Genomic DNA, 50951 nt, shown 5'->3' with positions numbered 1-50951 from the left:
TCGAGGCCCCCGAGGAGCTTAACAACAGCAAGATCGACGCAGCCAGGGGATGGGTAGGGGGCCCCTTGATCGAAATAGCCTGAGTGCGCCGCCGCCTTGTGGCTCCGGCGCACTAAGCGTTGTCAAACCGACTGGGAGGCGGCTGTAAGGACTGCCGTGTATGCAGGCCAGCCAGTCATCGAGGGTGTAGCCTCCTCCGTGCGGCCGGAGCAGACGATGCCTGCTCGGAAGTTGTTGTAGGCGATAAACGACACCCCACCGTTCCCGGAGATATGAGCGGTCATTGCGGGGTCGCCCTTAACCACCAGCCGACCAAGTCGTGCCGCTGGCCGCAGGAGCCCAGGGAACTGAACGTAGCTCATCGCCGTCACGGCGCACGCCGTCCGCAAGCACCGAGCTGATCTCCCCTTGGTAACCCACCAAGTGGAGGAGAGCGAGCCCGAGCCAGTAGTTGGCGAGGATGCTGGACTCCGCCCATTCCCGAAGCCTGTACTTGCCGGGGCGTCCCTTGACCGGATGAACGATGTGATTTCTCATGTAGACCACTGTCCCGAGGGCGTCCCGCTGAGTGGGTAGTCGCGCTTGGACGGCCGCCAAGTTGGTGAAGTGGCCGGGTACCGGCGTCGACACGTTCATCGCATCCAGGAGCTCTCGGACTTCTGACTCCGTCTTGGGATATTGCGTTTCCCAAGCTGTCTGCGAGTAGCTGCCTTCGGTCACGAAATGGAAGAAGCTGAGGAGCTGAAGTCCTGAGATCGCCAGCCCTACTCCCAAGGCGGCGTCGATCCCTGTGTTGGTGGTGACGTAATAGGCGAGGGCGTGAGTGAGGGCTTCCCTGCGAACTTCGTCAGCGGTGAAGTCCAGAACCTTGGCGAGAAGGCCTGAGAGTTGCGCAGATGAGACAGTTGGGTCGAGCCAGTGGCTGTGTACGCGGGTGTAGGGATCGACGGGGGATGTTCGCCACAACGCCCAGACCGGCTGATCGTTGCGGTAGCCGACCGGCAGGAAGCAAGAGGTGTTCCGACCCAGACCGAGTGCGAGACCGAGGCGGACGCGCTCAAGAACCTGAAGGGCTCGCTGGCCGGTAAATGTCGATCCGTCAGTTCGGGTGAGACATCCGACGTGCGTAAAGCGGGCTCCTGCGGAGTCGCGGAGGGCGGTCCATGCCTTGGAATCCATCTCCTGGACGCGGTCGAAGGTGACGGTCCACCCGTCGCCGCTGGTCGTCATACGGCCCGACCAGCGCTGACGGAGGTTGTGAGGGTTGCAGATGTAGCTGGCGTCGTGAGCTTCCCAACCGTTTGGAATCAGAAAGGTCACGCTGTCAAGGTCCGACGAGCGGTCACCAAGTTCCCCCACGATTCTGTGGGCGACGCTCTCGTAGCTGACTTCTGGAGGTTCCGGCGAGTAGGGGGCGTCTGGCTGCTGAGGTACGAGGTTGTCGGGTTGCTCGACGAGCACTTCCGGAACATCAGACCAGAGGCCGGTGCGGGCCGTTTCAGGGAACAGATCCCCATAGTCGTCTTCGGTGAGTTCACGCGTACCCGAGACGTGGACGCGTGGAGACGGCCTCCAGATGACGCTGACGTCCCCCGTGAAGTACTTGCCGCGATCGTTGACGAAGCCGCCCGAGTACAGACGCACATCCTCACCGACGTCACCGGGAGAGTAGTGGTGACTAAGGGCGTCAGGGGATTTGTGCGAGACCGGGGTCGGTGAGCCGTCGGCACGGTAGCGATTCCAGGTGACCACACGGGTCCCGTCTGCCTCATACGTGATCTGGACGTTGGCGTTCGGCTCGGGCTCAGCCACTCGGGACTCCTCTCAGGACGGCCTGGCGATCATGCCGCGCCATTTCGCCCGCCGTGAATGTATTCCTCAGTGCATCGCTGGATGTGGTCTGCCATCCCCTCGGCTTTCGCAAGGTGAGAGGGAAGGACCGTGCTGCTCGTGACGCGGGCTGTTAGAAGTTGGCTGGCGTCGACTATAGCCAGTGAATCCCCGTCTCCACCCAGGTTGGCTTCGTGTAGGTCCGCTCCTGAGAGGTCGGTACCTCGAAGGAAGGCTCCTTGGAGTTGAGCTGCCTGGAGGTTGGCACCGCTCAGGTTGGCTTCTTCCAGGTTGGCCAGACGCAGGATGGCGCCTTGGTCGAACTGGGCTTTCCTGAGATCGCAGCTCGAAAGGTTCGCGCGTTCAAGGTTTGCCTCGGAGAACCGGGCTCCCGTGAGTGCGGCTCCATTGAAGTCCGAGTTGTTCAGCTTGGCCTTGGTGAAGTCAGCGTCACAAAGATCGCTCGTTTCGTTGCCTATGAGGCTGACGCCGGCAAGGTTGGCCCGCCTCAAGTTGAGTGCTCTGGCTCTCTCCGCACCCGTGATCCCCTTGCTCCGGCGGGCAATGACGGCGAACGCCGATCGGTCAGGTTCGCGAACGGATGAGGGGTTCTTGCCGTTGTTGCTCGCTCGCTGCTTCTTGCTGCTTTCGCGGATCGATCCGGACAGCAACTGGATGATGGTGACAGCATCCTCAGGCGAGTCGTTCATTATGCGTTCCAGGGCATAGATGCCGCCAAGCTGAGAGGTATTGCTCTCGGAAGCTAGGAGTCCCACAGCCTTTACGTAGCGCTCGGTAACCTGACCCTCGCGGGCGAGGTCCTGCTTCTCCCTGTCCATGGCCCTCGTGTGTGCCAGGTTCTCCTCGGATAGGGCGTGTTGTTTCTGATCCCTCTCCTGCGTCTGCTCAAGGGTCGCGCGGGTCACCTGAAGGTTCTTCCACGTCAGGTACGCGCCGAGGACGGCCACGGCTGCAAGCCCGAAGCTCACCACGGCGGTGCGGAACCCAGTGACGAGCACCGCCTTCGGAGCGTCATCCTTGGTGAGTCGATCCAGGTGGGCACCGTCGAACCGCCACGGTCCCTTAACCAGCATCCAAGCGAGGAAGCTGACGGCCGCAAGCGCCGCGATGATGGCGAGAGTCTGGAGTATCCAGTTCGGCTTCTTCTGGCTCTGTTGCACCCGTGTCCTCCGGAGGTGATGACCTACGTCGGCGCGATTCTTACGTGCGGGTTGGCGATTCGTCACGGGGTGTCGAGCCGCGCTGCCCGGCGTCAGGTGATGTGCCGGCGAGCACCAAACAGGCTCACTCGCCACTCACTCGCGATCAGTGACACACAACGACAGAGACCCGGACTCAGTGGGACTGAGTCCGGGTCTCTGTGTTTGGCACTCTTGCTGGTCAGCGGATTGATCACGCTGTCCGAGCTAGAGTGCCCCCGGCAGGATTCGAACCTGCGCACACGGCTCCGGAGGCCGTTGCTCTATCCCCTGAGCTACGGGGGCGTCCGCCGCGTTCGGCGGCGACGGGTAGAACCCTACCAGCTCTGCGGGTGTGCCTGTGAACAGGTATTTCCGGGGCGTCACCAGGGGCCGGGTCCCCCGCACGGGTCAGAAGTGGGTAAAACCCGGACGCAGCCGTTCGGGGCGTCCTACTCTCGTTCGTGTGTCAGGCGTGTCCGGTCGGGTGCTCGTTGTGGACGACAACAAGGTGATCCGGCAGTTGATCAGGGTCAATCTCGAACTCGAGGGGTTCGAGGTGGTGACCGCGGCCGATGGTGCCGAGTGTCTGGATGTCGTACATCAGGTCTGTCCTGATGTCGTCACCCTGGACGTCGTCATGCCCCGCTTGGACGGGATCAAGACCGCCGAGCGGCTGCGGGCCGATCCCCGGACCAGTCATCTGCCGGTGGCGATCATCAGCGCCTGTGGTGAGCACGAGGTCGGTGGGGTCTCCTCCGGCGTCGACGCCTTCCTCGCCAAGCCCTTCGAGCCCTCGGAGCTCGTGCGTGTGGTGCGGCAGTTGATGCACCGCGAGCGGCGGGAGCGTCCCGACGCCGCCGGGCCCGACGGGACGGACGGGGGAGAGGAGCCGGCCGCAGTCGTCGAGGGATCGCAGGAGCAGGACTCCCGCGCACCTCACGGTCCCCGGTCGTCGCAGGACTCCCGCGCGAGCCATGACTCCCGGACGTCGCAGGACTCCCGCGCGAGCCATGACCCCCGGACGTCGCAGGACTCCCGCTCACCTCACGACCCCCGTCCGCCCCACGACCCCCGTCGTGCCGGGAGTGTGCGCGGGGTGGGGTGACGCGTGGGCGCTTCTGGTGCCCGCATGCCGAAACCGGTTCGCGTTTCGACCCCCCTCCTCCCCTAGGCTTGTCCCGTGACCCCCGCGGACCTCTCCCTCACCGTGCAGCACGCCGTGCGCCGTGCGGTCGACGACGGTGCGCTGCGGGTCGACGTCCCCCCGCGCGTCAAGGTCGAGCGGGCCCGGCCCGGGGGTACCGGGGAGTACGCCAGCAGCGTCGCGCTCAGCCTCGCCCGGCCCGCCGGGCGCAGCGCCCTCGATGTCGCCGGGGTCCTGAAGGAGCGGCTCCAGGGAGCCCCCGGGATCCTCGCCGTCGACATCACCGGGCCCGGGTTCCTGAACTTCACCCTCGGGAGTGACGCGGGTGGGGATCTCGTACGGGCCATTCGTAGCGCCGGATACGAGTACGGGTACGGCACAGCCCTCGCCGGGACCGTCGTCCGGTTCGCCGAGGTGACAGAGTCCCGCGCCCAGGTCGTCGCCGAGGTGGTCCTTCGGCTGCTGCGCGCGCAGGGTGCCGACGCCTCCTTCGGCGGGGGCGAGCGGATCCCCGTGCGGCCCGCCCCGTACCTGCCCCGGGAGTTCGGGGTCGATGCCGCCCGCTGGGCCCTCCTCCGCGCCGCGCCCACCGACCGCGCCCTCGACGGGCCTCCCCTGCTCGTCCAGCACGAGCGCAACTCCCTCTTCCGCGTCCGGTACGCCCACTCCCGCGTCCGCCGGCTGCTCGTCAACGGGCAGCAGCTCGGGATCACCCGCGCCGAAGCCGCCGACGCGTACGACACCGACACCCACGCATCCGAGCTTCTCGGCGTCCTCGGCGACCACCCCGTCGTCCTCCTCGCCGCCGCCCGCCACCGCGCCCCCGACCGGGTCGCCCGGCACCTCGAAGCCACCGCCGACGCGCTGCTCGCGTTCCAGCACACCGTGCTGCCGCTCGGCGACGAGAAACCCTCGGCCGCCCACCGTTCCCGGCTCGCGCTCGCCGAAGCCGCCGGGACGGTGCTCGCCGGTGGCCTCTCCCTGCTCGGCATCAGCGCACCCGACCAGATCTGAAAGACGCAGACCATGAGCCGTTCCGCCCACCCCGCCGGGCCCCGCCACGCCGATGTTCTTCCCGAGGGGCATTACTCCGCTCCTCCCGCCGACCTGAACCGGCTCGACCCCAAGGTCTGGGCCCGGACCGTCGCGCGTGACGAGCGTGGGGTCGCCACCGTCGGCGGGATCGCCGTCGACGCCCTCGCCGAGGAGTTCGGCACGCCCGCCTACTTCCTCGACGAGGCCGACTTCCGCGCCCGCTGCCGCGCCTGGGCCGAGGCCTTCGGCAAGGACGCCGACGTCTTCTATGCCGGGAAGGCCTTCCTCTCCCGCGCCATCGTGCGGTGGCTCAAGGAGGAGGGGCTGAATCTCGATGTGTGTTCCGGGGGCGAGCTGACCACCGCCCTCTCCGCCGGTATGCCCGCCGAGCGCATCGCCTTCCACGGGAACAACAAGAGCGAAGACGAGATTCGTACGGCCGTCGAGGCCGGTGTCGGGCGGATCGTGCTCGACTCCTTCCAGGAGATCGTGCGGGTCGCTCATGTCGCCCAGTCCCTCGGCAGGCGCCAGCGCGTGCAGATCCGCGTGACCGTCGGCGTGGAAGCGCACACGCACGAGTTCATCGCCACCGCCCACGAGGACCAGAAGTTCGGCATCGCCCTCGCCGGCGGGCAGGCCGCCGAGGCGGTGCGGCGGGCCCTCAAGCTCGACGGGCTGGAGCTCATCGGCATTCACTCGCACATCGGCTCGCAGATCTTCGACATGGCCGGTTTCGAGGTCTCCGCCCGTCGTGTCGTCCAGCTGCTCGCCGAGGTGCGGGACGAGCACGGGGTCGAGCTGCCCGAGATCGACCTCGGCGGCGGGCTCGGCATCGCGTACACCTCCGAGGACGACCCCCGCGAGCCGCACGAGATCGCCAAGGCCCTCAGTGAGATCGTGACCCGGGAGTGCGAGGCCGCGGGGCTGCGGACTCCTCGGATCTCCGTCGAGCCCGGGCGGGCCATCGTCGGCCCCACCGCCTTCACCCTCTACCGCGTCGGCACCGTCAAGCCGCTCGAAGGGCTGCGGACGTACGTGAGCGTCGACGGCGGCATGTCGGACAACATCCGCACCGCCCTCTACGACGCCGAGTACAGCGTCAGCCTCGTCTCGCGGACCAGCGAGGCCGAGCCGATGCTCTCCCGCGTCGTCGGCAAGCACTGCGAGAGCGGCGACATCGTCGTACGGGACGCCTTCCTGCCCTCGGACCTGGCGCCCGGCGACCTGATCGCCGTGCCCGCCACCGGCGCGTACTGCCGCTCCATGGCCAGCAACTACAACCACGCCCTCCGGCCGCCCGTCGTCGCCGTCCGCGACGGCGCGGCGCGGGTCATCGTCCGGCGCGAGACGGAGGAAGATCTCCTGCGTCTCGACGTCGGCTGATGAAATAGTCGTGTGACGAAACAGTCGAGTGATGAAATAGGTGTCTCAGGATCCGGACCGGGGGCTGAAACCCCGGTCCGGTGAGTGAGACTGGTTCCACCGTAGAAATACGACGACGAAGTAGTACGAGAAACGAGGTCGGATGATGCGTACGCGTCCGCTGAAGGTGGCGCTGCTGGGCTGTGGAGTGGTCGGCTCAGAGGTGGCGCGCATCATGACGACGCACGCCGACGACCTCGCCGCGCGCATCGGCGCGCCGGTCGAGCTCGCCGGCGTCGCCGTCCGTCGGCCCGACAAGGTCCGCGGGGGAGTCCCCGCGGAGCTGATCACCACCGACGCGACCGCCCTCGTCAAACGCGGGGACATCGACGTCGTCGTCGAGGTCATCGGCGGCATCGAGCCGGCCCGCACCCTCATCACCACCGCCTTCGAGCACGGCGCCTCCGTCGTCTCCGCGAACAAGGCGCTGCTCGCCCAGGACGGCGCGAGCCTCTACGCCGCCGCCGAGCAGCACGGGCAGGACCTCTACTACGAGGCCGCCGTCGCGGGCGCCATCCCGCTCATCCGGCCGCTGCGCGAGTCCCTCGCCGGCGACAAGATCAACCGGGTGATGGGCATCGTCAACGGCACGACGAACTTCATCCTCGACAAGATGGACTCCACCGGCGCCGGCTACCAGGAGGCCCTGGACGAGGCCACCGCGCTCGGGTACGCCGAGGCCGACCCGACCGCCGACGTCGAGGCCTTCGACGCCGCCGCCAAGGCCGCCATCCTCGCCGGGATCGCCTTCCACACGCGCGTGCGTCTCGACGACGTCTACCGCGAGGGCATGACCGAGGTCACCGCCGCCGACTTCGCCTCCGCCAAGGAGATGGGCTGCACCATCAAGCTGCTCGCGATCTGCGAACGGGCCGCCGACGGCGAGTCCGTCACCGCGCGCGTGCACCCCGCGATGATCCCGCTCAGCCACCCGCTCGCCTCCGTCCGCGAGGCGTACAACGCGGTCTTCGTCGAGGCGGAGGCCGCCGGGCAGCTCATGTTCTACGGCCCCGGGGCGGGCGGCTCGCCGACCGCCTCGGCCGTGCTCGGCGACGTCGTCGCCGTCTGCCGCAACCGTCTCAACGAGGCGACGGGCCCCGGCGAGTCCGCGTACACCCAGCTGCCCGTGAGCTCCATGGGCGAGGTCGTCACGCGGTACCACATCAGCCTCGACGTGGCCGACAAGCCGGGCGTCCTCGCCCAGGTCGCGACGGTCTTCGCCGAGCACGGCGTATCCATCGATACGGTGCGCCAGCAGGGCAAGGACGGCGAGGCCTCCCTCGTCGTCGTCACCCACCGCGCGCCCGACGCCGCCCTCTCCGGGACCGTCGAGGCGCTGCGCAAGCTCGACACCGTGCGCGGTGTCGCCAGCATCATGCGTGTTGAAGGGGAGTAAGGACCCATGACCCACAAGGGCACCCACCAGTGGCGCGGCATCATCGAGGAGTACCGGGACCGCCTTCCGGTCACGGACACGACGCCGGTCGTCACGCTCCGTGAGGGCGGCACGCCGCTCGTCCCCGCTCAGGTCCTCTCCGAGCGCACGGGCTGCGAGGTGCACCTCAAGGTCGAGGGCGCCAACCCCACCGGCTCCTTCAAGGACCGGGGCATGACCATGGCCATCACGAAGGCCAAGGAGGAGGGCGCGCAGGCCGTCATCTGCGCGTCCACCGGCAACACCTCGGCGTCCGCCGCCGCCTACGCCGTGCGCGCCGGGATGGTCTCCGCCGTCCTCGTGCCGCAGGGCAAGATCGCGCTCGGCAAGATGGGCCAGGCCCTCGTGCACGGCGCGAAGATCCTCCAGGTCGACGGCAACTTCGACGACTGCCTGACCCTGGCCCGCAGCCTCTCCGAGAACTACCCGGTGGCGCTGGTCAATTCGGTCAACCCGGTCCGCATCGAGGGCCAGAAGACCGCCGCCTTCGAGATCGTGGACATGCTGGGCGACGCCCCCGACATCCACGTGCTGCCCGTCGGCAACGCCGGCAACATCACGGCGTACTGGAAGGGGTACCGCGAGTACGCCACCGACGGTCTCGCCACCCACCGCCCGCGGATGTGGGGCTTCCAGGCCTCCGGCTCCGCCCCGCTCGTGCGCGGCGAGGTCGTCAAGGACCCGTCGACGATCGCCACCGCGATCCGCATCGGCAACCCGGCCTCGTGGGACTACGCGATCGCCGCGCGCGACGAGTCGGGCGGCTTCATCGACGAGGTGACGGACCGTGAGATCCTGCAGGCCTACCGCCTGTTGGCCGCTCAGGAGGGCGTCTTCGTCGAGCCCGCCTCGGCCGCCTCGGTCGCCGGTCTGCTGAAGGCCGCCGCGCAGGGCAAGGTCGACCCCGGCCAGACCATCGTCTGCACCGTCACCGGCAACGGCCTCAAGGACCCCGACTGGGCCGTGGCCGGCGCGCCGCAGCCGGTCACCGTCCCGGTCGACGCCGCGGCCGCCGCCGAGCGCCTCGGTCTGGCCTGAAAACAAGCAAGGCCCGCCGGTTCCTGATCGGGTGAAACCCGATCAGGAACCTACATAGGCGCACAGGATGGCTCGCGACACGCATCGTGCGCCTCCTGTGCGCCCTATGTCGCCACAGAACCTTCCTTCGATAGGCTGTACCGAACCCGCCCCGACGCATATGCGCGGTGTCGTTGCCGTTGTCGCCTCCGCGGCCGAAACGGCCCCCTGGGGCTCGGGTCCCCGAGTGCTTCTCTTGCAGTACCCGTTGTCTGAAACACCGTTTTCGCAATCAAGGAGAGTCAACGAGCGATGGCCGGTCCAGCGTTCCGCGCCGCCGCCGTACGGGTGCGCGTCCCCGCCACCAGCGCCAACCTCGGCCCGGGCTTCGATGCCTTCGGCCTGTCGCTGGGGCTCTACGACGACGTCGTCGTCCGGGTCGCCGACTCCGGGCTGCACGTCGACATCGCCGGTGAGGGCGCCGAGACGCTCCCGCGCGACGAGAGCCACCTGCTCGTACGCTCCCTGCGCACGGCCTTCGACCTGCTCGGCGGACAGCCGCGCGGCCTCGAGGTCGTCTGCGCCAACCGCATCCCGCACGGCCGCGGCCTCGGCTCCTCCTCCGCCGCCATCTGCGCCGGCATCGTCGCCGCCCGCGCCGTGACCATAGGCGGGGACGCCCGGCTCGACGAGGCCGCCCTCCTGGAGCTGGCCACCGAGATCGAGGGCCACCCCGACAACGTCGCCGCCTGTCTGCTCGGCGGATTCACGCTCGCCTGGACCGAGTCCGGCGCCGCGCGGGCGATCAGGATGGATCCCTCGGATTCCATCGTTCCGGTGGTTTTCGTCCCCGGAAAGCCCGTACTGACCGAGACCGCCCGCGGACTCCTGCCGCGCACCGTCCCGCACGTGGACGCCGCCGCCAACGCCGGCCGCGCCGCCCTCCTCGTCGAGGCCCTGACCCGCCGCCCCGAGCTGCTGCTCTCGGCCACCGAGGACCGGCTGCACCAGGAGTACCGGGCCCCCGCGATGCCCGAGAGCATCGCCCTGGTGAACCGGCTGCGCGCGGACGGCGTCCCCGCGGTCATCTCCGGCGCGGGCCCCACGGTCCTCGCGCTGGCCGAACACGGGACGGCCGACAAGGTCGCCCGCCTCGCGGGCGAGGGCTGGGCCGCCAACCGGCTCGACCTCGACGCGTCCGGAGCGAGTGTCCTGCCGCTCGCGCCCTAGGCGTGTGGCGGCCGGGGCGCCGGGCAGCGCCTCGGACAGGAGATTGCCGGTGAGGGAGAGGGGGAATGTTTGTTGGAGCCGGTAGTGTTAACCTCAAGTCTGCACCTGACCTCTTTGTGGAGCGGTGCGGAGTGTCCCCATCAGGGACCACCCATTCTTCCGGGAGCCTCCCCAACTGCCTGAGCAGCCTGCCTGAGCAGTTTCGAGCACGCTCCGGAACCGGCACGACACCCCTCGCTCTTCTTTCGAGCCGAGGGCCGAGCAGGGGGCGCTCGGGCCGGACCACAGCACGTTCTCTCTCCGCCGTACCCGGCGGGACCACCGCCCCGGACACGGTCCACGAACCAGGACCCTGCCGGACAGCACAACCGGTCGCCGAGCCAGATGGCCGACGTCCGCTCCAGGGAAGGACCCTTCGTGAGCGACACCACCGATCTGATGGGCGTGACTGCCGACAACAGTGTCGACACCGCCGCGCCCGCCGCAGGTGCCACCGGCACCGCACGGCGCCGCCGCTCCGGCACCGGCCTCGAGGGCATGGTCCTGGCCGAGCTGCAGCAGGTCGCGTCCGGCCTCGGCATCAGGGGCACCGCGCGGATGCGCAAGAGCCAGCTGATCGAGGTCATCAAGGAGGCGCAGGCCGGAGGCTCCGCCGCCCCCGCCAAGGCCGCCGACGCCGCCGAGACCAAGCCGAAGCGCCGCGCCACCTCCAAGGCCCGCACGGGCGAGACCGCCGAGGCCGCCGCGCCCAAGGCGGAGAAGGCCGAGAAGGCCGTCGCCCAGCAGCAGATCGACATCCCGGGCCAGCCGGCCGCCGACGACGCCCCGGCCGGTGAGCGCCGCCGCCGTCGTGCCACCGCCCCCGCCGGATCCCCGGAGGGCGAGGCCAAGGCCGAGGCCACCCAGGTCGTCAAGACCGAGGCCCGTACCGAGACCCGCGAGGTCAAGGCCGAGCCGCAGGCCGACGCCAAGGCCGAGACCGCCGTCGACACCGCCGAGGGCCGCGGCCGCCGCGACCGCGGCGAGCGGGGCGAGCGCGGGGAGCGCGGCGACCGCCGTGACCGCCGTGACCGTCAGCGCGACCGCAAGGGCGACGAGCAGCAGGGCGGTGGCCAGGGCGGCCAGCGTCAGCGCCAGGGCGGCCAGGGCCAGGGCCAGGGCCAGCAGGGCGGTCAGGGTCAGCAGGGTGGCCAGCAGGCCGGCCCGCAGGACGACTACGACGACGAGGCGGGCGGCCGTCGCGGCCGTCGCGGGCGCTACCGCGACCGCCGTGGCCGTCGTGGCCGTGACGACTTCCAGGCCGGCGAGCCACAGGTCGCCGACGACGACGTCCTGATCCCCGTCGCGGGCATCCTCGACATCCTCGACAACTACGCGTTCATCCGGACCTCCGGCTACCTGCCCGGCCCGAACGACGTGTACGTCTCCCTCGCCCAGGTCCGCAAGAACGGCCTGCGCAAGGGTGACCACGTCACCGGCGCCGTGCGTCAGCCGAAGGAGGGCGAGCGCCGCGAGAAGTTCAACGCGCTGGTCCGCCTGGACTCCGCGAACGGCATGGCCGCCGACTCCGGCCGCGGCCGCCCGGAGTTCAACAAGCTGACCCCGCTCTACCCGCAGGACCGGCTCCGTCTGGAGACCGACCCGGGCGTGCTCACCACCCGCATCATCGACCTCGTGTCGCCGATCGGTAAGGGTCAGCGCGGTCTGATCGTGGCCCCGCCGAAGACCGGCAAGACCATGATCATGCAGGCGATCGCCAACGCGATCACGCACAACAACCCCGAGTGCCACCTGATGGTCGTCCTGGTCGACGAGCGTCCGGAAGAGGTCACCGACATGCAGCGGTCGGTCAAGGGCGAGGTCATCTCCTCGACCTTCGACCGTCCGGCCGAGGACCACACCACCGTCGCCGAGCTGGCCATCGAGCGCGCCAAGCGCCTCGTGGAGCTGGGTCACGACGTGGTCGTCCTGCTCGACTCCATCACCCGCCTGGGCCGCGCGTACAACCTCGCGGCGCCCGCCTCCGGCCGCATCCTGTCCGGTGGTGTCGACTCGACCGCGCTCTACCCGCCGAAGCGCTTCTTCGGTGCCGCGCGCAACATCGAGGACGGCGGCTCGCTGACCATCCTGGCCACCGCGCTGGTCGACACCGGCTCGCGGATGGACGAGGTGATCTTCGAGGAGTTCAAGGGCACCGGCAACATGGAGCTCAAGCTCGACCGGAAGCTCGCCGACAAGCGCATCTTCCCGGCCGTCGACGTCGACGCCTCGGGCACGCGCAAGGAGGAGATCCTCCTCGGCAGCGACGAGCTCGCCATCACCTGGAAGCTGCGTCGCGTGCTCCACGCGCTCGACCAGCAGCAGGCGATCGAGCTGCTGCTCGACAAGCTCAAGCAGACGAAGTCGAACGGCGAGTTCCTGCTCCAGATCCAGAAGACGACGCCGGGCGGCAACAACGACTGACGCGAGACCTGCGTCACACGACGACAGCCGGGCCCCGGGCCCGCAACCCCGTCGTGACCTGCGTGAACCACTGCGCCCACCGTGCCCCGCACGGTGGGCGCAGTGCTGTCTCCGCTCAAACCTCATAGGTCCGTATGCAACCCTTTCGGGTGCTTCGCCGTCACAGAAGGTGAATCCGAGGGCGTCACAGAGGGTGCATTCGAGGGCCGAGGGAAGACGATGACCGAGCAGAGCAAGACCGGCCGCGCACGCGGCGCGGGCAGCGGCCGACGCCGCAAGCAGCCCGCCAAGCGGCGCAAGGCGCCGATCCTCATATCGGGGGCCGTCGCGGTCCTCGTCCTCGGCGGCGCCGGACTCGGCTACGTGTACGTCAAGCTCGACGGCAACCTCAAGAGCGTCGACATCAACGCCCAGCTCGGCACCGAGCGCCCCGAGAACGTCGACAACGGCTCCCTCGACATCCTCGTCCTCGGCTCCGACTCCCGCTCCGGCGACAACGGCGCCTACGGCAAGGACGAGGGCGGCGCCCGCTCCGACACCGCGATGGTCGTGCACGTCTACGAGGGCCACAAGAAGGCGAGCGTGGTCTCCATACCCCGCGACACCCTCATAGACCGGCCCTCCTGCACCGACCCGAAGGGCACGGCCGTCGCCGGCGAGCGGCGGGCCATGTTCAACACGGCGTACGAGGTCGGCGGCCCCGCCTGCGCCGTCAAGACCGTCGAGTCGATGTCCGGCATCCGCATGGACCACTACATCGAGGTCGACTTCACCGGCTTCAAGAAGCTCATCGACGAGCTCGGCGGCGTCGAGATCACCACCACGCAGGCCATCAGGGACTCCAAGAGCCACCTCGACCTCGCCCCGGGCACGCACACCCTGAACGGCGAGCAGTCCCTCGGCCTCGTCCGCACCCGCAAGAGCGTCGGCGACGGCAGCGACCTCGGCCGCATCCAGCTCCAGCAGGCCTTCATGAAGGCCTTCGTGAACCAGGTCAAGTCCGTGGGCGTGTTCACCGACCCGACGAAGCTGTACGGGCTCGCCGACGCCGCCACCAAGGCCATCACGCCCGACTCCGAGCTCGACTCGGTCCAGGAACTGATGGGCTTCGCCAAGGGACTCTCCGGCATCGGCGCCCAGAACGTCCACATGGTCACCCTGCCCGTCGAGTACGACCCCCGGGACCCCAACCGCGTCGTCCCCCTCAAGGCCCAGTCCGCACAGGTCTGGAAGGCCCTCAAGAGCGACCTGCCGATCCCCGCGTCGGCCACGAAGGACACCGCCACCGGCGAGGCCGACGGCCTCGTCAGGTGACCCGGGAATACCTCCGGACCGACCCCCGTTTTGGGAGATGCGGCCGGTCCTGGCAGACTGGTACGTCGGCCCCGGTTCACGCTGTCCGCAACCCGCGGCGGCGACCCGGCGCCCTCCCGAAACTAGGAGACACCTTGAAGCGCGAAATCCACCCCGAGTACGTCGAGACGCAGGTCAGCTGCACCTGTGGCGCGTCGTTCACCACTCGTAGCACCCTGACCGAGGGCACCATCCGTGCCGAGGTCTGCTCCGAGTGCCACCCGTTCTACACGGGCAAGCAGAAGATCCTCGACACCGGTGGCCGCGTGGCCCGCTTCGAGGCCCGCTTCGGCAAGGCCGGCTCCGCCAAGTAGCGAGCCCCTGCGCCGGTCCACGGTCGCCCCGCGCGGGTGGCCGGGACCGGCGCTTTGCCGTCCCGTAGCAACTGACGAAAACCCCAGGAGCCCCCGATGTTCGAGGCGGTCGAGGAACTGGTCGGCGAGCACGCCGACCTCGAGACGAAGCTCGCGGACCCTTCGGTCCACGCCGATCAGGCGAACGCGCGCAAGCTCAACAAGCGCTACGCCGAGCTGACCCCGATCGTCGCCACCTACCGCTCCTGGAAGCAGACCGGTGACGACATCGAGACGGCCCGCGAGCTGATGCACGACGACCCCGACTTCGCCGCCGAGGTCAAGGAGCTCGAGAAGCAGCGCGAGGAGCTCACCGACAAGCTCCGCCTGCTCCTCGTCCCGCGCGACCCGAGCGACGACAAGGACGTCATCCTGGAGATCAAGGCGGGCGCCGGCGGCGACGAGTCCGCCCTCTTCGCAGGCGACCTCCTCCGGATGTACCTGCGGTACGCCGAGCGCGTCGGCTGGAAGACCGAGATCATCGACGCCACCGAGTCCGAGCTCGGCGGCTACAAGGACGTCCAGGTCGCCGTGAAGACCAAGGGCGGCAACGGCGCCACCGAGCCCGGCCAGGGCGTCTGGGCCCGGCTCAAGTACGAGGGCGGGGTGCACCGCGTCCAGCGCGTGCCCGCCACCGAGTCCGCCGGCCGCATCCACACCTCCGCCGCCGGCGTGCTCGTCACGCCCGAGGCCGAGGAGGTCGACGTCGAGATCCACGCCAACGACCTGCGCATCGACGTCTACCGCTCGTCCGGCCCCGGCGGCCAGTCGGTCAACACCACCGACTCCGCCGTCCGCATCACGCACCTGCCGACCGGCATCGTCGCCTCCTGCCAGAACGAGAAGAGCCAGCTCCAGAACAAGGAGCAGGCCATGCGCATCCTGCGCTCCCGGCTCCTCGCCGCCGCCCAGGAGAAGGCCGAGGCCGAGGCCGCCGACGCCCGCCGCAGCCAGGTCCGCACCGTCGACCGGTCCGAGAAGATCCGTACGTACAACTTCCCGGAGAACCGGATCTCCGACCACCGCGTCGGCTTCAAGGCGTACAACCTGGACCAGGTGCTCGACGGCGATCTGGACCCCATGATCCAGGCCTGCGTCGACGCCGACTCGGCGGCGAAGCTCGCCGCAGCGTAAGGACCCCCCAAGCCCCACCCCGCACCACGGAGGACCAGCGTGAACCTGCTGCTTGCCGAGGTGGCCCAGGCCACCCAGCGGCTGGCCGACGCCGGCGTTCCCTCACCGCGTTTCGACGCCGAGGAGCTCGCCGCGTTCGTGCACGGCGTCAAGCGGGGGGAGCTGCACAACGTCAAGGACGCGGACTTCGACGCCCGCTACTGGGAGGCCGTCGCCCGCCGAGAGGCCCGCGAGCCGCTCCAGCACATCACCGGCCGGGCGTTCTTCCGCTACCTGGAGCTCCAGGTGGGGCCCGGCGTCTTCGTGCCCCGCCCGGAGACCGAGTCGGTCGTCGGCTGGGCCATAGACGCCGTACGCGCCATGGACGTCGTCGAACCGCTCGTCGTCGACCTGTGCACCGGCTCCGGGGCGATCGCCCTCGCGCTCGCCCAGGAGGTGCCGCGCTCCCGCGTGCACGCCGTCGAGCTGTCCGAGGACGCGCTGGCCTGGACCCGCAAGAACGTCGAGGGCTCCCGGGTCACGCTGCACGAGGGCGACGCGCTCACCTCCCTGCCGGAGCTCGACGGCCAGGTCGACCTGGTCGTCTCCAACCCGCCGTACATCCCGCTCACCGAGTGGGAGTACGTGGCACCCGAGGCCCGCGACCACGACCCGGAGATGGCGCTCTTCTCCGGCGAGGACGGCCTCGACTTCATCCGCGGTCTGGAGCGCACGGCGCACCGCCTCCTCCGCCCCGGCGGCCTCGTCGTCGTCGAGCACGCCGACACCCAGGGCGGCCAGGTGCCGTGGATCTTCAACGAGGAAGCCGGCTGGGTCGACGCCGCCGACCACCCCGACCTGAACAACCGGCCGCGGTTCGCGACCGCCCGCAAGGCGATGCCATGAGCAAGCACGACGTGAACGAGGAGGACGGGAACTGATGGCACGGCGATACGACTGCAACGAGGCGACCGACCGCGTGACCGGTCTGCGCGAGGCCGCGTCCGCCGTCCGCCGGGGCGAGCTGGTCGTGCTGCCCACCGACACCGTGTACGGGATCGGGGCGGACGCCTTCAGCAGCGAGGCCGTCGGCGACCTGCTCGCCGCCAAGGGCCGCGGCCGCAACACGCCCACGCCCGTGCTCATCGGCTCCCCGAACACCCTCCACGGCCTGGTCACCGACTTCTCCGAGCAGGCCTGGGAGCTCGTCGACGCCTTCTGGCCCGGCGCGCTCACCCTACTCGCCAAGCACCAGCCGTCCCTGCAGTGGGACCTCGGCGACAGCCGGGGGACCGTCGCCATCCGGATGCCGCTGCACCCGGTCGCGATCGAACTGCTCACCGAGGTCGGGCCGATGGCCGTCACCTCGGCCAACCTCACCGGCCACCCGGCGCCGGAGGACTGCGACGCGGCGCAGGGCATGCTCGGCGACTCCGTCTCCGTCTACCTCGACGGCGGCCCGACGCCCGGCATCGTCCCCTCGTCCATCGTCGACGTCACGGGCAAGGTGCCGGTGCTGCTCCGCGAGGGCTCGCTCTCCCCGGAGGAGCTCCGGAAGGTCGTACCCGACCTCGAGGTGGCCAGTTGACCGCCCCTGAGGGGCGTGGCATAGCGGGGCACGAAGACAGCGACACCTTCCGCATCCTCCACGTCAGCACCGGCAACGTCTGCCGCTCGCCGATCACCGAGCGGCTGACCCGCCATGCCCTGAGCGACCGCCTCGGCGACCCCCTCGGCGGCGGCCTGATCGTGGAGAGCGCGGGCACCTGGGGCCACGAGGGCGCCCCCATGGAGGCCAACGCCGAACTGGTCCTCGCCGACTTCGGCGCGGACTACAGCGGCTTCGTGGGCCGCGAGCTCCTCGACGAGCACGTCATCCGCGCCGACCTCGTCCTGACGGCGACCCGCGACCACCGGGCGCAGGTCATCTCGATGGGCCACTCGGCCGGTCTGCGCACCTTCACCCTGAAGGAGTTCACCCGCCTGGTCCGCGCGATCGACCCGGCGACCCTGCCGGACCCGCGCGCCGAGGGCATGGTGGAACGCGCCCGCGCCCTGGTCCGCGCGGCAGCGGCTCTACGCGGGTGGCTCCTGGCCCCCTCGGTGGACGCCGACGAGGTCAACGACCCGTACGGCGCGCCGATCACCTTCTTCCGCTCGATCGGCGACGAGATCAACGAGGCGCTTGACCCGGTGGTCACGGCCTTGACCGGGGTCTCGGCGCGCCGCTGAACGGCCCGGGCCTCCGCCCGGGTTCTGTCAGCGGGCGGGTGTGCGGGGGCGCGCCTACATTGGTGGCATGCCGGTCACCGCGCCCCCCGATGAGGAACTCGACGTCCTGCGCCGGCAGGACCCCGAGGTCGCCGATGTGCTGCTCGGTGAGGTGCGGCGGCAGGCCGACAGTCTGCAGCTGATCGCGGCCGAGAACTTCACCTCGCCCGCGGTGCTCGCCGCGCTCGGCTCGCCGCTCGCCAACAAGTACGCCGAGGGGTATCCGGGTGCCCGGCACCACGGCGGCTGCGAGTTCGCCGACGCCGTCGAGCGGATCGCCGTCGAGCGGGCCACCGCGCTCTTCGGAGCCGACCACGCGAACGTACAGGCGCACTCCGGCTCCTCGGCCGTCCTGGCGGCGTACGCGGCCCTTCTCAGGCCCGGTGACACGGTTCTGGCCATGGGGCTCGGCCACGGAGGGCACCTCACGCACGGGTCGCCCGCCAACTTCTCCGGCCGCTGGTTCGACTTCGTGCCCTACGGCGTCGACGCCGAGACCGGGCTCGTCGACTACGAGCAGGTCGCCGCCCTCGCCCGGCACCACCGTCCCAAGGCGATCGTCTGCGGCTCGATCTCGTATCCCCGCCACCTCGACTACGCGATCTTCCGGGAGATCGCCGATGAGGTCGGGGCCTATCTGATCGCCGACGCCGCCCATCCCATCGGCCTCGTCGCCGGGGGAGCGGCCCCCAGCCCCGTCCCGTACGCCGACGTCGTCTGCGCGACGACGCACAAGGTGCTGCGCGGACCGCGCGGCGGAATGATCCTGTGCGGCGAGGAGCTCGCGGGGCGGATCGACCGTGCGGTGTTCCCGTTCACCCAGGGCGGCGCCCAGATGCACACGATCGCGGCGAAGGCGGTGGCCTTCGGCGAGGCGTCCACTCCGGCGTTCACCGCGTACGCCCATCAGGTGGTCGAACACGCCAGGGTCCTCGCCGCCGCGCTCGCCGCCGAGGGCTTCGCGCTGACCACCGGCGGCACGGACACGCACCTCATCACCGCCGATCCCGCGCCGCTCGGCGTCGACGGACGCACCGCCCGCGCCCGGCTGGCCGCCGCGGGCATGGTGCTCGACACCTGTGCCCTTCCGTACGGGGAGGTGCGCGGGATCCGGCTCGGCACCGCCGCCGTCACCACCCAGGGCATGGGCGCACCGGAGATGGCGAGAATTGCCGCACTGTTCACCGTCGCGTTGCGCGATGACCCCGGGGAGACGGCCCGGGTACGGGCGGAAGTACGGGAGCTGACCTCCCGATTTCCCCCGTATGGGCCCTGACGGCAGGCCGAGCGCAACCGTTCGGGAGGCACGGGTGTCTCCAAGCACATGGACGGCACGGCTAGGGTGTGGGGCTGAGATGGCCAGCGATTCCTGTGGGGCAGCCCGTGCGTGATTACCTGCTGACGCTCTGTGTCACGGCCGCGGTGACCTATCTGCTCACCGGTCCGGTGCGGAAGTTCGCCATCGCGACCGGCGCGATGCCGGAGATCCGTGCCCGCGACGTGCACCGAGAACCGACTCCGCGGCTCGGTGGCATCGCCATGTTCTTCGGGCTGTGCGCGGGGCTCCTCGTCGCCGACCACCTGCAGAACCTGAACAGCGTCTTCGAGCAGTCCAACGAGCCCCGCGCGCTGCTCTCCGGCGCCGCCCTGATCTGGCTGATCGGTGTCCTCGACGACAAGTTCGAGCTGGACGCGCTCATCAAGCTGGGCGCCCAGATGATCTCGGCCGGCGTGATGGTCGCGCAGGGTCTGACGATCCTGTGGCTGCCGATCCCCGGTGTCGGCACGGTCGCCCTGACCCCCTGGCAGGGCACGCTCCTGACGGTCGCCCTGGTGGTCCTCACCATCAACGCCGTGAACTTCGTCGACGGCCTCGACGGTCTCGCCGCCGGCATGGTCTGCATCGCCGCCGCGGCCTTCTTCCTGTACGCGTACCGCCTCTGGTACGGCTACACGATCGAGGCGGCCGCCCCCGCGACCCTCTTCGCCGCCATCCTCATGGGCATGTGCCTGGGCTTCCTGCCGCACAACATGCACCCGGCGCGGATCTTCATGGGCGACTCCGGCTCGATGCTGATCGGCCTGATCCTCGCGGCCTCCGCCATCTCGATCACCGGCCAGGTCGACCCCGACGCGCTGAAGATCTTCGAGGGCTCGACCCGGCAGGCCACGCACGCCGCCCTGCCCGTCTTCATCCCGCTCGTGCTGCCGCTGACGATCATCGCCATCCCGATGGCCGACCTGATCCTCGCGATCGTGCGCCGCACCTGGAAGGGTCAGTCGCCCTTCGCGGCCGACCGCGGTCACCTCCACCACCGGCTCCTGGAGATCGGGCACTCGCACAGCCGCGCCGTGCTGATCATGTACTTCTGGTCGGCGCTCATCGCCTTCGGCACGCTGGCCTACTCGGTCCACTCGACGTCGATGTGGATCGTCCTCGGGGTCGTCGCGCTGAGCGCGATCGGCCTGGTGCTGCTCCTGCTGCCGCGGTTCACGCCGCGTGCTCCCCGCTGGGCCCAGTCGGTCGTGCCGCCGCGCTACCGCCGCCGCAAGCCGGCCGTCGTGCCGGCGGAGGCCGCCGGGGCCGCTGTGGCGGGAGAGGCGGAAGAGGCCGAGGAGGTGCGGGAGCCCGTGCCCGCCGGGGTCAACGGGGCGACCGCCATCGGTCACCGTTCGCGCTTCACCGACCGGAGTAAGGCCGGGGCGCGCGGTTGACGAAAGCCCCATCCAGGGTCAATAGCAGACAAGGTGCCCCGCTGTCGCGCACACACGCGCAGGGTCACTCTCATGTGTGACTGTTGGCACACCTTCTGGGTAAAGACCTATTCAAATAGTTTGTGATACGGTTCACGAGACCCGGCGACAGTGCCGAAAGACCGTAGTGCGACGGTCTGTTGGCCCCGAGACCCACCTCGGACCGGGCTTACGCTCGTCCCTGACGACACCATCGCCCCCTCCAGAGCAAGCGGAGACACCGCCATGCCGTCGAACGACGCACGCATCCTTCTGCACACCGCCGTACCCACCGCAGCCGTCGGCGCCCTCGCCACGGTCATCAGCGGGGTGGTCGCCGGTGGCAAGGGTGCGCTCGGTGCCGTCGTCGGCACCCTGGTGGTCATCCTCTTCATGGGAATCGGGCAGCTGGTTCTCCAGCGGACGGCGAAGTCGCTTCCGCACCTCTTCCAGGCCATGGGGCTGATGCTCTACACGGCCCAGCTGCTGGTGCTCTTCATCTTCCTGGCCTTGCTGAAGAACACGACGCTGTTCGACTTCAAGGCCTTCGCCTTCACGCTGCTCGCGACGACCGTGGTGTGGGTCGCCGCACAGGCCCGGGCCTACATGAAGGCCAAGATCACGTACATCGACCCCGGAAACACGGGGTCCAAGTCGTGAAGGGTAGGGCCGGGATAAAGCCGCGTTCGGCTTCCTGCTATCGTCCGGTGCCAACTGCGGCACTGCGGACGCGGGCATCCGAAACGGCGCCTGTCCCAGCGAGAGGCTCGATGCCGAACCGCCGCCCCCTTATCCGTAAGACCAGTCCAGTGCCGACCCGCGGCTGCGCGCCGCGCCGACACAACGAGGTTGCCGTACCTATGCGCCACGCTGAAGGAGCCCGCGGTGAGTGCTGACCAGACGCTTGCCTTCGACCCGGATTGCCACATCTTCTCTGGATGTGGCTTCCCGGCGCCGGGCCTGCACACGTTCATGTACGAGCCCATCGCCACGGTGGCCGGCATCGAGATCACCAAGCCGATGCTGCTTGCTCTGCTGGGCTCCATCGTGGTCGTCGGGTTCTTCTGGGCCGCCTTCAACAAGCCCAAGCTGATCCCCGGCAAGATGCAGATGGTCGGCGAGGCCGGTTACGACTTCGTGCGCCGCGGCATCGTCTACGAGATCATCGGCAAGAAGGACGGCGAGAAGTACGTCCCCTTCATGGTGTCGCTGTTCTTCTTCGTCTGGATCATGAACCTCTGGTCGATCATTCCGCTCGCCCAGTTCCCGGTCACCTCGCTGATCGCCTTCCCGGCGGGTCTCGCGCTGATCGTGTACGTCATGTGGATCTCGCTCACCTTCAAGAAGCACGGCTTCGTGGGCGGCTGGAAGAACATCGTCGGCTACGACAAGTCCCTCGGTGCCATCCTCCCGATGGTCGTCGTCCTCGAGTTCTTCTCGAACCTCCTGATCCGGCCCTTCACGCACGCGGTGCGACTGTTCGCGAACATGTTCGCCGGTCACCTGCTGATCGTGATGTTCTCGCTGGCCACCTGGTACCTCATGAACGGCCTGGGCTTCGTCTACGCCGGCGCCTCGTTCGTGATGGTCCTCGTGATGACCGCCTTCGAGCTCTTCATCCAGGCCGTCCAGGCGTACGTCTTCGTCCTCCTGGCCTGCAGCTACGTCCAGGGCGCGCTCTCCGAGCACCACTGAGCCGTCAAGGCCCCGTAGCTCCACCCCCGAAACCATCAGTCGTCCGGTGGCCAACCCCCATCGGGTCATTGAACAGAGAAGGAAGTAACGGCATGTCCGCTGCTCTCGACATGATCAACCTTGCCGCCGAAGGTGGCAGCGCCAAGACCAACGTCGTCGGCAACGTCGCCTCGATCGGTTACGGCCTCGCCGCGATCGGCCCCGGCGTCGGCGTCGGCATCATCTTCGGTAACGGTACGCAGGCGCTCGCCCGCCAGCCCGAGGCCGCCGGTCTCATCCGTACCAACCAGATCATGGGCTTCGCCTTCTGTGAGGCGCTCGCCCTCATCGGCATCGTCATGGGCTTCGTCTACCAGTAAGCCGGACCGACTGCCAGATTCTTTTTACGGAAGGCACTGATGTGAACGCTCTGCTTCTTGCGGCAGCGGAGGAGCCTCAGCCTCCTCTGATCCCGCATCTCGACGAGCTCGTCATCGGCCTGATCGCCTTCGTCATCGTCTTCGGCTTCCTCGCCAAGAAGCTCCTCCCGAACATCAACAAGGTTCTGGAAGAGCGCCGCGAGGCCATCGAGGGTGGCATCGAGAAGGCCGAGTCGGCCCAGATCGAGGCTCAGAGTGTGCTGGAGCAGTACAAGGCCCAGCTCGCCGAGGCCCGCCACGAGGCCGCGCGTCTTCGCCAGGAGGCGACGGAGCAGGGCACCGCGATCATCCAGGAGATGAAGGCGGAAGGCCAGCGCCAGCGCGAGGAGATCATCGCGGCCGGCCACACGCAGATCGAGGCCGACCGCAAGGCCGCGTCCGCGTCGCTGCGTCAGGACGTGGGCAAGCTCGCCACCGACCTGGCCGGCAAGCTGGTCGGCGAGTCCCTCGAGGACGCCGCCCGCCAGAGCCGCACCATCGACCGCTTCCTCGACGAGCTCGAGGAGAAGGCCGAGGCTGTCCGATGAACGGAGCGAGCCGCGAGGCACTGTCCGCCGCCCGTGAGTCCCTCGACGCGCTGACCGACAACACGCCGGTCGACGCGACGAAGCTCGCGGACGAGCTGGCCGCCGTCACCGTGCTGCTCGACCGCGAGGTGTCGCTGCGCCGGGTCCTGACCGACCCCGCGCAGGCGGGTGAGGCCAAGGCCGAGCTCGCGCAGCGACTCCTGCGCGGACAGGTGGGCGGCGAGACCGTCGACCTGGTCTCGGGCATGGTCCGCTCCCGCTGGTCGCGTTCGCGTGACCTGGTCGACGCGACGGAGGAGCTGGCGAACACCGCCGACCTCACCGCGGCGCAGAAGGCGGGCGCTCTGGACGACGTCGAGGACGAGCTGTTCCGGTTCGGCCGGATCGTGTCCTCCAGCAACGAGCTGCGCTCGGCGCTGACGGACAAGGCCGCCACGGCCACCGCGAAGGGCACGCTGCTCCGCAGCCTGCTCGGCGGCAAGGCCCACGCGACCACCGAGCGTCTGGTCGTCCGTCTGGTGACCCAGCCCCGGGGACGTAGCCTGGAAGCGGGACTCGAGTCCCTGTCCAAGCTCGCCGCGGCGCGCCGGGACCGGATGGTCGCCGTCGTCACCTCGGCGGTGCCGCTGTCGGACCGGCAGAAGCAGCGCCTCGGTGCCGTACTGGCGAAGCTGTACGGCCGCGAGATGCACCTGAACCTGGACGTGGACCCCGCGGTCCTCGGCGGGATCACGGTGCGGGTCGGCGACGAGGTCATCGACGGTTCCATCGCGGAGCGCCTCGGCGAGGCGACCCGTCGACTGGCCGGCTGACGGCAGCGACCACAGCAGCACCAGCAGCACAGCAACACAGCATCACCAGCGGCCCGGTTGGGCCGTGCAGAGATTGCAGAAGATTCCTGGGGGTCGGCCCCCAGACCCCTTAAGAAACTTCGGGCCCAACAAGGAGAGCAGGGAACCCAGATGGCGGAGCTCACGATCCGGCCGGAGGAGATCCGGGACGCACTGGAGAACTTCGTCCAGTCGTACCAGCCGGACGCGGCCTCGCGCGAGGAGGTCGGCACGGTCAGCCTGGCCGGTGACGGCATCGCGAAGGTCGAGGGTCTTCCCTCGGCCATGGCGAACGAGCTGCTGAAGTTCGAGGACGGGACCCTCGGTCTCGCGCTGAACCTCGAAGAGCGCGAGATCGGTGCGATCGTCCTCGGCGAGTTCAGCGGCATCGAGGAGGGTCAGTCGGTGCAGCGCACCGGCGAGGTCCTCTCCGTCGGTGTCGGTGAGGGCTACCTGGGTCGCGTCGTCGACCCGCTCGGTAACCCGATCGACGGTCTCGGCGAGATCGCGACCGAGGGCCGCCGCGCCCTCGAGCTGCAGGCCCCGGGCGTTATGGCCCGTAAGTCGGTGCACGAGCCGATGGAGACCGGCTACAAGGCCGTCGACGCCATGACGCCGGTCGGCCGTGGTCAGCGTCAGCTGATCATCGGTGACCGTCAGACCGGCAAGACCGCGCTCTGTGTCGACACCATCATCAACCAGCGCGACAACTGGCGCTCGGGCGACGTGAACAAGCAGGTCCGCTGCATCTACGTCGCCATCGGCCAGAAGGGCTCGACCATCGCGTCCGTTCGCGGCGCCCTGGAAGAGGCCGGCGCGCTCGAGTACACGACGATCGTCGCCGCCCCGGCGTCCGACCCGGCCGGCTTCAAGTACCTGGCGCCGTACACCGGTTCCGCCATCGGTCAGCACTGGATGTACCAGGGCAAGCACGTCCTGATCGTCTTCGACGACCTGTCGAAGCAGGCCGACGCCTACCGCGCCGTGTCCCTGCTGCTGCGCCGCCCGCCGGGCCGTGAGGCCTACCCGGGTGACGTCTTCTACCTGCACTCCCGCCTCCTCGAGCGCTGCGCGAAGCTCTCGGACGAGCTCGGTGCGGGTTCGATGACCGGTCTGCCGATCGTCGAGACGAAGGCCAACGACGTCTCCGCGTTCATCCCGACCAACGTCATCTCCATCACCGACGGCCAGTGCTTCCTGGAGTCCGACCTGTTCAACGCCGGCCAGCGTCCGGCCCTGAACGTCGGTATCTCGGTCTCCCGTGTCGGTGGCTCCGCCCAGCACCCGGCCATGAAGCAGATCGCCGGTCGCCTCCGTGTCGACCTGGCCCAGTTCCGTGAGCTGGAGGCCTTCGCGGCCTTCGGTTCCGACCTGGACTCTGCCTCGAAGGCGCAGCTGGAGCGTGGTCAGCGCATGGTCGAGCTGCTCAAGCAGGCTCAGTACCAGCCGATGCCCACGGAGAACCAGGTCGTCTCGGTCTGGGCCGGCACCACGGGCAAGATGGACGACGTCCCGGTCGCCGACATCCGTCGCTTCGAGGCCGAGCTCCTGGCGTACCTCCGCCAGAACCACTCGGGCCTGATGACCTCCATCCGCGAGGGCAAGAAGATGTCGGACGACACCCTCACGGCCGTCGCCGACGCCATCGCGGAGTTCAAGCAGCAGTTCGAGACGTCTGACGGCAAGCTGCTCGGCGCGGACGCCCCTGCCGCCGTCAACGTCTCGAAGTGACGACGGAAGGGACCTGACTCATGGGAGCGCAGCTCCGGGTCTACAAGCGTCGCATCAAATCCGTCACCGCGACGAAGAAGATCACCAAGGCGATGGAGATGATCGCCGCCTCGCGTGTCGTCAAGGCGCAGCGCAAGGTGCAGGCGTCGACTCCGTACGCGACCGAGCTCACGCGCGCGGTCACGGCGGTGGCCACGGGTGCGAACGACAAGCACCCGCTGACCACCGAGGCGGAGAACCCGAGCCGTGCCGCGGTCCTGCTCCTCTCGAGCGACCGCGGTCTGGCCGGCGCCTTCAACTCCAACGCCATCAAGGCGGCGGAGCAGCTCATCAGGAAGCTGGAGGGTGAGGGCCGCGCGGTCGACGTCTACGTCGTCGGTCGCCGCGGTGTCGCGCACTTCAACTTCCGTGAGCGGAAGCTGAGCGACACGTGGACCGGCTTCACGGACGAGCCCACGTACGCGGACGCCAAGAAGATCGCGGCACCGCTGATCGAGGCGATCGAGAAGGACACGGCCGAGGGTGGTGTGGACGAGCTCCACATCGTCTACACCGAGTTCGTCTCGATGATGACCCAGACGGCGGTCGAGGCCCGGCTGCTGCCCCTCAGCCTCGACGAGGTGGCGAAGGAGGCCGGCGAGCCGGACACCCTCCGTCCGCTGTACGACTTCGAGCCCTCGGCGGAGGACGTCCTCGACGCCCTTCTGCCGCGCTACGTCGAGAGCCGGATCTACAACGCGCTGCTGCAGTCGGCTGCTTCCAAGCACGCCGCCACGCGTCGCGCGATGAAGTCGGCGACCGACAACGCGGGAGACTTGATCAACAACCTCTCCCGACTTGCCAACGCGGCCCGCCAGGCCGAAATCACCCAGGAAATCAGCGAGATCGTCGGTGGCACCGCAGCCCTGGCCGACGCGACCGCGGGGAGTGACAAGTAATGACGACCACTGTTGAGACGGCCGCCGCCACGGGCCGCGTCGCCCGGGTCATCGGCCCGGTCGTCGACGTGGAGTTCCCCGTCGACGCGATGCCGGAGATCTACAACGCCCTGCACGTCCAGGTCGCCGACCCGGCCGAGGACGGCGCGCTCAAGACGCTGACCCTCGAGGTCGCGCAGCACCTCGGTGACGGCATCGTCCGTACGATCTCGATGCAGCCCACCGACGGTCTGGTCCGCCAGGCCCCCGTGGTCGACACCGGCGACGGCATCACGGTGCCCGTCGGCGACGTCACCAAGGGCCGCGTGTTCAACACGCTGGGCCAGATCCTGAACGAGCCCGAGGCCGAGTCCGAGGTCGGCGAGCGCTGGTCCATCCACCGCAAGGCCCCGGCGTTCGCGGACCTCGAGTCGAAGACCGAGATGTTCGAGACCGGCCTCAAGGTCGTCGACCTTCTCACCCCGTACGTCAAGGGTGGAAAGATCGGTCTGTTCGGTGGTGCCGGTGTCGGCAAGACCGTTCTGATCCAGGAAATGATCATGCGTGTGGCGAAGCTGCACGAGGGTGTTTCCGTGTTCGCCGGTGTCGGTGAGCGTACGCGTGAGGGCAACGACCTCATCGCGGAGATGGAGGACTCGGGCGTCCTCGACAAGACCGCCCTTGTCTTCGGCCAGATGGACGAGCCCCCGGGCACCCGTCTCCGTGTGGCCCTCGCCGGTCTGACCATGGCGGAGTACTTCCGCGATGTGCAGAAGCAGGACGTGCTGTTCTTCATCGACAACATCTTCCGCTTCACGCAGGCCGGTTCCGAGGTCTCGACCCTGCTCGGCCGTATGCCCTCCGCGGTGGGTTACCAGCCGAACCTGGCCGACGAGATGGGTCTCCTCCAGGAGCGCATCACCTCGACCCGTGGTCACTCGATCACCTCGATGCAGGCGATCTACGTCCCCGCCGACGACCTCACGGACCCGGCGCCGGCGACCACCTTCGCCCACCTCGACGCGACGACGGTTCTCTCCCGTCCGATCTCCGAGAAGGGCATCTACCCGGCCGTGGACCCGCTGGACTCCACGTCCCGGATCCTGGACCCGCGCTACATCGCGCAGGACCACTACGACGCCGCCACGCGCGTCAAGGGAATCCTGCAGAAGTACAAGGACCTCCAGGACATCATCGCGATCCTCGGTATCGACGAGCTGAGCGAGGAGGACAAGCTCGTTGTCCACCGCGCCCGCCGTGTCGAGCGCTTCCTGTCCCAGAACACCCACGCGGCGAAGCAGTTCACCGGTGTGGACGGTTCGGACGTTCCGCTCGACGAGTCGATCGCCGCGTTCAACGCGATCTGCGATGGTGAGTTCGACCACTTCCCGGAGCAGGCGTTCTTCATGTGCGGTGGCCTTGAGGACCTCAAGAACAACGCCAAGGAGCTCGGCGTCTCCTGAGCCCCGTGCTCACCGAGGGGGACGGGATCCGTCCCGTCCCCCTCTCCACGCCCCCTAGAATTGACCCCAACACCCGGCACGACCGCCGGGTGGTGACCCGAGGAGCCACCCTTGGCTGCTGAGCTGCACGTCGAGCTGGTCGCCGCGGACCGGAGTGTCTGGTCCGGCGAGGCCACCCTGGTCATCGCGCGTACCACCTCCGGCGACATCGGCGTCATGCCCGGCCACCAGCCGCTGCTCGGTGTGCTGGAGTCGGGCCCGGTGACCATCCGTACGAGCGAGGGCGCGACCGTCGTCGCCGCCGTCCACGGCGGATTCATCTCGTTCGCCGACGACAAGCTGTCTCTGCTCGCGGAGATCTGCGAGCTGGCCGACGAGATCGACGCCCAGCGCGCCGAGCGCGCGCTGGAGCGTGCGAAGACGGACTCCGACGCCGCCGCCGAGCGGCGCGCCGAGGTCCGGCTGCGCGCGGTGTCCGTCCGCTGACGGTCCGCGCCGAGTAGTAGTGCCCTCAGCCGCGGCACGGTCCGGAATACTCCGGAGCGTGTCGCGGCTGAGGCGATGCAGATGCAGGTTGTATTCGGTTCTGCCGGCGGTGCCGGCTACGGGACGCAGCGAGGAGGTCGGTGAAGATGTTCCTCGCTCTGCTCGTGTGCGGCCTGGTCGTCGCACTGGTGGTGATCGGGCTCTTCGTCTTCGGCTTGCGCCGGAGACTGATCCAGCGCGCCGGCGGCACCTTCGACTGTTCGCTGCGCTGGGACATCCCGGACGAGCCGGATCCGACCGGCAAGGGCTGGGTGTACGGCGTCGCCCGCTACAGCGGTGACGAGATCGCCTGGTTCCGTGTCTTCTCGTACGCGCCCCGCCCGCGCCGGGTCCTGGAGCGCTCGTCCATCGTGGCTCTGGAGCGCCGGATGCCGGAGGGCGAGGAGGAGCTCGCGCTGCTCTCCGACGCCGTGATCCAGCCCTGTATGTACGAGGGCGTCCGCCTGGAGCTCGCGATGAGCGAGGACGCCCGGACGGGTTTCATGGCCTGGCTGGAGGCGGCGCCTCCTGGGCAACGGGTAAATGTCGCTTAGATTCCTTGCCCGTTGAATGGGGGTCCCCCCCCCGGACGAAGTCTGGGGGAGGGTGAATGTCGCTCGAGGCATGAGGAAGCGGGGACGGCGTGCTGCGCCGTCCCCGCTTCTTTGCTCGATGCCTAGTTCAGGCCGGTGTTGATCGCGCCGACCAGTTCGCCGTTGCTGGTGTCACCGCTGAACTCCCAGAAGAACGCTCCGCCGAGGCCCTGGTTCTTGGCCCAGCTCATCTTGGAGTTGACGGTGGCGGGGGTGTCGTAGCTCCACCAGTTGCTGCCGCAGTGGGCGTACGCGGTGCCGGCGACGGTGCCGTTGGCCGGGCAGGAGTTCCTGAGGACCTTGTAGTCCTCGATGCCCTGCTCGTACGTGCCCTGCGCCGGGCCGGTCGCGGTGCCGCCGGGGGCCGACTGGGTGACGCCGGTCCAGCCGCGGCCGTAGAAGCCGATGCCGAGCAGCAGCTTGTTGGCGGGGACGCCCTTCGCCTTGAACTTGGCGATCGCCTCGGCGGAGTTGAAGCCCGCCTGCGGGATGCCGGCGTACGAGGTGAGCGGGGAGTGCGGGGCCGTCGGGCCCTGCGCGGCCCAGGCGCCGAAGAAGTCGTACGTCATGACGTTGAACCAGTTCATGTACGGCGCGGCGCCCGCGTAGTCGGCGGCGTCGATCTTGCCGCCGGCGGAGGCGTCGGCCGTGACGGCCGCGGTGACCAGGGCGTTGGCGCCGAACTTGGCGCGCATGGCCTGCATCATGTTCTTGAAGGAGGCCGCTCCGCTGGTGTCGCAGGACAGACCGCAGGCGTTGGGGTACTCCCAGTCCAGGTCGATGCCGTCGAAGACGTCGGCCCAGCGCGGGTCCTCGACCAGGTCGTAGCAGGACTGGGCGAAGGCGGCCGGGTTCTGCACGGCCTGGCCGAAGCCGCCGGACCAGGTCCAGCCGCCGAAGGACCAGAGGACCTTGATGTTCGGGTAGGCCTTCTTCAGCTTGCGGAGCTGGTTGAAGTTGCCGCGCAGCGGCTGGTCCCAGGTGTCGGCGACGCCGTCGACGGACTGGTCGGCGGTGTAGGCCTTGTCGTAGTCGGCGTAGGAGTCGCCGATGGTGCACTTGCCGCCGGTGACGTTGCCGAAGGCGTAGTTGATGTGGGTGATCTTGGACGCGGAGCCCGAGGTCACGATGTTCTTCACGTGGTAGTTGCGGCCGTAGACGCCCCAGTTGGTGAAGTAGCCCATCTTCACCGTGTTGCCGGGCTGCGGGTTGCCCCCGCCTCCGCCGGTGGTGCGGACGGCGACCGGGCCGGCGGCGGGGCCGGTCTGGTCGATGGTGTCGCGGGCGACGACGGTGTACGCGTAGTCGGTGCCGGCGGTGAGGCCGTTGTCCGTGAAGGTGAGGCCGGTGGTGGTGGTCACCTTGGTGCCGTCGCGCAGCACGTCGTAGTTCTTGATGCCCTTGTCGTCGGTGGCCGCGGTCCAGGTGAGCTTCGCCGAGGTGTCGGTGATGTTGGAGGCGACCGGGGTGCCGGGGGCCGAGGGCGGGTTGTCGCCCGGCTGGGTGGTGCCGTCGCAGGGAGCGCCGTTGATCTTACAGCCGCTGGGCGCGCCGGGGCCGGCGCCGTTGTAGCCGAAGGAGACGGAGGCGCCGGGGGCGAGGGTGCCGTTCCAGCCGACGTTCTTGGCGGTCCAGTGGGTGCCGGAGCTGGTGACGGTGGCGTCCCAGGCGGAGGTGACGGAGGTGCCGGAGGGGTAGTCCCACTCGACGGTCCAGGAGGAGAGGGTCGTGGTGCCGGTGTTCTTCACCGTCCACTTGCCCTCGAAGCCGGTGCCCCAGTCCTGGGTCTTGGTGTAGGTCGCGGTGGCCGAGGCGGCGGCTTCGGCGGGGGAGGCGAGGCCGACCATGGCGGCCAGCGGCAGGATCAGGGCGGTCAGTCCGGCGGCGGCCCGGTGTCTGAACCCTGTTCTGCGCGTCGGTGCTTGAGTGCTCAACGGTGCTCCTCAAGTTGCGGACGGACAAGGTGGGGGTGGTCCGTGAAGATGCGCGCGCCCCGCGAGCGTAGGAAGGTCTGGACCAATCGTCAAGAGGTCCAGACCAGCGTCGGCAAAGTTCCTCTAAACCCCCAACTCCTGTGCCAGGACGGCCGCTTGGACCCGGCTCCGCAGTTCCAGCTTGCCCAGCACCTTGCTGACGTGCGTCTTGACCGTCGCCTCCGCCATGTCCAGACGGACCGCGATCTCCGCGTTCGACAGACCCAGGCCGAGCGCCGACAGCACCTCCCGCTCACGGGGCGTCAGCACGTCCAGTACGGCGGTGTCCGCCACCGGTCGGCTCGGGGCCGCGAACTCCGCGATCAGCCGCCGCGTCACCGCCGGGGCGATCAGCCCCTCGCCGCGCCCCACCGTCCGCACCGCCGTGATCAGGTCCTTCGCGTCCGTGTCCTTCAGCAGGAAGCCGGCGGCCCCGGCCCGCAGTGCCCCGAAGACGTACTCGTCCAGGTCGAAGGTCGTCAGGACGAGCACGTCGGCGAGCCCCTCCGACACCACCTGGCGGGTCGCCGTCACCCCGTCCATCCGGGGCATCTGCACATCCATCAGGACCAGGTCCGGGCGCAGTTCGCGCGCCAGCTCCACCGCCCGCTCGCCGTCCGCCGCCTCGCCGACCACCTCGATGTCCGGCGCGCTGCCCAGGATCAGCACGAGCCCCGCCCGTACCGCCGACTGGTCCTCGGCCACGACCACCCGGATCGTCATGCGTTCCCCGCCTTCTCGTCCGCGGGCAGCACGGCCCGCACCTGCCAGACCGTGCCCGCGGCCGCCGCCCGGAACTCCCCGCCGAGCAGCTCCGCGCGCTCCCGCATCCCCACCAGACCCGAACCCGTCCCTGGCGCCGACGGGCCCGGCCGCTTCCCGTAGGGCGAGTCGACGGCCACGGTCAGGACCCCGTCGTCGCGGCCGACCCGCACGGTGACCGTACCGGGGGAGGCGTGCTTCACCGCGTTGGTCAGCGACTCCTGCACGATCCTGTACGCGGCCAGCTCCACCGGCGCCGGCAGGGCGGCGCCGTCCGCGGGCCGGGTGTCCTCCAGGACGAACTCCAGGCCGCCGGACGAACCGTTCGTACGGGCCCGGGCGAGCAGACCGTCCAGCGCGTCGAGACTCGGCACCGCCCCCGGCTCGGCGTCCCCGCTGCTGTCCCTCAGGAGCCCGATGAGCCGCCGCATCTCGGTGAGGCCCGCCACGCTGTTCTCCCGGATCACCGTCAGCGCCTGCCGGGTGGTGGCCGGTTCGTCGAGGGAGAGCGCGGCCGTGGAGTGGATCGCGATCGCCGAGAGGTGGTTCGCCACCATGTCGTGCAGCTCCCGCGCCATCCGCGCCCGCTCGGCCACCACCGCCTGCGCCCGGTCCATCTCGGCGAGCAGCGCGGTCTGTTCGGCCCGCAGCCGGGCCGCGTCCGCCGCCTCGCGGTGGTTGCGGACGACGGCGCCGGTGATGGCCGGGAGGAAGGAGATCATTCCGGTGAGCACGCCGACGAGGAGCGCGAACGCGTTCTGCCACCAGATCAGGAAGACCGCCGTCAACGCGACCGTGATCAGGCCGGTCGTGTACGGGATGCGGCGCGCGGACGCGGGCGGGCCGTAGACGACGGCCGCGTAGACCACGTCCGTGAACATCAGGACCGTCGCCAGGCTCCCGTTGGTGAACTGGTCGGCGACGATCGCGAGGGTGCCGACGATCAGAGCGGTCCGGGGGGCGGCGCGGCGCACGGCCTCCGCCCCGGCCATCACGGTCAGCGGGATCAGTGTCGCCCAGCGCTGCCCGAAGATGTGGTCGCCCGTCACGTACAGCCCGAACCACCACAGGATCAGGCCGCCGACGAGACCGGTGGCGGCGATGAACAGGTCCATGCGATGCGGGCGGGGGAGTGTCACGTCCTCATCCAACACGCACGCGTGCGCGTGGACCTCCTCGTGGCGGCCGATCCGCGCGTCCCTCCCCCTCCGTCGAAGGATGTAGACGCGGTTCCTCACCGGCGACGACGAACCGGGCCCGGTGCCACGGGACGCTGAAGGGGTACCGAAAGGGGAACCGTCGTGATCGTCACGCTGATCGTGCTCTGCGAGGTCGGCTTCTGGGTCCTGCTGGCCGCCGGCCTCGCCACCCGCTACCTCCTGAAGATGCCCCGCGCGGGCATGGCGCTGCTGCTGTGCGAGCCGGTCCTGGAGGTCGTGCTCCTCGTCGCCACCGCGATCGACCTCAAGAACGGTGCAGAGCCCAGCTGGGAGCACGGCGTGGCCGCGCTCTACATCGGCTACACCGTCGGCCACGGCCACCGCACGGTGAAGTGGCTCGACGGGCACGCCGCCCATCGCCTGGGCGGCGGCCCGCCGCCCCCGAAGCCGCCGAAGTACGGCATGGCGCGCGCCCGGCACGAGGGCAGGATCTGGCTCGGCACACTGGTCGGCGCCGCCGTCGCCACGGCCCTGCTGCTCCTGGCCGTCTGGTACGTCGGCGACGACGGGAACACCGACGGCCTGCGGAGCTGGATGTTCGCCGCGTGGCGGGCCGTCGGCATCCACGGTCTGATCGCGCTCAGCTACCTGATCTGGCAGAAGAAGGACCCGGGTTCCGGCTCAGCGGTCCCCGCCCGGGACCCAGAGCACGTCCCCGACCTCCTTGTTGGCCGTCCTGGCCAGGATGAACAGAAGGTCTGACAGCCGGTTGAGGTACGTGGCGGTCAGGGCGTTCATCGTCTCGCCGTGCACCTCGAGGGCCGCCCAGGTGGAGCGTTCCGCCCGCCGGACCACCGTGCACGCCTGGTGCAGCAGGGCCGCACCGGGCGTGCCGCCCGGCAGGATGAAGGAGCGCAGCTTGTCGAGCCGCTCCAGGAAGCGGTCGCAGTCGGCCTCCAGCTTGTCGACGTAGCCCTGCTCGACGCGCAGCGGCGGGTACTCGGGGTTCTCCACCACCGGCGTGCACAGGTCGGCGCCCACGTCGAAGAGGTCGTTCTGGATCCGGACGAGGACCTTCACGAGCTCCTCGTCCAGCTGCCCGAGGGCGATGGCCGTCCCGATGGCGGCGTTGGCCTCGTTGGCGTCGGCGTAGGCCGAGATCCGCAGATCCGTCTTGGCGGTCCGGCTCATGTCGCCGAGCGCCGTGGTGCCCTTGTCGCCGGTACGGGTGTAGATACGCGTCAGATTGACCATGGGTCCAGCGTAGTTACGCTCCGGCGCTCCGGAACGTGCGTGTGCCGACCGTCACGGCGAGCGCCGTGAGTCCGAGGGCGACGAGCACCCCGTACAGCATGGCCGGCGTCGTGTAGTGGCCGATGTACGCCTCCCGGACCGCGTCCACCAGATAGCGGAACGGCATGAGGTGCGAGACCACGTCGAGCCAGCCGGGGGCCAGGGCCATCGGCAGCATCAGGCCGGAGAGCAGCATCGCCGGCATCGCGAGCGTGTTGATCGCGGGTCCGAACTCCTGCGGGGTGCGCAGCTTCAGGGCGAGCGCGTACGAGAGGGAGGCGAGCGCGGCGGAGAGCAGGGCGACGAAGGCGAAGCCGACGAGGATCCCGGTGACCGGGGCCCGCAGACCCATGGGGATCGCGACCAGGACGAGCAGGACGGCCTGGAGGACGAAGAGCGCGGCGTCCCGCAGGACCCGGCCGAGCAGCAGGGCGAGGCGGCTGACCGGGGTGACCCGCATCCGGTCGAACACGCCCCAGTTCTTCTCCATGATGATCGAGAAGCCGGCGAACGAGGCGCCGAAGAGGCCGAGCTGGAGCAGCAGGCCGGGGACGAGGATCTGCCAGGAGTCGCCCTCGCGGCCCAGCGGGAGGCCGGTGAGCAGCGGTCCGAAGAAGAGCAGGTAGAGCAGCGGCATCAGGGCGCCGAAGAAGATCTGGAAGGGCGAGCGCAGGGTCTGCCGGGCGTAGCGCCCGAAGAGCAGCGCGGTGTCGCGGAGCAGCATCAGGGGTCTCCTAGACCGCTACGGGGGTGGTGTCGACGGGTGCCGGGGTGCGGCCGGTGGCGGCGAGGAAGGCCTCCTGGAGGGTGGTCGCGCCGTGCGCGGCCTTGAGGCCGGCCGGGCTGTCCTCGGCGACGACCGTGCCCTTGTCCACGATCACGAGCCGTTCGGCGAGCGCGTCGGCCTCGTCGAGGTAGTGCGTGGTGAGGACGACGGTGGTGCCGTGCTCGTCGCGCAGGCGTCGCACCAGGGCCCACAGGTCGGCGCGGCTGCCGGGGTCGAGGCCGGTCGTCGGCTCGTCGAGGAAGAGGACCTCCGGGCGGTGGGTGAGCCCCATCGCGAGGTCGAGCCGGCGGCGCTGGCCGCCGGAGAGCGCCGGGGTCTTCCGGTCGAGGAGCTCGGTGAGGCCGAGGTCGGCGGCGAGCTCCTCGGCGCGGGCCGTCGCGGTCGTGCGGTCCAGGCCGTAGAGCCTGCCCTGCGTGACGAGCTCGGAGCGGACGGTCTCCTGGGGGTCGAGGCCGCCGGACTGGGCGACGTACCCGATGCGCCGGCGGACGGCGGCGGGGTCCTTGACGAGGTCGTGGCCGGCGACGGTGGCCGCGCCGCCGGTGGGCGGCAGGAGCGTCGTGAGCATCCGGAGGGTGGTCGTCTTTCCGGCGCCGTTGGGGCCGAGGAGTCCGAGGATCTCGCCGGGCCTGACGGTGAGGTCGATCCCTCGGACGGCCTCCACGGGGCCGTTCTTGGTCGTGAAGGTCCGGGCGAGCCCGGACGTGCTGATGATGGGCATGGCGAACACAAAAACAGAGTCACTTAAATTTTGCAACGTCTCCAAAAATTCAGAGGCACCGAAGTTTCAGGGAGCCTAGGATTGCCTACGATGGGTCCATGGCCGAGGGACTCAGGGAACGCAAGAAGCGCGAGACGAAGCAGCGGATCTCGGACATCGCGACCGGGCTCTTCCTGGAGCACGGCTTCGTCGCCGTGACCGTCGCGGACGTCGCCGAGGCGGCGGACGTCTCCGTCAACACCGTGTACAACTACTTCCCGGCGAAGGAGGACCTCTTCCTCGACCGGATGGACGGCGTCACCCAGCGCCTCGCCCGGATGATCCGGGGCCGCGACCGGGGCGAGTCCGCCGCCCACGCGGTCCTGCGGGAGCTGCGCCAGGACATCGGGGCCGTGTCCCCCGCGTACGGACTCATGGACGGCTTCGACCGCTTCATGCATGTCATCGAGCACGCGCCCACGCTCAAGGCCCGCCTCTTCCATCTGCGGGAACAGGTCCAGGAGGCCGTCGTGGCCACCCTGCGCGAGGAGACCGGCGCGACCGCCGACGACCCGCTGCCACTGCTCGTCGGCGGCCAGCTCGCCTGGATCGAGAGCACCGTCGTCGGCTACATCACCGGCGAGATGACCGCCAGACGCAAGGCGACCACCGTCTCCCGCGAAGCCCTCGTCCTCCTCGACGAGATCGAGGAACTGCTGAGCGAGAAGGTCCTGACGTACGCGGTGCGCGAGGCCTGAGCAAGCGACGGCCCGCTGAACTCCCGGCTCACCACGACGAGGAGGCCCTCAGGGGGTGTCGTGAGTGTGACGTCCGTCAAAGAGGGCGTGACGCGCATTACTTCGCGGTCACATGGCGCCCCCCGACCGCTAATCTCCGCCGGAGAGCAGAAGTGAACAGGTGTTGAGGGGTGGAAGATCGTGGCCAAGAAGCTTGCCGTCATCGGGGCCGGACTCATGGGATCCGGCATCGCACAGGTCTCGGCGCAGGCGGGCTGGGACGTCGTCCTGCGTGACGTCACCGACGCCGCCCTGACCCGCGGCACCGACGGCATCAAGGCGTCGTACGAGAAGTTCGTCGCCAAGGGCAAGCTCGCCGCCGAGGACGCCGAGGCCGCGCTCGGCCGGATCACCGCCACCACCGAGCTCGACGCCGTCGCCGACGCGGACGTCGTCGTCGAGGCCGTCTTCGAGAACCTCGACGTCAAGCACGAGATCTTCCGCTCGCTCGACAAGATCGCCAAGGACGGCGCGGTCCTCGCCTCCAACACCTCCGCGATCCCGATCACCAAGATCGCCGCGGTGACCGAGCGGCCCGAGGCCGTCGTCGGCGTCCACTTCTTCTCGCCCGTGCCGATGATGCAGCTCGTCGAGCTGGTCCGCGGCTACAAGACGAGCGACGAGACCCTCGCCACCGCCCGTGCCTTCGCCGAGTCCGTCGGCAAGACCTGCATCGTCGTCAACCGCGACGTCGCCGGCTTCGTCACCACCCGCCTCATCTCGGCCCTCGTCGTCGAGGCCGCCAAGCTCCACGAGTCGGGCGTCGCCACCGCCGAGGACATCGACATCGCCTGCAAGCTGGGCTTCGGCCACGCCATGGGCCCGCTCGCCACCGCCGACCTCACCGGCATCGACATCCTGGTGAACGCGGCCAACAACATCTACACCGAGTCCCAGGACGAGAAGTTCGCGCCGCCGGAGCTGATGCGCCGGATGGTGGACGCGGGTGACATCGGCCGCAAGAGCGGGCAGGGCTTCTACAAGTACTGAGCCGAGCCCGCCCGCCCGCCTCACTCCGTGGGGTGAATTTCGGTATCGGTTCGCTGACAAGGCGCAACGTATCTGCCGGTGCGGCAGTCAGTTGTTGCGAAGACGGAGCACTCTCGGGGAGCGCATATGCACATCAGGGGCGACCACGTCGAGCTGGTCGTCGGGGGCCGCCTCGACGTCCGCAGCGCGGCGGACGCCCGTACGGTCCTGCACTCGGCCGTCGACGACGGAGTCGGCGACCTGGTGCTCGACCTGACCGGCCTCGACTCCTGGGACGCGACCGGACTCGGCGTCATCATGGGCGCCCACCGCAGGGCCGGCCGCTGCGGCCGGCGCCTCGTCCTGCGCGGGGTGCCGCCCCAGATGCAGCGGCTCCTCGTCGCCACCCGGCTGCACCGCATCCTCGCCATCGAGGGCGGCCTCGCCCTGGAATCGCTGCCCCGCGTCTGACCCCCGGGGCGCCCACCAGGTGTGAAGCAGCTGTGAGAACCAGGCGTCACACCCAATCCTCACAAGACCGTGACGTCTTGGTCTCGGGGGCACCCCGCCTGTTCCCGACCGCCTGACCACGGTCTAGGGTTCGGTCGCCCGCACAATGACGGACCCGCCTGCACATGGGACGGACCCACCGGCGGGCACCGGACACCGCTTCTTGGGGGCTTGCACCATGGACCCGATCAACCCTGGGTCGGAGGAGTACGGTCACGACACCGAGGGCGAGGAGGCCCGCCAGGGCCGTGGCCTGCCCGCGCCGACGCCCGCGCGTGCCCGCGTCGTCCGGCTCGTCTCCGGCGAACTGCTCCTCACCGTCAACCCCGTCGACGGCAGCGAGATCGAACCCTGCCCGCCCGGGCAGGAACCGGAGGCCCCCCGCCCCCGCACCCCCGAGGAGCGCGCCGAAGCCGCCCGCGCCGTCGCCCCGCCCGTCCCGGCGGGCCCCGCCGCACCCGAGCTGCCCCTCCTCGAACGCCACGAGGAGCGCGAGCGGCTCACCGGCATACTCCGCCAGGGCCGCTGCGCCCGCGTCCTCGGCGCCCCCGGATCCGGCCGCACCGCCCTCCTCGACGCCGTCGCCGCCGACTGCGCCGGCCTCGCCCCCGACGGCGTCGTCCGCCTCTCCGGCCACCACCGCACCCCCACCGAGCTGCTTCACGAGCTGTTCACCGCCGTGCGGTACGCCCCCGGGCAGCGCCCCGACCGGGCCGCCCTCCTCGACCGGCTCCGCGACATCGGCGCCGTGGTCGTCGTCGACGACCTGGAATTCGGCGGCGCCGCCCTCGACGAACTCCTCGCCGCCGCCCCCGAGTGCGCCTTCCTCCTCGCCGCGGGACCCGACACCCCCGCCCCCTCCGCCGAGGCCCCCGTCGAAGAAGTCCTCCTCGCCGGAGTCAGCCGCGCCGCCGCGCTGAAGCTCCTGGAGAGCGCCGTCGGCCGCACCCTCACCGAGGACGAGGCCAACTGGGCCGGCGACCTGTGGTTCGAGTCCGAAGGACTCCCGCTCCGCTTCGTCCAGGCCGGCGCCCTCCTCCGCCAGCGCGACCGGCTGCGCGTCACCCCCGCCGAGTTCGACGCCTTCGGCGCCCTCGAAGAGGCCTTCGGCCCCACCGACCGCACCGCGGCCGCCACCGCCGCGGCCGCCGCCTTCGACGGCGTCGACGACCCCGACGTCGAGCTGCGCGAGATACCGCTGCCCAGCCTCGGCGAAGGCGCCGCCCCCGCCGCCCTCCTCGCCTCCCGCCTCAGCCGCTCCGCCCAGGCCACCCTCCGCTTCGCCGTCGCCCTCGGCGGCGAGGTCCCGCACCAGGCCCACCTCCCGGCCCTCGCCGGCGACACCCACGCCGACGCCGCCCTCGGCGAACTCATGGCCTGCGGACTGCTCACCCCCGTCGGCCCCCGCTACCGGCTCGCCACCGGAGTCCTCACCCAGCTCCTCGCCCACGGGTACGAGCACGAGGCCGCCGACCGCGCCCACACCATCGCCCAGCACTACGCCTGGTGGGCCGCCCACCCCTCCGTCACCCCCGAGCGGGCCGCCGCCGAGGCCGACGCCCTGCTCGCCGCCCTCACCGCGCTCATCCCCGGCACCGGGGAGAGCGCCGCCGAGCACCGGTCCACCGCCGTCCTCCTCGCCCGCGCCGCCGCGCCCGCCTTCGCCGCCGGCCTGCACTGGGGCGCCTGGGAGCGCGCCCTGCGCGCCGGACAGGAAGCCGCCCGGCTCGCCGGCGAGGTCGCCGAGGAGGCCTACTTCCACCACGAGCTCGGCGTCCTCGCGATCTGCGCCGGGAACCTGGAGCGCGCCCGCGCCGAGCTGGAGGCCTCGATCGGCATGCGCGGGGTGCTCGCCGACAAGCGCGGCACCGTCGCCGGCCGCCGGGCCCTCGCCCTCGTCGCCGACCTCTCCGGGGACCACGCCCCCGCACCGCGCGCCGAGGAGCCCGTCTCCCCGCCCCGCGGCACCCCCGCCCTGCGCGGCCCGGCCGCCCGCCCCGCCCTCCCGAGACCGGAGCCCGGCACGGCCCCGCTGCCCGGCGGCCCCGTCCGGACCCCGGCCAAGCCCCCGGTCCCCGCGTTCCCCGACTTCGCCGACGCGGGCCCCACGCTCATCACCCGCACCGACACCGCCGAGGCCGCCGACCGCCGCTCCGGCCTCAAGGGCGGCATCCTCAGCGGCGCCCGCCGCAACCTCGTCGCCGTCGGCGCGGGCGCGCTCCTCGTCGCCGTCCTCGGCACCGTCGTCACCCTCGGCGCCACCTCCGGCAACGGCGACACCCCGGCCGGCGACCGCGTCACCTCCGACAGCACCGCGAGCGAGAGCGGCAGCTCCGACGGCCTCGACGGCGAGGAGCCCGCCGACGGCGAGGCCGACCCGGCCGAGACCGGCCAGGCCACCCACTCGGACTCCCCGAGCCCCTCCGGCTCCGGCAGCGCGTCGCCGTCCGCCTCGACGGACCCGTCCGCGTCCGGCTCCCCGTCGTCCTCGGACAGCCCCTCGGCGACGACCGGAGCGCCGACGGCCACCACGGCACCGCCGACCGGACGCCCCACGACGACCCCGCCGCCGGCCACGACGACCCCGCCGCCGAGGCCGACGACCACCACGCCGAAGCCGCCGACGACCACCACCGCGCCGCCGACGACGACCCCGCCGACCACGGCCCCGCCTACGACGACCGCCCCTCCGGCGACCAGCGAGAGCACGACCCTCGGCGCCCCCTCCGCCTCCGAGACCACCACGGACTCGCCGGCCTGACCCGTACGGGAACGACGACGGCCCCGGGCGCGCTCACCGCACCCGGGGCCGTACTCGTACTCGTACGCGTCAGAGGATCAGAACAGCCGCAGCTTGTCGTCCTCGATGCCGCGCAGCGCGTCGTAGTCGAGGACCACGCAGCCGATCCCGCGGTCCGTCGCCAGGACCCGGGCCTGCGGCTTGATCTCCTGGGCCGCGAAGACGCCCTTCACCGGCGCCAGGTGCGGGTCGCGGTTCAGCAGCTCCAGGTAGCGGGTGAGCTGCTCGACGCCGTCGATCTCGCCGCGCCGCTTGATCTCCACCGCCACCGTCGCGCCGTCGGCGTCCCGGCACAGGATGTCCACCGGGCCGATCGCGGTCGGGTACTCGCGGCGGATCAGCGTGTAGCCCTCGCCGAGGGTCTCGATCCGGTCGGCGAGCAGCTCCTGGAGGTGCGCCTCGACGCCGTCCTTGATGAGACCCGGGTCCACGCCCAGCTCGTGCGAGGAGTCGTGGAGGATCTCCTCCATCGTGATGATCAGTTTCTCGCCCGCTTTGTTGATCACGGTCCAGATGCCCGCCTCGCCGTCGACACCCTCCTTCAGGGTGCACGGCGGGGACATCCAGTTGAGCGGTTTGTACGCCCGGTCGTCCGCGTGGATGGAGACGCTGCCGTCTGCCTTGACCAGGATCAGACGGGGCGCGGAGGGCAGGTGGGCCGTGAGTCGACCCGCGTAGTCCACGGAGCAACGGGCAATGACGAGACGCATGGTCGCCAACGCTACAAGACGGGCGCTCTTCCGCGCGATTCGGGCATCGGCCCGACACCCGATGGGGGTGATCGTTGGCCGAACACCCGTCGGTTATCAGCCGGTTGTGTGCCCATTCTTCTGGTGCCGCCCGGACTGCGCGCTTACCGTGGAAGCTGGAGGTCGTCGTCCGTGCACGCTGCGTGGCGCACGGCCCGGCCTTCGTCCCTGCCCGCAAGACCCCGTCCGCGGGGTCGCGAGAGGAGAACCCATGTCGCTCGACGTCTCACCGGCGCTGTTGGAACAGGCCGAGCGAGGCGAGGTCGACGAAGCCGACTTCGTCGACTGCGTCCGGACCTCCCTGCCCTACGCATGGGAGATGATCAGTTCTCTGGTGGCACAGCTGAAGGTCGACGGCGGAGAGTTCGCCGACAACCAGACGCCGCCGCCGAATGAGCAGGCACGTGGTCAGCTGCTGCGCGCGCTCGCGAGCGATGCCATTCGTGGTGCGCTGCAGCGGCACTTCGGGGTGCGTCTCGCCTTCCAGAACTGCCACCGCGTGGCGGTCTTCCCGCTGGACCCGTCGGTGGACGAGCGGCTCGCCCGCTTCACTTCGGTACGGGGGCAGCTGCTGAACCAGTCGCCGGAACTGCGCGACTGCTGAGACATGGTGCTGCCGCTCCGCACCGCGGGAGAAGGCGATCGATGCGAGCCGACGCGCGTCGCCGCCGACTGGTGCAGGAGCGGCAGCACGGTCCCGGACAGGACCTCCCACCAGGAGCGGCAGCACGGTCCCGGACAGGACCTCCCACCAAGAGCGGCAGCACGGTCCCGGACGTGTTCCCCCTCACACCAGGAGCGGCAGGACCTCCGCGCCCAGCCGCCGTACGTTCTCCTCGGTGGCCGCGAGGTCGCCCGAGCCCTCCGCGAGCAGGGCGAAGCGCGTGATGCCCGTACGCTCCGCGGTCGCCGCGAGCCGGTCCGCCGCGCGCCGCGGCGTGCCCACCGGGTGCAGCCCGCACAGCAGCTCCGTGTACGCGACGGGGTCCCGCATCGCCCGGTGCCGGCCGTCCACCGTCACATGCGCGTCGAGCCCCTGCTTCAGCCAGCCCGGCATCGCCTTCACCAGCGCCTCCGCCGCGTCCGCCCCCCGGTCCGCGAGCTGCGCCACGCCCGCCGAGACATGGCAGGCGCCGATCCGCGCGATCTCGTCCGGGTCACGCCCGGCCTCCCGCGCGCAGCGCGCCCAGGCCGCGACCATCTCGGCCTTGTCCTCGTCGCCGCAGTGCATGCCGAGCAGCATCGGCAGTCCGCGCTCCGCCGCGAGCTTCACGCTCTTCGGCGAGGTGCAGGCCACGACCACCTCGGGGGAGGCCGCGCCGCCGATCAGCTCGTCGGGGCGGGGCACCACCGGCACCTCGCGGAAAGCGAATCGTTCTCCCTCGGCGCCGACGCGCGGCTCGGTGAGCCAGCGCAGCAGCAGGTCGAGCGATTCGGGGAACCCCTTCTCGTACGCCTCAAGACCCGCGCCGAACACCTCCAGGTCGACCCAGGGCCCGCCCCGGCCCACCCCGAGGGTGAACCTGCCGCCCGAGGTGAGGTGCAGCAGCGCCGCCTGCTCGCCGAGGGCGACCGGATGGACGGTCGGCAGCACGCTCACCGCCGTGCCGACGCGGAGCCGCCGGGTCCGGCCGAGGAGCAGCGCCGCCAGCGTCACGGCCGAGGGGCAGACCCCGTACGGCACGAAGTGGTGCTCGGCGAGCCAGACGGAGTCGAGCCCCGCCTCCTCGGCGACCTCGGCGGTCCGCACCGCCCGGTGCAGTGCCTCCCCCTGGCCCTGGCCCGGGAACTGGGCTGCCAGAACGAACGTACCCACGCGCATCGCCTTCTGCCTCCTTGCGGCCGACGCGTATCTCCCCTCGCACTGGCATCAACGTCTGACACGTGCCAAAGGCAACGGCCGTTCATGAAGTTCTTGCGATTTTCGGCTAAGCCGTCCCGGGCGGGGCCCGGGGCACCGGGTGGCGGCCCGTAGGCTGGAGGGAACGGTCCGTGTTCCCAGACCCCGTGAGGTGTGCCCGTGTCCCCGCGTCACAACCGCTCCCGAGGCGGCGGTAAGCCCGAGCAGCAGGGCGACCACGGCGACCGGTACGGCGGTGCGCAGCGCACCGAGACCTGGCAGGGCGAGGAATGGTACGTCCGGCTCGTCGCCGGGGCGAGCGCCCCCGGCAAGCGCTACCGCTGCCCGGGCTGCGACCAGGAGATCCCCTCCGGCGCCCCGCACGTCGTCGCCTGGCCGGAGTGGGGCGGCGTCGACGACCGCCGGCACTGGCACAAGGCCTGCTGGAACGCGAAGGACCGCCGCACCAGCAGGGTGCAGCGGTCCCGTAACGCGCCGAGGTATTAGGTCACACGTCCCGGCTGTTCACCGCGGCGAAGGCGCCGGCGAACGCGGCGGCCGTGATGCCGAGCAGGATGAAGAGCGGCTCCCAGCCCGAGGGGCCGTCCTCGCCGAACGGCGGGTGGGTGCTGTAGAGCACGATCATCTGCGAGGGGATCGCGTAGGTCAGCAGGAACTCCCGCACCGAGTTCAGCGCCTCGGAGAACATGAACATGGCGGCCACGAGCGGCAGCAGCAGCAGACCGATCATCATGGTGATCGCGCCCGCCGAGTGCCGGATGAGCGTGCCGACCGCCATCGAGAGCAGCCCGAGCGTCGCCAGGTAGGCGGCCGCTCCCACCGTCGACCGCACCCATTCCCCGGCCGTCGGCTCCGCCGCGTCCACCATGGCGACCTGGACCGCCGCGACCAGCGCCGTGATCACCGTGGCGAGCGAGAAGACCAGCAGGAAGAAGACGATCGCCTTCGCCGTGAGCACCCGGCCCCGGCTCGGGCAGGCCGTCAGGGTCGTACGGATCATGCCCGTGCCGTACTCGGAGGCGATGGTCAGGACGCCGAGCGTGATCACGCAGATCGACGCCGGCAGCATCCCGAAGAAGCCGAAGGACAGCGCGGTCTCCTCGCCCATCGGGGCCTCGGAGGCGGAGGCGATGGCGGCGACACCGATCCCGATGCCGATCATCAGCAGGATCATCACCCCCAGCGTCCACATCGTCGATCGCACCGAGCGGATCTTCGTCCACTCGGAGGCGAGCGCGTCACCGAGGTGCGCGGCGCGGACCGGGATGGGGGAGACGTAGGCCTGCTGCGCCGGGGTGTGGTGGGGAGCGGGGGCGGTCATCGGGCGTCCTTCGGGGTGTCGCTCGGCTGCGAAGCGGCCGGAGGGGCGTACGGACCCGGCGCGGGGGCCTGCGGGGCGGCGGGCGCGGCGTACGGGCCGGGCGCGGGGGCCTGCGGCGCGGCGTACGGACCGGGCGCGGCCTGCGGGACGGGCGGTGCGGCGTACGGGCCCGGCGCCGGAGCCTGCGGAGTCCCGTACGGGTTCTGTCCGGGCGGCGGCGGGGCGTACCAGCCCTGCTGCGGCACGTCCTGGACCTGCGGCTGCGGCGGCATCCCGTACCCCGGCTGTCCGGGCTGGACCGGCGGCTGGAGGTGGGCGAGGCGGTCGTCGGTGGAGCGGTAGTCCACGGCGCCCTGCGTCAGCCGCATGTACGCCTCCTCCAGAGAGGCCTGGTGCGGGGACAGCTCCCAGAGCCGTACGTCCGCACCGTGCGCCAGGTCGCTGATCCGGGGCAGCGGCAGGCCCGTGACCCGCAGCGCGCCGTCCGGCTCGGACAGCACCTGGCCGCCGGCCTCGATGAGCACCGAGCTCAGCTTCTCCCGCTGGGCCGGCTCGGTGCCCGGGGTCCGCACCCGGGCGAAGTCGGCGGAGTTCGCCGAGATGAAGTCCGTGACGCTCATGTCCGCGAGCAGCTGCCCCCGGCCGATCACGATCAGGTGGTCGGCCGTCAGCGCCATCTCGCTCATGAGGTGGCTGGAGACGAAGACCGTGCGGCCCTCGGCGGCCAGCTTCTTCATCAGGTTCCGCACCCAGAGGATGCCCTCGGGGTCCAGACCGTTGACGGGCTCGTCGAAGAGCAGCACCTGCGGGTCGCCGAGGAGGGCCGCCGCGATGCCGAGCCGCTGGCCCATGCCGAGCGAGAAGCCCTTCGAGCGCCGCCTGGCGACGTCCTGGAGGCCGACCACGCCGAGCACCTCGTCGACCCGCTGCGCCGGGATGCCGGCGAGCTGGGCGAGCGACAGCAGATGGCTGCGCGCGCTGCGGCCGCCGTGCACGGCCTTGGCGTCGAGGAGCGCGCCGACCTGCCGGGGCGCGTTCGGCAGCTGCCGGAACGGGTGGCCGCCGATCGTGACGTGACCCGCGGTGGGCCGGTCGAGACCCAGGATCATGCGCATGGTCGTCGACTTGCCGGAGCCGTTGGGTCCCAGGAACCCGGTGACGACACCGGGCCTCACCTGGAAGGAAAGGTTGTACACGGCCGTCTTGGCGCCGTAGCGCTTCGTCAGGCCGACTGCCTCGATCATTCTCCAGCCCCATCGACAGGTCGGTTCGCATCCATGTCGGGGCGTGGCGGCCGTCGGCCGGAGCCCCCCGTATGAGCTAGGAGCTTATCCAGCCGTTGACGGTTCCGCCGAAGCGGAACCGTGATCCTTCCGTACGGGGATGGGTCAGGCGTCGCGCTTCTTGATCACCAGGTAGCCGCCGAGCAGCGCGGCCACCACCCAGAGCAGCATGATCCCGAGCCCGCCCCAGGGGCCGTACGGCGCCTTCTCCTGGCCCATCGCGTCCGGCACCACCTGCATGATCTTGGAGCCGGCCTGGTCGGGGAAGTAGCGGGCCACCTCCTTGGCCTTGGGTACCGCCGCCAGGATCTGCGAGATGAGGAAGAAGAACGGCACCAGGATGCCGAGCGACAGCATCGAGGAGCGCAGCATGGTCGTCACGCCCATCGAGAAGATCGCGATCAGGGCCATGTAGAGGCCGGCGCCGACCACCGCGCGCAGCACGTTGTCCGCGCCGAGCGTCGTGCGGTGCTCGCCGAGGAGCGCCTGGCCGAGGAAGAAGGAGAGGAAGCTCGTGACCAGGCCCACGATCAGGGCGAGCCCGCCGGCCACCGCGATCTTGGAGAAGATGAAGGTGGCCCGCTGCGGCACCGCGGCCAGCGAGGTGCGGATCATGCCCGAGGAGTACTCGGTGCCGACCACCAGGACGCCAAAGACCACCATGGCCAGCTGGCCGAGGGTCATCCCGGCGAAGCTGAGGAAGGTCGGGTCGAAGGTGGCCTGCTCGACGGGCTTGAGATCGTCGAACTGGGCCCCCAGGACCGCGCACAGGGTCGCGCCCATCGCCACCGTGACGAACAGGGCGCTCGCGAGGGTCCAGACGGTCGACGACACCGTCCGGATCTTGGTCCACTCGGACTGGAGGACCGCGGATGCCGCTGCCATCGTTCAGGCTCCCTCGGAGTTCGTGCCCCACCGGGGGCCGGGCGCCGCGGCGCCGCTGTGTACGTCGGTGCCGTGCGCGTGGTACTCCACCGCGCCGGCCGTCATCTGCATGAACGCTTCTTCCAGGGAGGCGCGCTGGGCGCTCAGCTCGTGCAGCACCAGCCCGTTCTCCGCCGCCAGCTCGCCCAGCTTCTCGGTCGTCGCCCCGTCCACCTCAAGGGTCCCGTTGCCCGCCTCGATCACGACAAGACCGTTGGCGTGGAGCACGTCCCGCAGCCGTTCCTGCTGCGGAGAGCGCATCCGCACATAACTCCGGGAATTCTGCTGGATGAAATCCGCCATCGACGTGTCGGCCAGCAGCTTTCCCTGCCCGATCACGATCAGATGATCGGCCGTCAGCGCCATTTCACTCATCAGATGACTGGAAACGAAGATCGTCCGGCCCTCGGCCGCCAACGCCTTCATCAGATTGCGGATCCAGTGAATTCCCTCGGGGTCCAGACCATTGACGGGTTCGTCGAACATCAGGATCTCGGGATCACCGAGGAGCGCGGACGCGATGCCGAGACGCTGCCCCATGCCGAGGGAGAAACCCTTCGACTTCTTCTTCGCGACCGGCGTCAGACCCACCAGGTCGAGCACCTCGCCCACCCGGCTCGCCGGGATGCGGTTGGACTGCGCCAGACACAGCAGGTTGTTGTACGCGGACCGGCCGCCGTGCATCGCCTTGGCGTCGAGCAGCGCCCCGATGTACTTCAGCGGCTCGGCCAGGTCCCGGTAGTGCTTGCCGTCGATCCGGACCGTCCCGCTCGTCGGGTTGTCCAGGTCGAGCATCATCCGCATCGTCGTCGACTTGCCCGCCCCGTTCGGCCCGAGGAAGCCGGTGACCACGCCGGGGCGGACCTGGAAGGAGAGATGGTCGACCGCCGTCTTCGTCCCGTACCTCTTCGTCAGGCCCTCAAGCTCGATCATGCGCACCAACCTACGGGTACGCAAAACCCCCCGCCACCGGAATGACGGAGGGTCTTTTGCGCCAGGTGCCTACCGGGCCCGGGCCTGTTGCTTACCGGGACTGCTGGGCCGGGACGCCGGCCGTGCGCTCGTCGTCGATCGGGGAGCCGGCCGCCGCCACCGCGGCACCGGTCAGCGTCGCCAGCATCTCGCGGACGTTGGTCAGCTGCGCGTTGATCGAGTCGCGGCGGTTCGTCAGCGCCGCGAGCTCGCGCTCCGATTCCGAACGGATCCGGTCGGCCTTGGCGTTCGCGTCGGCCACGATGTCCTCGGCCTGGCGCTGCGCGGTCTCCACCGTCTGACGGGCCCGGCGCTCCGCGTCCGTACGCAGCTTCTCGGCCTCCAGGCGGAGCTGCTCGGCGCGGTGCTCGATCTCCGCGAGGCGCTTCTCGGCCTTGGCCTGACGCGAGGCCAGGTCCCGCTCCGACTGCTCGCGGCGCTTCGCCAGGTTCGTCTCGAAGTCCGCGGCGGCCTGGGCGGCCTTGGCACGGGTCTCCTCGAAGAGGGCGTCCGCCTCCTCACGCTTCGACTGCGCGTCCTTCTGCGCCTCGGCACGCAGCGAGTTGGCCTCGCCCTGCGCCTTCTCGACGATCCGGACGCCCTCGTCCTCGGCCTTCGCCTTGCGCTCGGCCGCGAAGGACTCCGCGTCGTTGCGCACCTGCTGGGCGGCCGACTCGGCCAGCTCGCGGTGCTGCTCGGCGGCGCGACGGGCCTCCTCACGCAGGTCCTTCGCCTCCTCCTCGGCGAGCCGCAGGATCTTCTCGACGCGGGCGCCGAGACCGGCGTACGACGGCTCCGCGTCGGTGACCTGCGCCTGGGCGTTCTGCGTCTCGAGGTGGAGTTCCTCGATGCGCTTCTCCAGGGAGGTGATGCGGGACAGGGCGCTGTCGCGGTCGGCCACGAGCTTGGTAATGCGGTCGTCCACCTGACCGCGGTCGTAACCGCGCCGCACGAGCTCGAAGCCGAAGGGGGAGGAAGTGTCGCTCATGGGGTTCCTGTCGAATGAGACCGGTGAGGTGTTAGAGGGAATCCTAGGGGCCGAAGCGGCGTGTCATCGAGCGTATGCCCGTTTGATCTGGAGAATGTCCAGCCTTTTGAGTGGCTAGCCGTCCTGGGACTTGCCACCCGTACGAGTGGACCCCGACGACGCACCCGCCTTGACCCCGTCCTTTCCGGCGGACGGCGTCTCGAAAGACTCCAACGCCTCCAGGACGTCCTGGACACGGGAGATCTCGGCATTGATGTCCTTGCGGCGCCGCGTCAGGGTCTCCAGCTCGCGCTGTCCCTCCGCGACGGTCTTCTCGGCCTCGGCCGCGGCCTCCGCACGGATCCGCTCGGCCTCCGCCTTGATGGCCTCGGCCTCCGCGATCAGCGAGGCCTTCTTCTGCTCGGCCTCCTTCAGGAGCCCGTCCGCCTTGCGGACCGCGGCGATGCGGACCTTGCTCGCCTCCGAACTCGCCTCGGAGACCAGCTCCTTCGCCTTCTCCTCCGCCTCGGCGCGCTGCTCCTCGGCCGCCTTCACCAGCTTGTCGACGCGCTCGCCGGCCGTCTTCATCTGCTCGGCCGACTCGCGCCGCGCCCGCTCGTGCAGCTCCTCGATCTCGCCCTCGATCCGGCCTCGCAGCTCCCCGGCCCGCTCCCTTATGGCGGTCGCGTCGCTGCGCGCCCCGACCAGGAGCTCGTCCGCGTCCGTACGGGCCTGCTCCACCAGCGAGTTGCCCTCGACGGTCGCCTCGGCGACGATCCGCTCGGCCTCCTTGCGGGCCGCGCCGACCATCGTGTCCGCCTGCGACTCGGCCTCCGTGGTGGCGCGCAGCGCCTCCTCCTGGGCCTTGGCGACGAGCTGGTCGGCCTGCTCGGCCGCGTCCGAACGCTTCCGCGCCCCGGCCTCGCGGGCCTCGTCGAGGGTCCGGTCGGCCTCCGCGCGGGCCTCCGCGCGCATCTGCTCGCCCGCCGCGGCGGCGTCGGCCTTGACCCGCTCCGACTCGGTACGGATCCGCTCGGCGTCCCGCAGGGCCTCGGCGATCGCCTCGGCGCCCTCGGCGCGCAGCCGCTCGGCCTCCTCCGCGGCGGCGGCGACCGTACGGCCGGCCTCGGCGCGGGCGTCCGCGCCGACCGAATCGGCCAGCTCGGCCGCCTCGTTCACGATCCGCTCGGCCTCGGCGGTCGCCTCGCCGACGAGCGTGTCGGCCTGCTCGGCGGCGTCGGTACGTCGCTTGTCGGCGGCCTTGCGGGCCTCGTCGAGGATCTGGTCGGCATCGGCGAGCGCGGCATTGCGCAGGGCCTGCGCGTGCGCCTCGCCGTCGGCCTTGACCTGCTCGGCCTCGGTCCGGAGACGCGCGGCGTCCTGCTCGGTCGTCTCGCGCAGCTCGGCGGCCTCGGCCGCGATCCGCTCGGCCTCGGCGGTGGCCTCGCCGATGAGGGTGTCGGCCTGTTCGGCCGCGTCCGCGCGCCGCTTGTCGGCGGCCTTGCGGGCCTCGTCGAGGACCTGCTCGCCCTCGGCGCGGGCCTCCGCGCGCAGCGCCTCGGCCTGGGCCTCGCCGTCGGCCTTGACCTGCTCGGCCTCGGTCCGCAGGCGCGCGGCGTCCTGCTCCGCCGTCTCCATGAGCTCGACCGCCTCGGCGGTGAGCCGCTCGGCCTCGGCGGTGGCCTCGCCGATGAGGGTGTCGGCCTGCTCGGCGGCGTCGGTACGGCGCTTGTCGGCGGCCTTGCGGGCCTCGTCGAGGACCTGCTCGCCCTCGGCGCGGGCCTCCGCGCGCAGCGCCTCGGCCTGGGCCTCGCCGTCGGCC

General features: G+C 70.3%; 47 protein-coding genes, 1 tRNA gene and 1 pseudogene. 32 read left to right on the top strand and 17 right to left on the bottom strand.

Annotated features, from left to right (window positions below; translation table 11 throughout):
• Positions 1-297: 297 nt before the first annotated feature.
• The 3 genes from ACWGN5_RS12020 to ACWGN5_RS12010 all read right to left on the bottom strand — a co-directional run bounded on the left by ACWGN5_RS12020 (position 298) and on the right by ACWGN5_RS12010 (position 3335).
• Positions 298-1812 carry a hypothetical protein gene (locus tag ACWGN5_RS12020; RefSeq protein ID WP_453513746.1) on the bottom strand — a complete coding sequence of 505 codons (1515 nt, stop codon included), beginning with the start codon at positions 1810-1812 and terminating at the stop codon, positions 298-300.
• Positions 1813-1841: 29 nt separating this feature from the next.
• A complete protein-coding gene (locus tag ACWGN5_RS12015) occupies positions 1842-3011 on the bottom strand; it encodes a pentapeptide repeat-containing protein (protein WP_453513744.1) in 1170 nt (389 codons plus the stop codon).
• Positions 3012-3263: 252 nt separating this feature from the next.
• Positions 3264-3335 (bottom strand) — tRNA-Arg (locus ACWGN5_RS12010).
• Between the two features lie 190 nt (positions 3336-3525).
• On the opposite strand from ACWGN5_RS12010, the gene ACWGN5_RS12005 reads away from it, so the two are divergent.
• From ACWGN5_RS12005 to ACWGN5_RS11885, 25 genes are all read left to right on the top strand, one after another.
• Entirely contained in the window at positions 3526-4137 is a 612-nt protein-coding gene (locus ACWGN5_RS12005; RefSeq protein WP_453513742.1) for a response regulator, read from the top strand.
• Between the two features lie 75 nt (positions 4138-4212).
• Positions 4213-5190 (top strand): ArgS-related anticodon-binding protein NrtL, encoded by a 978-nt coding sequence (gene nrtL / locus ACWGN5_RS12000; protein WP_453513741.1) that lies wholly within the window; start codon positions 4213-4215, stop codon positions 5188-5190.
• A gap of 12 nt (positions 5191-5202) precedes the next feature.
• On the top strand, positions 5203-6594 hold the full coding sequence (gene lysA, locus ACWGN5_RS11995) for a diaminopimelate decarboxylase (protein ID WP_453513739.1): 1392 nt from the start codon (positions 5203-5205) through the stop codon (positions 6592-6594).
• A gap of 142 nt (positions 6595-6736) precedes the next feature.
• Positions 6737-8029 (top strand): homoserine dehydrogenase, encoded by a 1293-nt coding sequence (locus ACWGN5_RS11990; protein ID WP_369146526.1) that lies wholly within the window; start codon positions 6737-6739, stop codon positions 8027-8029.
• A 6-nt stretch (positions 8030-8035) separates the two neighbouring features.
• On the top strand, positions 8036-9106 hold the full coding sequence (gene thrC / locus ACWGN5_RS11985; RefSeq protein ID WP_369146527.1) for a threonine synthase: 1071 nt from the start codon (positions 8036-8038) through the stop codon (positions 9104-9106).
• A 291-nt stretch (positions 9107-9397) separates the two neighbouring features.
• Positions 9398-10315, top strand: coding sequence for a homoserine kinase (gene thrB / locus ACWGN5_RS11980; RefSeq protein ID WP_352021412.1), 918 nt, complete (start codon positions 9398-9400; stop codon positions 10313-10315).
• 417 nt (positions 10316-10732) lie between these two features.
• The gene (rho, locus tag ACWGN5_RS11975; RefSeq protein WP_453513736.1) at positions 10733-12778 is read left to right on the top strand and encodes a transcription termination factor Rho; all 2046 of its coding nucleotides are present in this window, start codon (positions 10733-10735) and stop codon (positions 12776-12778) included.
• A gap of 219 nt (positions 12779-12997) precedes the next feature.
• The gene (locus tag ACWGN5_RS11970; protein WP_453513734.1) at positions 12998-14092 is read left to right on the top strand and encodes an LCP family glycopolymer transferase; all 1095 of its coding nucleotides are present in this window, start codon (positions 12998-13000) and stop codon (positions 14090-14092) included.
• A 134-nt stretch (positions 14093-14226) separates the two neighbouring features.
• Complete coding sequence (rpmE, locus tag ACWGN5_RS11965; protein WP_030321069.1) at positions 14227-14445, top strand: 50S ribosomal protein L31; 219 nt, start codon at positions 14227-14229, stop codon at positions 14443-14445.
• A gap of 96 nt (positions 14446-14541) precedes the next feature.
• Entirely contained in the window at positions 14542-15618 is a 1077-nt protein-coding gene (prfA, locus tag ACWGN5_RS11960; protein WP_453223824.1) for a peptide chain release factor 1, read from the top strand.
• Positions 15619-15657: 39 nt separating this feature from the next.
• Positions 15658-16503 (top strand): peptide chain release factor N(5)-glutamine methyltransferase, encoded by an 846-nt coding sequence (gene prmC / locus ACWGN5_RS11955; protein ID WP_453513732.1) that lies wholly within the window; start codon positions 15658-15660, stop codon positions 16501-16503.
• Between the two features lie 34 nt (positions 16504-16537).
• The gene (locus tag ACWGN5_RS11950; RefSeq protein ID WP_453513731.1) at positions 16538-17185 is read left to right on the top strand and encodes an L-threonylcarbamoyladenylate synthase; all 648 of its coding nucleotides are present in this window, start codon (positions 16538-16540) and stop codon (positions 17183-17185) included.
• Positions 17182-17829: an arsenate reductase/protein-tyrosine-phosphatase family protein gene (locus ACWGN5_RS11945; RefSeq protein WP_453513729.1), complete on the top strand. Its 648-nt coding sequence runs from the start codon at positions 17182-17184 to the stop codon at positions 17827-17829. The genes ACWGN5_RS11950 and ACWGN5_RS11945 overlap by 4 nt, the downstream gene beginning before the upstream one ends.
• Before the next feature lie 67 nt (positions 17830-17896).
• Positions 17897-19144 carry a serine hydroxymethyltransferase gene (locus tag ACWGN5_RS11940; RefSeq protein ID WP_453513727.1) on the top strand — a complete coding sequence of 416 codons (1248 nt, stop codon included), beginning with the start codon at positions 17897-17899 and terminating at the stop codon, positions 19142-19144.
• A gap of 107 nt (positions 19145-19251) precedes the next feature.
• On the top strand, positions 19252-20583 hold the full coding sequence (locus tag ACWGN5_RS11935; protein WP_453513726.1) for an MraY family glycosyltransferase: 1332 nt from the start codon (positions 19252-19254) through the stop codon (positions 20581-20583).
• Positions 20584-20847: 264 nt separating this feature from the next.
• A complete protein-coding gene (locus tag ACWGN5_RS11930; protein WP_453513724.1) occupies positions 20848-21261 on the top strand; it encodes a hypothetical protein in 414 nt (137 codons plus the stop codon).
• 225 nt (positions 21262-21486) lie between these two features.
• A complete protein-coding gene (gene atpB / locus ACWGN5_RS11925; RefSeq protein ID WP_369146538.1) occupies positions 21487-22296 on the top strand; it encodes a F0F1 ATP synthase subunit A in 810 nt (269 codons plus the stop codon).
• Positions 22297-22388: 92 nt separating this feature from the next.
• Complete coding sequence (atpE, locus tag ACWGN5_RS11920; RefSeq protein ID WP_024761915.1) at positions 22389-22655, top strand: ATP synthase F0 subunit C; 267 nt, start codon at positions 22389-22391, stop codon at positions 22653-22655.
• A 41-nt stretch (positions 22656-22696) separates the two neighbouring features.
• Positions 22697-23242 carry a F0F1 ATP synthase subunit B gene (locus ACWGN5_RS11915; protein WP_369146539.1) on the top strand — a complete coding sequence of 182 codons (546 nt, stop codon included), beginning with the start codon at positions 22697-22699 and terminating at the stop codon, positions 23240-23242.
• Entirely contained in the window at positions 23239-24054 is an 816-nt protein-coding gene (locus tag ACWGN5_RS11910; RefSeq protein ID WP_351183845.1) for a F0F1 ATP synthase subunit delta, read from the top strand. The genes ACWGN5_RS11915 and ACWGN5_RS11910 overlap by 4 nt, the downstream gene beginning before the upstream one ends.
• A gap of 150 nt (positions 24055-24204) precedes the next feature.
• Positions 24205-25803: a F0F1 ATP synthase subunit alpha gene (gene atpA / locus ACWGN5_RS11905; RefSeq protein ID WP_453513723.1), complete on the top strand. Its 1599-nt coding sequence runs from the start codon at positions 24205-24207 to the stop codon at positions 25801-25803.
• Between the two features lie 20 nt (positions 25804-25823).
• Positions 25824-26741, top strand: coding sequence for a F0F1 ATP synthase subunit gamma (locus ACWGN5_RS11900; protein WP_453513722.1), 918 nt, complete (start codon positions 25824-25826; stop codon positions 26739-26741).
• Complete coding sequence (atpD, locus tag ACWGN5_RS11895) at positions 26741-28183, top strand: F0F1 ATP synthase subunit beta (RefSeq protein ID WP_453513721.1); 1443 nt, start codon at positions 26741-26743, stop codon at positions 28181-28183. Before ACWGN5_RS11900 ends, atpD begins: the two co-directional genes overlap by 1 nt.
• Before the next feature lie 111 nt (positions 28184-28294).
• Entirely contained in the window at positions 28295-28669 is a 375-nt protein-coding gene (locus ACWGN5_RS11890; protein ID WP_189799849.1) for a F0F1 ATP synthase subunit epsilon, read from the top strand.
• Between the two features lie 146 nt (positions 28670-28815).
• A complete protein-coding gene (locus ACWGN5_RS11885; RefSeq protein ID WP_453513719.1) occupies positions 28816-29262 on the top strand; it encodes a DUF2550 domain-containing protein in 447 nt (148 codons plus the stop codon).
• Positions 29263-29384: 122 nt separating this feature from the next.
• Here ACWGN5_RS11885 and ACWGN5_RS11880 read toward each other — a convergent pair whose 3' ends face one another.
• From ACWGN5_RS11880 to ACWGN5_RS11870, 3 genes are all read right to left on the bottom strand, one after another.
• Complete coding sequence (locus tag ACWGN5_RS11880) at positions 29385-31235, bottom strand: glycosyl hydrolase family 18 protein (RefSeq protein WP_453513717.1); 1851 nt, start codon at positions 31233-31235, stop codon at positions 29385-29387.
• 123 nt (positions 31236-31358) lie between these two features.
• On the bottom strand, positions 31359-31997 hold the full coding sequence (locus tag ACWGN5_RS11875) for a response regulator (protein WP_453513715.1): 639 nt from the start codon (positions 31995-31997) through the stop codon (positions 31359-31361).
• Positions 31994-33151 (bottom strand): sensor histidine kinase, encoded by a 1158-nt coding sequence (locus ACWGN5_RS11870; protein ID WP_453513750.1) that lies wholly within the window; start codon positions 33149-33151, stop codon positions 31994-31996. Before ACWGN5_RS11870 ends, ACWGN5_RS11875 begins: the two co-directional genes overlap by 4 nt.
• 186 nt (positions 33152-33337) lie before the next feature.
• On the opposite strand from ACWGN5_RS11870, the gene ACWGN5_RS11865 reads away from it, so the two are divergent.
• On the top strand, positions 33338-33958 hold the full coding sequence (locus tag ACWGN5_RS11865; RefSeq protein ID WP_453513714.1) for a hypothetical protein: 621 nt from the start codon (positions 33338-33340) through the stop codon (positions 33956-33958).
• Here ACWGN5_RS11865 and ACWGN5_RS11860 read toward each other — a convergent pair.
• From ACWGN5_RS11860 to ACWGN5_RS11850, 3 genes are read right to left on the bottom strand one after another with little or no spacing between them, the layout of a single operon-like run.
• Complete coding sequence (locus ACWGN5_RS11860; protein ID WP_453513712.1) at positions 33878-34450, bottom strand: cob(I)yrinic acid a,c-diamide adenosyltransferase; 573 nt, start codon at positions 34448-34450, stop codon at positions 33878-33880. The genes ACWGN5_RS11865 and ACWGN5_RS11860 overlap by 81 nt on opposite strands.
• 13 nt (positions 34451-34463) lie before the next feature.
• Positions 34464-35213: an ABC transporter permease gene (locus tag ACWGN5_RS11855; RefSeq protein ID WP_453513710.1), complete on the bottom strand. Its 750-nt coding sequence runs from the start codon at positions 35211-35213 to the stop codon at positions 34464-34466.
• A gap of 10 nt (positions 35214-35223) precedes the next feature.
• Positions 35224-35997, bottom strand: a complete 774-nt coding sequence (locus ACWGN5_RS11850) for an ABC transporter ATP-binding protein (RefSeq protein WP_453513708.1) — start codon at positions 35995-35997, stop codon at positions 35224-35226.
• Between the two features lie 98 nt (positions 35998-36095).
• Between ACWGN5_RS11850 and ACWGN5_RS11845 the strand changes: the two genes are divergently transcribed.
• From ACWGN5_RS11845 to ACWGN5_RS11830, 4 genes are all read left to right on the top strand, one after another.
• Positions 36096-36734, top strand: a complete 639-nt coding sequence (locus ACWGN5_RS11845) for a TetR/AcrR family transcriptional regulator (RefSeq protein WP_453513707.1) — start codon at positions 36096-36098, stop codon at positions 36732-36734.
• A gap of 180 nt (positions 36735-36914) precedes the next feature.
• Entirely contained in the window at positions 36915-37763 is an 849-nt protein-coding gene (locus ACWGN5_RS11840) for a 3-hydroxyacyl-CoA dehydrogenase family protein (protein ID WP_369146555.1), read from the top strand.
• A gap of 126 nt (positions 37764-37889) precedes the next feature.
• Positions 37890-38213 carry an STAS domain-containing protein gene (locus tag ACWGN5_RS11835; RefSeq protein ID WP_030210572.1) on the top strand — a complete coding sequence of 108 codons (324 nt, stop codon included), beginning with the start codon at positions 37890-37892 and terminating at the stop codon, positions 38211-38213.
• 217 nt (positions 38214-38430) lie between these two features.
• Entirely contained in the window at positions 38431-41013 is a 2583-nt protein-coding gene (locus ACWGN5_RS11830) for an ATP-binding protein (protein ID WP_453513704.1), read from the top strand.
• A gap of 77 nt (positions 41014-41090) precedes the next feature.
• On the opposite strand, the gene nucS is transcribed toward ACWGN5_RS11830, so the two are convergent.
• The gene (nucS, locus tag ACWGN5_RS11825; RefSeq protein WP_041131270.1) at positions 41091-41762 is read right to left on the bottom strand and encodes an endonuclease NucS; all 672 of its coding nucleotides are present in this window, start codon (positions 41760-41762) and stop codon (positions 41091-41093) included.
• Between the two features lie 250 nt (positions 41763-42012).
• Between nucS and ACWGN5_RS11820 the strand changes: the two genes are divergently transcribed.
• Positions 42013-42405: an SCO5389 family protein gene (locus ACWGN5_RS11820; protein ID WP_015036224.1), complete on the top strand. Its 393-nt coding sequence runs from the start codon at positions 42013-42015 to the stop codon at positions 42403-42405.
• A gap of 183 nt (positions 42406-42588) precedes the next feature.
• On the opposite strand, the gene ACWGN5_RS11815 is transcribed toward ACWGN5_RS11820, so the two are convergent.
• Complete coding sequence (locus tag ACWGN5_RS11815; protein WP_453513702.1) at positions 42589-43623, bottom strand: LLM class flavin-dependent oxidoreductase; 1035 nt, start codon at positions 43621-43623, stop codon at positions 42589-42591.
• A 198-nt stretch (positions 43624-43821) separates the two neighbouring features.
• On the opposite strand from ACWGN5_RS11815, the gene ACWGN5_RS11810 reads away from it, so the two are divergent.
• Positions 43822-44148: an ATP/GTP-binding protein gene (locus ACWGN5_RS11810; protein ID WP_392156628.1), complete on the top strand. Its 327-nt coding sequence runs from the start codon at positions 43822-43824 to the stop codon at positions 44146-44148.
• A gap of 1 nt (position 44149) precedes the next feature.
• Here ACWGN5_RS11810 and ACWGN5_RS11805 read toward each other — a convergent pair whose 3' ends face one another.
• The 6 genes and pseudogenes from ACWGN5_RS11805 to ACWGN5_RS11780 all read right to left on the bottom strand — a co-directional run.
• Positions 44150-44983 carry an ABC transporter permease subunit gene (locus ACWGN5_RS11805; RefSeq protein ID WP_453513700.1) on the bottom strand — a complete coding sequence of 278 codons (834 nt, stop codon included), beginning with the start codon at positions 44981-44983 and terminating at the stop codon, positions 44150-44152.
• Positions 44980-46227: an ABC transporter ATP-binding protein gene (locus tag ACWGN5_RS11800; protein WP_453513698.1), complete on the bottom strand. Its 1248-nt coding sequence runs from the start codon at positions 46225-46227 to the stop codon at positions 44980-44982. The genes ACWGN5_RS11805 and ACWGN5_RS11800 overlap by 4 nt, the downstream gene beginning before the upstream one ends.
• Positions 46228-46371: 144 nt before the next feature.
• Entirely contained in the window at positions 46372-47151 is a 780-nt protein-coding gene (locus ACWGN5_RS11795) for an ABC transporter permease (RefSeq protein ID WP_453513696.1), read from the bottom strand.
• Between the two features lie 3 nt (positions 47152-47154).
• Positions 47155-48123: an ABC transporter ATP-binding protein gene (locus ACWGN5_RS11790; RefSeq protein ID WP_453513695.1), complete on the bottom strand. Its 969-nt coding sequence runs from the start codon at positions 48121-48123 to the stop codon at positions 47155-47157.
• A 91-nt stretch (positions 48124-48214) separates the two neighbouring features.
• Entirely contained in the window at positions 48215-49150 is a 936-nt protein-coding gene (locus tag ACWGN5_RS11785) for a coiled-coil domain-containing protein (RefSeq protein ID WP_116158785.1), read from the bottom strand.
• A gap of 114 nt (positions 49151-49264) precedes the next feature.
• Positions 49265-50951 (bottom strand): annotated as a pseudogene (locus ACWGN5_RS11780) (hypothetical protein); the annotation flags it as partial.

It is taken from the genome of Streptomyces sp. NPDC055815 (assembly GCF_053616475.1).
The sequence above is the reverse complement of the archived record's forward strand: the minus strand, read 5'-3'. Positions and strand labels throughout refer to the sequence as shown.

Bases quoted from the DNA above. Each gene is read 5' to 3' on its own strand.
- ACWGN5_RS11885 (WP_453513719.1), top strand. From the start codon at position 28,816: ATGTTCCTCGCTCTGCTCGTGTGCGGCCTGGTCGTCGCACTGGTGGTG.
- ACWGN5_RS11950 (WP_453513731.1), top strand. From the start codon at position 16,538: ATGGCACGGCGATACGACTGCAACGAGGCGACCGACCGCGTGACCGGT.
- ACWGN5_RS11805 (WP_453513700.1), bottom strand. From the start codon at position 44,983: ATGACCGCCCCCGCTCCCCACCACACCCCGGCGCAGCAGGCCTACGTC.
- ACWGN5_RS11855 (WP_453513710.1), bottom strand. From the start codon at position 35,213: ATGCTGCTCCGCGACACCGCGCTGCTCTTCGGGCGCTACGCCCGGCAG.
- atpD (WP_453513721.1), top strand. From the start codon at position 26,741: ATGACGACCACTGTTGAGACGGCCGCCGCCACGGGCCGCGTCGCCCGG.
- ACWGN5_RS11830 (WP_453513704.1), top strand. From the start codon at position 38,431: ATGGACCCGATCAACCCTGGGTCGGAGGAGTACGGTCACGACACCGAG.
- ACWGN5_RS11870 (WP_453513750.1), bottom strand. From the start codon at position 33,151: ATGGACCTGTTCATCGCCGCCACCGGTCTCGTCGGCGGCCTGATCCTG.
- ACWGN5_RS11835 (WP_030210572.1), top strand. From the start codon at position 37,890: ATGCACATCAGGGGCGACCACGTCGAGCTGGTCGTCGGGGGCCGCCTC.
- ACWGN5_RS11790 (WP_453513695.1), bottom strand. From the start codon at position 48,123: ATGATCGAGCTTGAGGGCCTGACGAAGAGGTACGGGACGAAGACGGCG.
- ACWGN5_RS11800 (WP_453513698.1), bottom strand. From the start codon at position 46,227: ATGATCGAGGCAGTCGGCCTGACGAAGCGCTACGGCGCCAAGACGGCC.
- lysA (WP_453513739.1), top strand. From the start codon at position 5,203: ATGAGCCGTTCCGCCCACCCCGCCGGGCCCCGCCACGCCGATGTTCTT.
- thrC (WP_369146527.1), top strand. From the start codon at position 8,036: ATGACCCACAAGGGCACCCACCAGTGGCGCGGCATCATCGAGGAGTAC.
- ACWGN5_RS11900 (WP_453513722.1), top strand. From the start codon at position 25,824: ATGGGAGCGCAGCTCCGGGTCTACAAGCGTCGCATCAAATCCGTCACC.
- ACWGN5_RS11930 (WP_453513724.1), top strand. From the start codon at position 20,848: ATGCCGTCGAACGACGCACGCATCCTTCTGCACACCGCCGTACCCACC.
- ACWGN5_RS11875 (WP_453513715.1), bottom strand. From the start codon at position 31,997: ATGACGATCCGGGTGGTCGTGGCCGAGGACCAGTCGGCGGTACGGGCG.
- ACWGN5_RS11940 (WP_453513727.1), top strand. From the start codon at position 17,897: ATGCCGGTCACCGCGCCCCCCGATGAGGAACTCGACGTCCTGCGCCGG.
- nucS (WP_041131270.1), bottom strand. From the start codon at position 41,762: ATGCGTCTCGTCATTGCCCGTTGCTCCGTGGACTACGCGGGTCGACTC.
- ACWGN5_RS11860 (WP_453513712.1), bottom strand. From the start codon at position 34,450: ATGGTCAATCTGACGCGTATCTACACCCGTACCGGCGACAAGGGCACC.
- ACWGN5_RS11785 (WP_116158785.1), bottom strand. From the start codon at position 49,150: ATGAGCGACACTTCCTCCCCCTTCGGCTTCGAGCTCGTGCGGCGCGGT.
- atpE (WP_024761915.1), top strand. From the start codon at position 22,389: ATGTCCGCTGCTCTCGACATGATCAACCTTGCCGCCGAAGGTGGCAGC.
- ACWGN5_RS11815 (WP_453513702.1), bottom strand. From the start codon at position 43,623: ATGCGCGTGGGTACGTTCGTTCTGGCAGCCCAGTTCCCGGGCCAGGGC.
- ACWGN5_RS11845 (WP_453513707.1), top strand. From the start codon at position 36,096: ATGGCCGAGGGACTCAGGGAACGCAAGAAGCGCGAGACGAAGCAGCGG.
- ACWGN5_RS11990 (WP_369146526.1), top strand. From the start codon at position 6,737: ATGATGCGTACGCGTCCGCTGAAGGTGGCGCTGCTGGGCTGTGGAGTG.
- ACWGN5_RS11910 (WP_351183845.1), top strand. From the start codon at position 23,239: ATGAACGGAGCGAGCCGCGAGGCACTGTCCGCCGCCCGTGAGTCCCTC.
- ACWGN5_RS11970 (WP_453513734.1), top strand. From the start codon at position 12,998: ATGACCGAGCAGAGCAAGACCGGCCGCGCACGCGGCGCGGGCAGCGGC.
- prfA (WP_453223824.1), top strand. From the start codon at position 14,542: ATGTTCGAGGCGGTCGAGGAACTGGTCGGCGAGCACGCCGACCTCGAG.
- ACWGN5_RS11795 (WP_453513696.1), bottom strand. From the start codon at position 47,151: ATGGCAGCGGCATCCGCGGTCCTCCAGTCCGAGTGGACCAAGATCCGG.
- ACWGN5_RS11820 (WP_015036224.1), top strand. From the start codon at position 42,013: ATGTCGCTCGACGTCTCACCGGCGCTGTTGGAACAGGCCGAGCGAGGC.
- atpA (WP_453513723.1), top strand. From the start codon at position 24,205: ATGGCGGAGCTCACGATCCGGCCGGAGGAGATCCGGGACGCACTGGAG.
- ACWGN5_RS11850 (WP_453513708.1), bottom strand. From the start codon at position 35,997: ATGCCCATCATCAGCACGTCCGGGCTCGCCCGGACCTTCACGACCAAG.
- thrB (WP_352021412.1), top strand. From the start codon at position 9,398: ATGGCCGGTCCAGCGTTCCGCGCCGCCGCCGTACGGGTGCGCGTCCCC.